The 53417-nt window shown below is 66.6% G+C and carries 61 protein-coding genes, 4 tRNA genes and 1 riboswitch (1 of these 66 running past the window's edge); of the genes, 32 read left to right on the forward strand and 33 right to left on the reverse strand.

The features are described from left to right. On the reverse strand, window positions 1-516 hold a 516-nt coding region (locus tag RSO01_RS02900), incomplete at its 3' end, for a protease complex subunit PrcB family protein (protein WP_147146034.1). A 216-nt stretch (window positions 517-732) separates the two neighbouring features. Continuing rightward, window positions 733-1497: a crotonase/enoyl-CoA hydratase family protein gene (locus RSO01_RS02905; RefSeq protein WP_147146036.1), complete on the reverse strand. Its 765-nt coding sequence runs from the start codon at window positions 1495-1497 to the stop codon at window positions 733-735. Window positions 1498-1621: 124 nt separating this feature from the next. On the opposite strand from RSO01_RS02905, the gene RSO01_RS02910 reads away from it, so the two are divergent. Together RSO01_RS02910 and RSO01_RS02915 are read left to right on the forward strand one after the other, a co-directional pair. Continuing rightward, a complete protein-coding gene (locus RSO01_RS02910; protein WP_246157997.1) occupies window positions 1622-2578 on the forward strand; it encodes a LysR substrate-binding domain-containing protein in 957 nt (318 codons plus the stop codon). 100 nt (window positions 2579-2678) lie between these two features. Continuing rightward, window positions 2679-3797 carry an aromatic ring-hydroxylating oxygenase subunit alpha gene (locus RSO01_RS02915; RefSeq protein WP_147146038.1) on the forward strand — a complete coding sequence of 373 codons (1119 nt, stop codon included), beginning with the start codon at window positions 2679-2681 and terminating at the stop codon, window positions 3795-3797. A 158-nt stretch (window positions 3798-3955) separates the two neighbouring features. Here the strand turns inward: RSO01_RS02915 and RSO01_RS02920 are convergent, their stop codons facing one another. Beyond that, window positions 3956-4834 carry an SDR family oxidoreductase gene (locus RSO01_RS02920; protein ID WP_147146041.1) on the reverse strand — a complete coding sequence of 293 codons (879 nt, stop codon included), beginning with the start codon at window positions 4832-4834 and terminating at the stop codon, window positions 3956-3958. A 123-nt stretch (window positions 4835-4957) separates the two neighbouring features. Between RSO01_RS02920 and RSO01_RS49410 the strand changes: the two genes are divergently transcribed. Further along, window positions 4958-5476 carry a cold-shock protein gene (locus RSO01_RS49410; protein WP_147146043.1) on the forward strand — a complete coding sequence of 173 codons (519 nt, stop codon included), beginning with the start codon at window positions 4958-4960 and terminating at the stop codon, window positions 5474-5476. 86 nt (window positions 5477-5562) lie between these two features. On the opposite strand, the gene RSO01_RS02930 is transcribed toward RSO01_RS49410, so the two are convergent. From RSO01_RS02930 to RSO01_RS02940, 3 genes are all read right to left on the reverse strand, one after another. Beyond that, window positions 5563-6516: an ABC transporter substrate-binding protein gene (locus RSO01_RS02930; protein WP_218037219.1), complete on the reverse strand. Its 954-nt coding sequence runs from the start codon at window positions 6514-6516 to the stop codon at window positions 5563-5565. Between the two features lie 2 nt (window positions 6517-6518). Then, window positions 6519-7253, reverse strand: a complete 735-nt coding sequence (locus tag RSO01_RS02935) for an ABC transporter permease (protein ID WP_147146047.1) — start codon at window positions 7251-7253, stop codon at window positions 6519-6521. Beyond that, window positions 7250-7972 (reverse strand): ABC transporter ATP-binding protein, encoded by a 723-nt coding sequence (locus RSO01_RS02940; RefSeq protein ID WP_147146049.1) that lies wholly within the window; start codon window positions 7970-7972, stop codon window positions 7250-7252. The genes RSO01_RS02935 and RSO01_RS02940 overlap by 4 nt, the downstream gene beginning before the upstream one ends. Next, a riboswitch (TPP riboswitch) is annotated at window positions 7958-8061 on the reverse strand. It overlaps the preceding gene by 15 nt. A gap of 80 nt (window positions 8062-8141) precedes the next feature. Between RSO01_RS02940 and RSO01_RS02945 the strand changes: the two genes are divergently transcribed. Continuing rightward, the gene (locus RSO01_RS02945; protein WP_246157999.1) at window positions 8142-8645 is read left to right on the forward strand and encodes a DUF192 domain-containing protein; all 504 of its coding nucleotides are present in this window, start codon (window positions 8142-8144) and stop codon (window positions 8643-8645) included. A gap of 62 nt (window positions 8646-8707) precedes the next feature. Here RSO01_RS02945 and RSO01_RS02950 read toward each other — a convergent pair whose 3' ends face one another. Beyond that, the gene (locus RSO01_RS02950; protein ID WP_147146051.1) at window positions 8708-9367 is read right to left on the reverse strand and encodes a class I SAM-dependent methyltransferase; all 660 of its coding nucleotides are present in this window, start codon (window positions 9365-9367) and stop codon (window positions 8708-8710) included. Between the two features lie 63 nt (window positions 9368-9430). On the opposite strand from RSO01_RS02950, the gene RSO01_RS02955 reads away from it, so the two are divergent. Continuing rightward, window positions 9431-9796, forward strand: coding sequence for a hypothetical protein (locus RSO01_RS02955; RefSeq protein WP_147146053.1), 366 nt, complete (start codon window positions 9431-9433; stop codon window positions 9794-9796). On the opposite strand, the gene RSO01_RS02960 is transcribed toward RSO01_RS02955, so the two are convergent. After that, window positions 9783-10190 carry a DUF2237 family protein gene (locus RSO01_RS02960; RefSeq protein WP_147146055.1) on the reverse strand — a complete coding sequence of 136 codons (408 nt, stop codon included), beginning with the start codon at window positions 10188-10190 and terminating at the stop codon, window positions 9783-9785. The two genes, RSO01_RS02955 and RSO01_RS02960, sit on opposite strands and share 14 nt — an antisense overlap. Before the next feature lie 81 nt (window positions 10191-10271). On the opposite strand from RSO01_RS02960, the gene RSO01_RS02965 reads away from it, so the two are divergent. Further along, window positions 10272-10348 (forward strand) — tRNA-Pro (locus tag RSO01_RS02965). 30 nt (window positions 10349-10378) lie between these two features. Then, window positions 10379-10681: an ETC complex I subunit gene (locus tag RSO01_RS02970; RefSeq protein ID WP_147146058.1), complete on the forward strand. Its 303-nt coding sequence runs from the start codon at window positions 10379-10381 to the stop codon at window positions 10679-10681. A 59-nt stretch (window positions 10682-10740) separates the two neighbouring features. Here the strand turns inward: RSO01_RS02970 and RSO01_RS02975 are convergent, their stop codons facing one another. Together RSO01_RS02975 and RSO01_RS02980 are read right to left on the reverse strand one after the other, a co-directional pair. Next, on the reverse strand, window positions 10741-10998 hold the full coding sequence (locus RSO01_RS02975) for a hypothetical protein (protein WP_147146060.1): 258 nt from the start codon (window positions 10996-10998) through the stop codon (window positions 10741-10743). A gap of 7 nt (window positions 10999-11005) precedes the next feature. Beyond that, complete coding sequence (locus tag RSO01_RS02980; RefSeq protein ID WP_147146062.1) at window positions 11006-12073, reverse strand: class I SAM-dependent methyltransferase; 1068 nt, start codon at window positions 12071-12073, stop codon at window positions 11006-11008. A 104-nt stretch (window positions 12074-12177) separates the two neighbouring features. Here RSO01_RS02980 and RSO01_RS02985 point away from each other — a divergent pair. From RSO01_RS02985 to RSO01_RS03015, 7 genes are all read left to right on the forward strand, one after another. After that, a tRNA-Arg gene (locus RSO01_RS02985) sits at window positions 12178-12254 on the forward strand. Window positions 12255-12396: 142 nt separating this feature from the next. After that, window positions 12397-14691 (forward strand): TonB-dependent receptor, encoded by a 2295-nt coding sequence (locus RSO01_RS02990; RefSeq protein ID WP_218037220.1) that lies wholly within the window; start codon window positions 12397-12399, stop codon window positions 14689-14691. 19 nt (window positions 14692-14710) lie between these two features. Beyond that, window positions 14711-15397 carry a Fe2+-dependent dioxygenase gene (locus tag RSO01_RS02995; RefSeq protein WP_147146064.1) on the forward strand — a complete coding sequence of 229 codons (687 nt, stop codon included), beginning with the start codon at window positions 14711-14713 and terminating at the stop codon, window positions 15395-15397. Continuing rightward, the gene (locus tag RSO01_RS03000) at window positions 15397-16122 is read left to right on the forward strand and encodes a PepSY-associated TM helix domain-containing protein (RefSeq protein WP_147146066.1); all 726 of its coding nucleotides are present in this window, start codon (window positions 15397-15399) and stop codon (window positions 16120-16122) included. The genes RSO01_RS02995 and RSO01_RS03000 overlap by 1 nt, the downstream gene beginning before the upstream one ends. Before the next feature lie 30 nt (window positions 16123-16152). After that, window positions 16153-16926 carry an energy transducer TonB gene (locus RSO01_RS03005; RefSeq protein ID WP_147146069.1) on the forward strand — a complete coding sequence of 258 codons (774 nt, stop codon included), beginning with the start codon at window positions 16153-16155 and terminating at the stop codon, window positions 16924-16926. A gap of 10 nt (window positions 16927-16936) precedes the next feature. Next, the gene (locus tag RSO01_RS03010; RefSeq protein ID WP_147146071.1) at window positions 16937-17680 is read left to right on the forward strand and encodes a MotA/TolQ/ExbB proton channel family protein; all 744 of its coding nucleotides are present in this window, start codon (window positions 16937-16939) and stop codon (window positions 17678-17680) included. 15 nt (window positions 17681-17695) lie between these two features. Further along, the gene (locus RSO01_RS03015; protein ID WP_147146073.1) at window positions 17696-18112 is read left to right on the forward strand and encodes an ExbD/TolR family protein; all 417 of its coding nucleotides are present in this window, start codon (window positions 17696-17698) and stop codon (window positions 18110-18112) included. A gap of 43 nt (window positions 18113-18155) precedes the next feature. Here the strand turns inward: RSO01_RS03015 and RSO01_RS03020 are convergent, their stop codons facing one another. Then, window positions 18156-18518 carry a VOC family protein gene (locus tag RSO01_RS03020; protein WP_147146075.1) on the reverse strand — a complete coding sequence of 121 codons (363 nt, stop codon included), beginning with the start codon at window positions 18516-18518 and terminating at the stop codon, window positions 18156-18158. 89 nt (window positions 18519-18607) lie between these two features. Then, window positions 18608-19813: an acyl-CoA dehydrogenase family protein gene (locus RSO01_RS03025; protein ID WP_147146077.1), complete on the reverse strand. Its 1206-nt coding sequence runs from the start codon at window positions 19811-19813 to the stop codon at window positions 18608-18610. Between the two features lie 85 nt (window positions 19814-19898). Between RSO01_RS03025 and RSO01_RS03030 the strand changes: the two genes are divergently transcribed. Continuing rightward, window positions 19899-20816, forward strand: a complete 918-nt coding sequence (locus RSO01_RS03030) for a LysR family transcriptional regulator (protein ID WP_218037221.1) — start codon at window positions 19899-19901, stop codon at window positions 20814-20816. Window positions 20817-20834: 18 nt separating this feature from the next. Next, entirely contained in the window at window positions 20835-22907 is a 2073-nt protein-coding gene (locus tag RSO01_RS03035) for a prolyl oligopeptidase family serine peptidase (protein ID WP_147146081.1), read from the forward strand. Here RSO01_RS03035 and RSO01_RS03040 read toward each other — a convergent pair. Genes RSO01_RS03040 through RSO01_RS03050 form a run of 3 tightly spaced genes read right to left on the reverse strand, consistent with a single transcriptional unit; the run spans window position 22882 to window position 25064 of the window. Then, window positions 22882-23448, reverse strand: a complete 567-nt coding sequence (locus RSO01_RS03040) for a GNAT family N-acetyltransferase (RefSeq protein WP_147146083.1) — start codon at window positions 23446-23448, stop codon at window positions 22882-22884. The genes RSO01_RS03035 and RSO01_RS03040 overlap by 26 nt on opposite strands. Beyond that, complete coding sequence (locus RSO01_RS03045; protein ID WP_147146085.1) at window positions 23449-24075, reverse strand: LysE family translocator; 627 nt, start codon at window positions 24073-24075, stop codon at window positions 23449-23451. It abuts the gene before it with no gap. Window positions 24076-24125: 50 nt separating this feature from the next. Next, a complete protein-coding gene (locus RSO01_RS03050) occupies window positions 24126-25064 on the reverse strand; it encodes an SDR family NAD(P)-dependent oxidoreductase (RefSeq protein WP_147146087.1) in 939 nt (312 codons plus the stop codon). Between the two features lie 118 nt (window positions 25065-25182). Here RSO01_RS03050 and RSO01_RS03055 point away from each other — a divergent pair, with 118 nt between their 5' ends. Then, complete coding sequence (locus RSO01_RS03055) at window positions 25183-25806, forward strand: TetR/AcrR family transcriptional regulator (RefSeq protein WP_170302811.1); 624 nt, start codon at window positions 25183-25185, stop codon at window positions 25804-25806. Window positions 25807-25939: 133 nt separating this feature from the next. On the opposite strand, the gene RSO01_RS03060 is transcribed toward RSO01_RS03055, so the two are convergent. Further along, the gene (locus RSO01_RS03060; protein ID WP_308933081.1) at window positions 25940-26356 is read right to left on the reverse strand and encodes a GNAT family N-acetyltransferase; all 417 of its coding nucleotides are present in this window, start codon (window positions 26354-26356) and stop codon (window positions 25940-25942) included. A gap of 185 nt (window positions 26357-26541) precedes the next feature. Between RSO01_RS03060 and RSO01_RS03065 the strand changes: the two genes are divergently transcribed. Then, window positions 26542-27159, forward strand: coding sequence for an HAD-IA family hydrolase (locus tag RSO01_RS03065; RefSeq protein ID WP_147146092.1), 618 nt, complete (start codon window positions 26542-26544; stop codon window positions 27157-27159). A 78-nt stretch (window positions 27160-27237) separates the two neighbouring features. On the opposite strand, the gene RSO01_RS03070 is transcribed toward RSO01_RS03065, so the two are convergent. After that, on the reverse strand, window positions 27238-27906 hold the full coding sequence (locus RSO01_RS03070) for a DUF8737 domain-containing protein (protein WP_147146094.1): 669 nt from the start codon (window positions 27904-27906) through the stop codon (window positions 27238-27240). Window positions 27907-27981: 75 nt separating this feature from the next. Here RSO01_RS03070 and RSO01_RS03075 point away from each other — a divergent pair, with 75 nt between their 5' ends. Genes RSO01_RS03075 through RSO01_RS03090 form a run of 4 tightly spaced genes read left to right on the forward strand, consistent with a single transcriptional unit; the run spans window position 27982 to window position 31334 of the window. Continuing rightward, window positions 27982-28563, forward strand: coding sequence for a TetR/AcrR family transcriptional regulator (locus RSO01_RS03075; RefSeq protein WP_170302812.1), 582 nt, complete (start codon window positions 27982-27984; stop codon window positions 28561-28563). Next, complete coding sequence (locus RSO01_RS03080) at window positions 28557-28886, forward strand: DHCW motif cupin fold protein (RefSeq protein WP_147146098.1); 330 nt, start codon at window positions 28557-28559, stop codon at window positions 28884-28886. Before RSO01_RS03075 ends, RSO01_RS03080 begins: the two co-directional genes overlap by 7 nt. A 1-nt stretch (window position 28887) precedes the next feature. Further along, entirely contained in the window at window positions 28888-29775 is an 888-nt protein-coding gene (locus RSO01_RS03085) for an NAD(P)-dependent oxidoreductase (RefSeq protein ID WP_147146100.1), read from the forward strand. A gap of 35 nt (window positions 29776-29810) precedes the next feature. After that, on the forward strand, window positions 29811-31334 hold the full coding sequence (locus RSO01_RS03090; RefSeq protein WP_147146102.1) for a M81 family metallopeptidase: 1524 nt from the start codon (window positions 29811-29813) through the stop codon (window positions 31332-31334). A 67-nt stretch (window positions 31335-31401) separates the two neighbouring features. Here the strand turns inward: RSO01_RS03090 and RSO01_RS03095 are convergent, their stop codons facing one another. From RSO01_RS03095 to hisI, 3 genes are read right to left on the reverse strand one after another with little or no spacing between them, the layout of a single operon-like run. Beyond that, window positions 31402-32583, reverse strand: a complete 1182-nt coding sequence (locus RSO01_RS03095; protein WP_147146104.1) for an MFS transporter — start codon at window positions 32581-32583, stop codon at window positions 31402-31404. A 15-nt stretch (window positions 32584-32598) separates the two neighbouring features. Then, window positions 32599-33099 (reverse strand): hypothetical protein, encoded by a 501-nt coding sequence (locus RSO01_RS03100; RefSeq protein ID WP_147146105.1) that lies wholly within the window; start codon window positions 33097-33099, stop codon window positions 32599-32601. Further along, a complete protein-coding gene (gene hisI / locus RSO01_RS03105; protein WP_147146107.1) occupies window positions 33096-33533 on the reverse strand; it encodes a phosphoribosyl-AMP cyclohydrolase in 438 nt (145 codons plus the stop codon). The genes RSO01_RS03100 and hisI overlap by 4 nt, the downstream gene beginning before the upstream one ends. Before the next feature lie 76 nt (window positions 33534-33609). On the opposite strand from hisI, the gene RSO01_RS03110 reads away from it, so the two are divergent. From RSO01_RS03110 to RSO01_RS03140, 7 genes are all read left to right on the forward strand, one after another. Further along, entirely contained in the window at window positions 33610-34092 is a 483-nt protein-coding gene (locus RSO01_RS03110) for a Fur family transcriptional regulator (RefSeq protein WP_246158001.1), read from the forward strand. Between the two features lie 147 nt (window positions 34093-34239). Next, complete coding sequence (locus tag RSO01_RS03115; protein WP_246158003.1) at window positions 34240-34623, forward strand: DUF952 domain-containing protein; 384 nt, start codon at window positions 34240-34242, stop codon at window positions 34621-34623. A 129-nt stretch (window positions 34624-34752) separates the two neighbouring features. Continuing rightward, on the forward strand, window positions 34753-35817 hold the full coding sequence (locus tag RSO01_RS03120; RefSeq protein WP_147146113.1) for an ABC transporter substrate-binding protein: 1065 nt from the start codon (window positions 34753-34755) through the stop codon (window positions 35815-35817). A 25-nt stretch (window positions 35818-35842) separates the two neighbouring features. Further along, window positions 35843-36886: an ABC transporter ATP-binding protein gene (locus RSO01_RS03125; protein WP_218037222.1), complete on the forward strand. Its 1044-nt coding sequence runs from the start codon at window positions 35843-35845 to the stop codon at window positions 36884-36886. Window positions 36887-37072: 186 nt separating this feature from the next. Further along, on the forward strand, window positions 37073-37882 hold the full coding sequence (locus RSO01_RS03130; RefSeq protein WP_147146114.1) for an ABC transporter permease: 810 nt from the start codon (window positions 37073-37075) through the stop codon (window positions 37880-37882). A gap of 10 nt (window positions 37883-37892) precedes the next feature. Beyond that, complete coding sequence (locus RSO01_RS03135) at window positions 37893-38687, forward strand: ABC transporter permease (protein ID WP_147146116.1); 795 nt, start codon at window positions 37893-37895, stop codon at window positions 38685-38687. A gap of 9 nt (window positions 38688-38696) precedes the next feature. Then, a complete protein-coding gene (locus RSO01_RS03140; protein ID WP_147146117.1) occupies window positions 38697-40025 on the forward strand; it encodes an NAD(P)/FAD-dependent oxidoreductase in 1329 nt (442 codons plus the stop codon). On the opposite strand, the gene RSO01_RS03145 is transcribed toward RSO01_RS03140, so the two are convergent. The 7 genes from RSO01_RS03145 to RSO01_RS03175 all read right to left on the reverse strand — a co-directional run bounded on the left by RSO01_RS03145 (window position 40022) and on the right by RSO01_RS03175 (window position 46058). Continuing rightward, window positions 40022-40714, reverse strand: coding sequence for a DUF4336 domain-containing protein (locus RSO01_RS03145; RefSeq protein WP_147146198.1), 693 nt, complete (start codon window positions 40712-40714; stop codon window positions 40022-40024). The two genes, RSO01_RS03140 and RSO01_RS03145, sit on opposite strands and share 4 nt — an antisense overlap. A gap of 378 nt (window positions 40715-41092) precedes the next feature. Beyond that, window positions 41093-42163, reverse strand: a complete 1071-nt coding sequence (locus RSO01_RS03150; protein WP_147146119.1) for a glutathione S-transferase family protein — start codon at window positions 42161-42163, stop codon at window positions 41093-41095. Window positions 42164-42170: 7 nt separating this feature from the next. After that, window positions 42171-43364: a cystathionine beta-lyase gene (gene metC, locus RSO01_RS03155; RefSeq protein WP_147146122.1), complete on the reverse strand. Its 1194-nt coding sequence runs from the start codon at window positions 43362-43364 to the stop codon at window positions 42171-42173. A 22-nt stretch (window positions 43365-43386) separates the two neighbouring features. Then, window positions 43387-43980 carry a GNAT family N-acetyltransferase gene (locus RSO01_RS03160; protein ID WP_147146124.1) on the reverse strand — a complete coding sequence of 198 codons (594 nt, stop codon included), beginning with the start codon at window positions 43978-43980 and terminating at the stop codon, window positions 43387-43389. Between the two features lie 96 nt (window positions 43981-44076). Continuing rightward, window positions 44077-44370 carry a hypothetical protein gene (locus RSO01_RS03165; protein ID WP_147146126.1) on the reverse strand — a complete coding sequence of 98 codons (294 nt, stop codon included), beginning with the start codon at window positions 44368-44370 and terminating at the stop codon, window positions 44077-44079. A 55-nt stretch (window positions 44371-44425) separates the two neighbouring features. After that, a complete protein-coding gene (sseA, locus tag RSO01_RS03170) occupies window positions 44426-45283 on the reverse strand; it encodes a 3-mercaptopyruvate sulfurtransferase (protein WP_147146128.1) in 858 nt (285 codons plus the stop codon). Between the two features lie 73 nt (window positions 45284-45356). After that, complete coding sequence (locus tag RSO01_RS03175; protein WP_147146130.1) at window positions 45357-46058, reverse strand: alanyl-tRNA editing protein; 702 nt, start codon at window positions 46056-46058, stop codon at window positions 45357-45359. Window positions 46059-46325: 267 nt separating this feature from the next. On the opposite strand from RSO01_RS03175, the gene RSO01_RS48275 reads away from it, so the two are divergent. Then, window positions 46326-47405, forward strand: coding sequence for a tryptophan 7-halogenase (locus RSO01_RS48275; RefSeq protein ID WP_147146132.1), 1080 nt, complete (start codon window positions 46326-46328; stop codon window positions 47403-47405). Here RSO01_RS48275 and RSO01_RS03185 read toward each other — a convergent pair. The 6 genes from RSO01_RS03185 to RSO01_RS03210 all read right to left on the reverse strand — a co-directional run bounded on the left by RSO01_RS03185 (window position 47306) and on the right by RSO01_RS03210 (window position 51517). Beyond that, window positions 47306-48220: a ribokinase gene (locus RSO01_RS03185; RefSeq protein ID WP_147146134.1), complete on the reverse strand. Its 915-nt coding sequence runs from the start codon at window positions 48218-48220 to the stop codon at window positions 47306-47308. The genes RSO01_RS48275 and RSO01_RS03185 overlap by 100 nt on opposite strands. Then, a complete protein-coding gene (gene kynU / locus RSO01_RS03190) occupies window positions 48217-49452 on the reverse strand; it encodes a kynureninase (RefSeq protein WP_147146136.1) in 1236 nt (411 codons plus the stop codon). Before kynU ends, RSO01_RS03185 begins: the two co-directional genes overlap by 4 nt. Window positions 49453-49458: 6 nt before the next feature. Continuing rightward, on the reverse strand, window positions 49459-50460 hold the full coding sequence (locus RSO01_RS03195; protein WP_147146138.1) for a cysteine synthase A: 1002 nt from the start codon (window positions 50458-50460) through the stop codon (window positions 49459-49461). Window positions 50461-50519: 59 nt separating this feature from the next. Further along, a complete protein-coding gene (locus RSO01_RS03200; RefSeq protein ID WP_147146139.1) occupies window positions 50520-51134 on the reverse strand; it encodes an NUDIX domain-containing protein in 615 nt (204 codons plus the stop codon). A 53-nt stretch (window positions 51135-51187) separates the two neighbouring features. Then, window positions 51188-51262: transfer RNA gene (locus RSO01_RS03205), tRNA-Asn, on the reverse strand. Between the two features lie 181 nt (window positions 51263-51443). After that, a tRNA-Cys gene (locus tag RSO01_RS03210) sits at window positions 51444-51517 on the reverse strand. Window positions 51518-51639: 122 nt separating this feature from the next. Here RSO01_RS03210 and RSO01_RS03215 point away from each other — a divergent pair. Together RSO01_RS03215 and RSO01_RS03220 are read left to right on the forward strand one after the other, a co-directional pair. Continuing rightward, a complete protein-coding gene (locus tag RSO01_RS03215; RefSeq protein ID WP_147146141.1) occupies window positions 51640-52299 on the forward strand; it encodes a protein-L-isoaspartate O-methyltransferase family protein in 660 nt (219 codons plus the stop codon). An 81-nt stretch (window positions 52300-52380) separates the two neighbouring features. Beyond that, on the forward strand, window positions 52381-53417 hold the 5' portion of the coding sequence (locus RSO01_RS03220) for a TolC family outer membrane protein (RefSeq protein ID WP_147146143.1). Its footprint extends 412 nt past the window's final position; the window shows 1037 of its 1449 coding nt (coding positions 1-1037); it begins with the start codon at window positions 52381-52383; its stop codon lies beyond the right edge, outside the window.

The raw sequence follows: 53417 nt of genomic DNA on the forward strand, positions 1-53417 counted from the left end.
AATCAGGATGATCGCCCACGGCGAGGTCGGTTGTCCGACCGGACGGGTCGCCGGCGGCGGGGGAGGCGCGAGGCTGGCGCCCGTGGACGGTGCGAAGCCCGCGCCAGCGCCGCCTGCGAAGCCGCTCGGCGCACTGGCGACCGGCCGCGGCGGCGCGGAGGGGGCGGGCATGCGCTGCGCCAGCATGATCTCAGCTGGCATGCGCTCTTCGAAGACGACGACGATGCGGTCACGACGGCGGCTGGTCGACAGGATGTTGACCGAGTATCCCTCGCTGGCGCGGCGGCCGAGGAAGATGCCGACGGCATTCATGCGGCCGGGCTCGAACACGTCGGGCGCGGGGCTGCCGACGCGGCCCCACAGGCTGCGCCATTCGGCGACCGTGCCGGCGACGACCTGCTCCGGCTGGCGGGTGATTGCCGTCGCACCTGCCCAGTGACGTCCCTCGATGGCCTGGGCGAAGCCATTGCCGATCGGCAGCAGCAGAGCACCGGCGCCGAGGGCGCCATACGACAAGAGCCGCCGCCGCGGCAGGTGATCAACGGTAGAGGGAACTGTCTTCGCGTCTAATCGCACAACAGATCTCGGGAACCCGGGCTGAACCAAGTGAGTGTCCGAAATGACCACTACACTTTGGCTCAATTGAGGCTGGGCCAGCTATGGTTCGCGGTGCTGTCGTATCAATCATTGCAGCATGTGGCTTTCGTGCAACACAGGCGGCGATCGTGGCCGTTACACGGGCTTTCCGTGGCGGCCGATGCCGGCCGCAAAGCGGCGCGCTCCGGCCTCGGTCTCGCCAGTCGCGACCGTGGCGATGCCCAACCGGAATTCGTTCAGCGTTGCTGCGTCCCAGCCGAGGGACCATTGCTCGATGGCTGAACGGCGGTCGTTGCGCAGGGCGGCCTGCGGGAGGCGTGCAAGTTCGTGCGCAAGGCGCAGCGATTCGGCAAGCGCCTGGCCGGGCTCGACCAGACGATTGGCGAGCCCGATCCGTTCGGCCTCTTCGCCCGAGACGCCGCGGCCGGTGAGGATCATGTCCATCGCCCGGCTCTGGCCGATCAGGATGGTGCCGAGATCCATCAGCGGCACGCCGAAGCGTCGGCAGTACACGCCGAACGTGGCGTCGCGCGCTGCCACCCGGAGATCGCACCACAGCGCGAGTTCCAGGCCGCCCGCGACGGCGTAACCTTCGACCGCGGCGATCACCGGCTTGCCGAGCGTGAGCCGTGTCGGTCCCATCGGGCCGTCGCCGCTTTCCTGGCGGTGGCCGCGATGGCCGGCCGCCGTCTGCTTCAGGTCGTAGCCGGCGCAGAAGGTGCCATCGGCACCGGTCAGGATCGCGACGTGCTGCGAGACATCGCTATCGAAGCGGCGAAAGGCTTCGGCGAGTGCGTTGGCCGTCGGCGGATTGACGGCGTTGCGTGCGGTCGGGCGGTTGATCGTGACGATCGTCACGGGGCCGTCGACTTGGCAGCAGACAGTGGGAAGGTCTGGCATCGAGGGATGATCGTGTCTGTTGCCGGCGGTCGACAAATGAATTGGACGCGTCGATCGTTGAACCATCTTCATCGATGCACGCCATCGGAGTGACAGCCTGCGCGGCGGCGGGCACAATCCCGGGATGGCTGCACGCTCCGCTGCCGTCTCGCCGCCGAAACTCCTGCGCGCGGCCGAGCCGATGCCCGCCGCGACACGGCTGCGGCCGGCTTTGCTGCTAGCGCTTCAGGCCTTCGATGCGGCGGTGCGGCTGGGCAGCTTCAAGGATGCGGCCGAAGCGCTGCACATCACGCCCTCCGCCATCAGCCATCGCATCCGCAATCTCGAGAAGGCGATGGGCGACACGTTGTTCAGCCGGGCGCATCGCGTGGTCGAGGTGACGCCGACCGGCCGCCGCCTGGCGATCGCGACCGGCCGCGCGTTCGGCGAGCTGATGCGGGCCACCACGCCGCTCGCCGGCAGCGAAGCCAGTCGCCGGCTGCGACTCAGCCTCTCGTCGACCTTCGTGTCGGCATGGCTGATCCCGCGCATCGCCGGCTTCATGGCAAGCCATCCCGAGATCGAGCTTTCGATCGAGAATTCGAATCGCGTGCTCGACCTCGAGAACGAACCGTTCGATGCCGGCGTGCGCGCGGGCGACGGCAACTGGCCGGGCCTCGTCGCCCAGCATCTCATGGACCTGCACGTCACGCCGGTGGCGACGCCGGCGCTCGTGCAGCAGCTCAAGCTGCGCCAGCCGGCGGACATCGCGCGGGCGCCGATGATCCATGTCGTGTCGTTCCCGCTCGCCTGGCCGATCTGGCTGCGCCAGGTCGGCGCTGGCACGGTCAAGGCGAAGCAGGCCGTCTGGGTCGACAGCTTCGAGACCGCATTGCAGCTCGCGGAAAGCGGGGCCGGCGTGGCCCTCGGCTTGGCGCCCCTGTTCGTCGAGCGCGAGCAGGTCGGCGCGGTCTGCCGGCTCTTTCCCATGAGCCATGCCACAGGCGGCTACTGGCTGGTGCACCGACCTCAGGAAACGGCCAACCCCACCCTGCGCAGCTTCAAGCGCTGGTTGCGCGGCGAGCTCGCCAAGAAGGGCTGAACGGACGGTTGAACGCGGTTCATCCCAGCAGGCCGCGGATTCTTCCGTCGCGCCCGGCCGCAGGCGTATGCTCAGCAAAACACGGCAATGGATGGCTGGGATGAAAGCGGCAATGGACGACCGGTCGGTGGCGCAGCGCGTGCTCGACCATATCGCCAACGGCACGACCGATATCGGCGAGGAGGTCTGGCGCGAGCCGGTCGCCAACTATCAGTCGAAGGAGCGGCTCGCCGCGGAGATCGAGCGCGTGCTGCGGCGTTCACCGACGCCGTTCTGTCCGGCGGCGGCCCTGCCCGAGATCGGCTCCTACATCGCGCGCGACGCGGCCGGCACGCCGACCGTCGTGGTGCGTGGCGTCGACGGCAAGGTGCGCGCTTTCCGCAATGCCTGCCGCCATCGCGGCATGCAGGTGGCGAGCGATTCGGGCTGCACGCGGGCCTTCGTCTGCCGCTATCACGGCTGGACCTACAATCTCGAAGGCCGCCTGCGCCACATCCCGCACGAGGAAGGCTTTCCCGGCTTCGACAAGGAGGCGCATCCGCTGGTGCCGATGACGGCGAGCGAGCGCTTCGGGCTGGTGTTCGTCACCCAGGACGAGCCGGCGCTGGGCGACGATTCGCTGGGCGGGCTCGACAAGCTGATCTCACCCGAGCAGCGCCTCTTCGCGACGGCCGAGCGCGAGTTCGAGGTCAACTGGAAGATCCTGCTGGAAGGCTTCATCGAGGGCTATCACATCAAGTCGACGCATCCCGAGAGCTTCCTGCCTTATGGCTTCGACAATCTGAACGTCATCGACCTGTTCGGCCGGCACAGCCGGGTCACCTATCCGTTCCAGCGCATCAAGAAGCTCGCCAAGGTGCCGCCGGCCGAGCGCCGGGTCGACGGGCTCCTGACCTACGTCTATCACCTGTTTCCCAACGTGCTGATCACGGTGCTGTCGCGTCACACCAACGTGGTGATCCTGGAGCCGCTCGCGGTCGATCGCACGCGGCAGATCACCTACACGCTGACCAACGGCGGCGGCGACGATCCCGCCGCCCTGGCCGAGGCCAGGCGCGACGCCGACTTCGTCGGCAATACCGGTGCGCAGGAAGACCGCGCGGTAGTGCAGGCGATCCAGCGCGGCCTCGGCAGCCGTGCCAACGACGCCTTCATCTTCGGCCACTACGAAAGCGCCATCGTCCACTTCCACAAGACGCTGACGGCGGCGCTGGCTTGATCTCTCTTATCCTCTCCCGTCACACAGGGGAGGGTAGGGAGGGGGCAGGCGACAAACCGATCTTTGAAATTTCAGATCTGAAATCTGCGGGCGCTTTCACTGAGGCTCTCCCCCTCCCGTACCCTCCCCCGATGACGGGGGAGGGACTTGAGGAAGAGCTAACTCCGCTTCGCGCGATCCGTGGCGTTGGTCGACTGGATCTGCTCGCGGATGCGGCGCCAGTCGTCGTCGCTGTAGGCCATCATGCTGGAGAAGGTGCCGTTGCCCATGATGCCCATGGCGCCGTCGATGGCGATGACCTCGCCGTTGATGTACTCGACCTCGTCGCTCATCAGGAACGCCGCCATGTTGGCGAGTTCGCTGGGGCGGCCGACGCGGCCCAGCGGGTTGCGCGCCTTGTAGCGGTCGTCATCGCCCTCCTTCATCGGATTGAGCCGCGCCCACGCGCCTTCGGTCGGGAAGGGGCCGGGCGCGATGGCGTTCAGCCGGATGCCGTGGCGGCCCCATTCGACGGCCAGGCTCTGGGTCATCACCGCGACACCCGCCTTGGACATGGCCGAAGGCACGACGAACGGGCTGCCGGTCCACACCCAGGTCGTCAGGATGCTGAGCACGCTCGCCTTGCGCTTCTCGGCGATCCAGCGCTTTCCGCAGGCGTTGGTCGTGTAGAACGTGCCGTGCAGGACGATGTTGGCGATGGCGTCGAAGGCCCGTGGGCTGAGGTCCTTGGTCTGGGAGATGAAATTTCCGGCAGCATTGTTGACCAATCCGTCCAGCGGCCCTGTTGCCCAGATGCGGTCGACCATCTCCTCGACCGCCGTGGCGACCCTGATATCCACCGTATGGGTCTCGACCCGCCGGTCGGGATGCCTGGCCATGACCGCCTTCGCGGTCTCTTCCAGGACGCCGCCGCGGCGGCCGCAGATGACGCAATCGGCGCCCAGCTCGACGAACTTCTCCATCATGATGCGGCCGAGGCCAGTGCCGCCGCCGGTGACGAGGAAACGCTTTCCCTTGAACAGATCGGTCCGAAACATCAAACGCTCCCCCAGATTGCAGTGCCACTGTCGTCTAGCTGGTCCGGAAAGTTCGTTACAAGAACTGTTGCACGGTCAGGTTTGAGTGATAGGATTTCCCAATAACAACATGGGATCGTTGAAATGACGACCCAACAGGGAGAGACGGGCGGGGACGTCGGTACGGTTGAGCTGCGTGGTAAGGTCAAGTGGTTCAACGCCGTCAAGGGATATGGGTTCTTAGCCCTTGACGCCGATAACAGCGACGCGTTCCTGCATGTAACGACACTGCGCCAAGCCGGGCATGAAGATCTCAAGCCCGGAGCGACAGTGACTTGCGCCGGCGTGCGTGGCCCCAAAGGCTGGCAGGTCATGAAGGTGCTCGACGTCGATTCGTCGACGGCGGTAGCGACGGCACCCAAGCCGCCGCCGGTGCCCGACGGCATCGCCATGGGCGATTACATCGCCGCCTTGGTCAAGTGGTACAACAACGAGCGCGGCTACGGTTTCGTCACGCGCGAGGCGACCGAAGGCGACATCTTCGTGCATGCCGCGGTGCTGCGCCGCCACGGCATGGAATCGCTGGCGCCCGGCCAGAAGGTGATGATCCGCATCGCCGAAGGCCAGAAGGGACTGCAGGTCGTCGAGATACGGGCGGCTTAGTCAACTCATGATCTTCCAGACCGCGCGCTTCCAGCGCGCTCATGATCATGAGCGCGCTGGAAGCGCACGGTCCGGAAGAAGAAGACCTACTTGATCTCCCGCAAATAGCTGTCGAGCGCCGGCGCCTGCTTGATCAGGCCACGCTTCACCAGGAAGTCGGCGAAGGCCGTGTAGCGCGTGCGATCGAGCGCGCTCGGATCGGTCGCCAGCAGGGGCAGCGTGTCCTTCCAGGCAAGCTTGTTCAGCTCGCTGTCGAGCTCCTTGCCCGACTTCGAGAAGATGCCCCAGGCCTCGTCCGGATTGGCCCTAAGCCACGTCGTCGCCTCGGCGATGGCGGCCAAAAGCTTCTTGGTGCGCGGCACGTCGACGGTCTCGCGCTTGGTGACCAGGATCAGCTCGTCATAGGTCGGCACGCCGTTCTTCTCGACCTCCCACAGGCGGCCCTTGGCCTTGTGCAGGGCAAGGTCGTTCAGCTCGAAATTGCGGAAGGCGCCGATCACGCCGTCGACCTGCTTGCTCATCAGCGCGGTGGTCAGGGCGAAGTTGACGTTGATCAGGGTGACGTCCTTCAAGGTCAGCCCGGCCTTCTCGAGGATGGCGCCCAGGAGCGCCTCCTCGAAGCCCGCGATCGAATAGCCGATCTTGCGGCCCTTGAAGTCGGCGATCGATTTCACCGGCCCGTCTTCGAGCGCCACCAGCGAGTTGAGCGGCTGGGCGACCAGCACGCCGACGCGCACCAGCGGCAGGCCTTCGGCCGCCAGCATCTGCAGGGTCGGCTGGTAGGACACGGCATATTCGGCCTGGCCCGCCGCCACCAGCTTGGGTGGCGCGTTGGGATCGGCCGGCGCGATCAGCTCCACGTCGAGTCCGTGCTTGGTGAAGATGCCGCGCTGCTTGGCGATCACCAATGAGGCGTGGTCGGGATTGACGAACCAGTCGAGCAGCAGGCGGACCTTGTCCTGTGCCGCGGCGGGCAGCGCCCCACCAGCCATCAGGCTCACCAGCGCGAACGCCGCGAGCAGGCGGATCAGAATTCGCATCGTCATTCTCCTTGCGATTGCCAGGGTACCAACACGCGCGCCGCCCAGTCGGTCGCGTAGTAGAGCGCGAGGCCGAGCAGGCAGAGCACGACAAGGGCGGCGAAGGCGAGCGGGGTCTGCCCGCGCGCCAGGGACAGCGTCATGAGGTAGCCGAGGCCGGCGCTGGCGCCGACCCATTCGCCGATCACCGCGCCGATCGGCGCCACCGCGGCGGCGATGCGCGCGCCGGACGCGAAGGCGGGCAGGGCGGCCGGCAGCCTGATCTGCAGTAGGACGGCGCGCGGGCTCGCATCCATGGTGCGGGCGAGGTCGAGCCAGCCCTCGTTGGTGCGTCGCAGCCCGTCGTAGAGGGTGCTGACAACGGGGAAGAAGATCACCAGGGCCGCCATCGCCACCTTGGAGGCCATGCCGTAGCCCAGCCACATCACCAGCAGCGGTGCGATGGCGATCACCGGGATTGCCTGCGAGACGATTACCAGCGGCAGCGCCCAGCGGCGCCAGCCGGCCGAAGCGGCGAAGACGATGGCAAGAGTGCCGCCCAGCACCAGGCCGAGCAGCAGGCCGACCACCATCTCGGTGGCGGTCCAGGCGGCCTCGGCGACCAGAAGATCGGACCGTTCGATCAGCACCGTCAGCACTCGTGACGGCGGTGGCAGGATGTAGGACGGCACGCCGGTGGCCCAGACCAGCGCTTCCCAGCCGAGCAGCAAGCCGATGGCGGTGATCAGCGGTCTCATGGCGCAAGGCCGCGCAGCTCGGCGACGAGGCGCGCATGCAGGCCGAGCAGGGCGGGATCGGCCGGATCGCGCGGCACGACGCCGACCGGCTCGATCGCCGGACCGGCGATGAACGGCGAGCCAGACAGCACGCGGATCTGATGGCCGACGCGCAGCGCTTCCAGTGGATCGTGCGTGACCAGCACGGCGGTGCGGCCGGCGAGCAGACGCGCGGCGAGATCCTGCAACTCCAGCCGCGTCACCGCATCGAGATGGGCGAACGGCTCGTCCATCAGCACGACCGGCCGGTCCTCGCACAGCGTGCGGGCGAGCGCCGCGCGCTGGCGCATGCCACCCGACAGCTGAGCCGGACGGTCGTCGAGCCGGTCGGCCAGGCCGACTTCGGCGAGCAGGATGCGGGCGCGAGCCTCGGCGGCAGCGAGGGCTACGCGGTCGCCGCGCAGGCGGTAGCCCAGCAGGACATTGTCGAGGACCGACAGCCACGGCAGCAGCAGGTCGGACTGCGCCATGTAGGCGACGGGCTGCGCACGCGGGGCGTCCGGCAGCAGGCCGGCCAGCCAGCGCAACAGGGAGGTCTTGCCGACTCCCGAACGGCCGAGCAGGCAGGTGGTGCGTCCGGCTGGAAACTCGAGCGTCAGGTCGCGGGCAACCAGTCGCTCGCCGAAGGCGATGCGCGCATCGCGCACGAGAAGGGGAGGAGCAGCCGACAAGTACGTCACCAGTCCCTACGCCGGTACTAACCGGATCAGGTTGCCGGGGTCGTCCTTGCGAACCTCTCAGCCCAGAATGGGCTCCCCCCGGTGAACCCGGCCACTATGGAAAGGCCGGAACTGTCACGCAAGCGTCTTGAGTTTGACGAAATCGCCGGGCACCCGTTATTCCATGGCCATGGCATCCCTTCGTTCCGGAACGCGGCTCGCCCAGCTCTCCTTGGGGCGCCGTCTGCTGCTTGCAGCGCCCGCTGTCTTGATGGCGGGCGGCGCGCTGGCGCAGAGCTCTGAGATCACCTTCAAGAAGTCGTCGCTGGTCGTGGTGACCGCCAGCCGCGAGATCAAGTTCGACGTCGAGCTGGCGCTGAACGACGCCGAGCGTGCGCGCGGGCTGATGTACCGCGAGAAGCTCGGGCCGTACGACGGCATGCTGTTCGACTTCTACCAGGATGCGCCGGTCAGTTTCTGGATGAAGAACACGCTGATCCCGCTCGACATGGTGTTCATCGCCGGTGACGGCACGATCAAGCACGTCCACGCCAACGCCACCCCGCTGTCGACCGACGCCATCCCCAGCCAGTTCCCGGTGCGCGCCGTGCTCGAGATCAATGGCGGCAGCGCACGCCTGCTCGGCATCAAGCCCGGCGACAAGGTCAGGCACCCGATCTTCGGCAACGCTTAAGAGAGCGCGTTCATACTCTTCCGGACCGCCGGCCTCTGGCCGGCTCATGATCATGAGCTCCCTTACCGCTTCAGCGCGCAGGTCATGCCGTCGCCGACCGCGAACAGCGTGAGGTCGACGCGTTCGTCTTTCCTGAGCTTGGCGTTGAGCGCTCGGATCGCCTCGGTGTCGGCATCCTTGTCGGCGAGGTTGGCGACCGAGCCGCCCCAGATGACGTTGTCGATCAGCACCAGCCCGCCGCGGCGCACCAGCTTCAGGCAGCGCTCGTAGTAGGCGTCGTAATTGGTCTTGTCGGCATCGATGAAGGCGAGGTCGATCTGGCCGGCGAGGCCCTGGGCCAGCAGCCAGTCGAGCGTCTTGAGGGCGGGAGCGACGGTGAGCTCGATGCGGCTCTCCAGTCCGGCCTCCTTCCAGTAGCGCTTGCCGATCTGGGTCCATTGCTCGCTGACATCGCAGCACCAGAGCTTGCCGTCCTCCGGCAGGGCCTCGGCGATGCAGAGTGCCGAATAGCCGGTGAAAGTGCCGACCTCGACCGCGCGCCGCGCCCCGACGGCGCGGGCCAGCAGGCCGATCTGCTGGCCCTGGTGGGCGGAGATCTGCATGCCGGCGCCCGGCATTTTCGCGGTTTCCTCGCGCAGGCGGCGCTTCAGCGGGCTGTCGCGCAGCCAGTTGCCGTCGACATAGTCGGCGAGCGCGCCGTCGATCTTTGGCCAACTCTTCATCGCCACACCTCGATTACCTTGCACATCATCGACCCTGCCCGGGCATCACGCCATGTTCCGCCCATGAGCGACATCCAGACCTTCGTCCAGGACTACATCGCCGTGTGGAACGAGCCCGACGCCGGCAAGCGCCGCCAGCTCATCCGCACACTTTGGCAGGAAGACGCCCATCATCTTGCCCGTACGCTCGAGGCCGTGGGCCACGCCGGCATCGAGAAGCGCGTAACCGACGCCTACGACAAGTGGGTGAAGGAGAAGGGCAACGTCTTTCGCCTGCAAGGCAGCGTCGACGGCCACCACGACACCGTCAAGCTGCGCTGGGAGATGTTGCCAGCGGCCGGCGGCGAGGTGATCTCGGTCGGCTTCGACTTCCTGGTGCTGGGCGACGACGGCCGCATCCGCACCGGCTACCAGTTCATTGAAGCCTGACGGCGTACTTCTTCAGCTCGTCGAGCGAGACGACGTGCAGGGTCACGGCGTGCGTGGCCTCGAGCACGACCTGCGGCGCGGCGCCGGCCTCCAGCGCCTCTTTCCAGCGGCTGGCGCACAGGCACCAGCGGTCGCCTGGCTTCAGCCCGGCGAAGCCGTACTGCGGCATCGGTGTCGAGAGGTCATTGCCCTGGGCCTTGGAGAAGGCCAGGAACGCGGCCGTCATCACGACACAGACCGTGTGCAGGCCGACATCCTCGCGGCCGGTATTGCAGCAGCCGTCGCGATAGAACCCGGTGACGGGGTCGATGGAGCAGGGCTGCAGGGCGCCGCCCAGGACGTTGATCGAGGGCGCACGGCCGGGGCGGCCCTGCTCGGGTGTCTGGTCGAACATGGCACAGGATACCACCCGGAAATTGCGCTTTCGAGCGGTCCCGGTCGCTGGTAGAAAACCGGCGCCTAAGGGTCATCGCGGCGGGGCGTAGCGCAGTCTGGTAGCGCGTCTGCCTTGGGCGCAGAAGGTCGTCGGTTCAAATCCGGCCGCCCCGACCACGCCGCCGCCGCAGGGGAGTATCGACGTTCATGCAGGTTCGCATCTACAAGCCAGCCAAGACGGCGATGCAATCAGGCCAGCGCAACACCAAGGAATGGCTGCTCGAGAGCGAGCCCGCCCCCAAGGAGATCGATCCGCTGATGGGCTGGACCAGCTCGCGCGACACCATGCAGCAGGTGAAGCTCTACTTCGCCACCCTGGAGGAGGCGACGGCCTACGCCAAAAAGGAAGGCTGGCGCTACACCGTCGAGCTGCCGCATGCACGGCACGTCAGGCCCAAGGCCTACGCCGACAATTTCGCCTACAACCGCGTCGGCCGCTGGACGCACTGACCCGTGCGCTTTTCCGGTCAAATCGAACCGCTTGCGGTTCGACTTGACCGGAAAACGCATTATCGCCTGGCTGAGGCCCGCGCCACGGCGGCGTCGTAGGCGCTGACGATCTGCGGATCGAGGTCGGCGATCTTGAGATAGTGCAGGCGTGCAGCTTCCCGCAGCGCCTTCCATGAGTCCGCCGGCACGATGGCGCGGCCGGCGAGCCACTCGGCGATCGTGCCCGGCGACTGCTTCAAGGCCGCGGCCATCGGCTCCTGCCAGGCCGGACCCCAGATCGTCTGGCCGACCTTGGCCAGCAATGCCTGATCGCTCATCTCAACCTCACTTTGGCCCCGCGAGCGGCTGCGGCACATCGGTCAAGGACAGCGGTGCCGCTGCGGCATCGGCTTGCCAGGAAACATCGATCTCGAAGGTGTACCTGTCCGGTTCAGCGACTTCGGGCCGGGAAGGTTGCTCGAAGCGATGTACGAGCGACGACGGCTCGCCGCGCAAATCGATCCGCACGCTGCCGCGCGTCTTGCCCTCGGCGATGTCGTGGGAACCCACCGAAAAGCTTCGAAAGGTCACCAGATAATGCAGCGTCCCGCTGGTGACCTGGGCCGGCAGGCCGAGCGCGAACCCGGCCAGCGACGGTCCGCTTGCCGCGGCCTGTCCCCAGGATCTCGGCGCCTCCGAGATCGACAGGAACTGCGGCGATCTCAGCATGAGGAAAGTCGTCCTCGACGCCGAGGACCGGTCCGGATCGAAGGGTTTCGACGGATCGTAGGAAGCGATGCCGTCGCCCATCTCGATCCACCCGGGATTCTTGGCCAGGAAGTCGCGCGCGGCATGGAAGGGGCCGGACTGGTCGACGTTGTCGAGGATGACGATCCCGCCGGGCCGCAGTCGCCGGGCGGCCATCAGCAGATCGAACAGCGCGAACTCGTAGTCATGGTTGCCGTCGACCAGGGCGAGGTCGATCAGGAGTCCCCGCCGTTCCAGCTCGAGGAAGAACTCCATCGACATCAGCGGATGGAAGTGCACGATCTTCTGCAGCTCGGCCGGCCAGGCCGCGAAAATCGGCGGGCAGCGGTCGGCACCGAAAGGGTCGGTGGTGTGCACGACGCCGCTGCCATTGCGCCACAGCGCCCGAGCCAGGACCTCAGTCGTGCCGCCAAACAGGGTGCCGACTTCGACCACGACTTCGGGCCGCAGGCTGCGGATCAGCGAGTAGAGGATCGCCCGCGATTCGTCGCTGATAAAGGAGCGGGCAGGGTAGTCCTTGAAGTAGCGCAGGACGTGCTTCGGGAAGGCGGTGTTGCCCCGCATCTTGGCGAGCAGAGCCAATGGCTTGTCGTCCGGATCTTCGCCGGGGATGGGCTGAAGGGGCCTAAAATTCGAGGCGAGCATCAAACCTACCTGAAAAACGCGACGATCTGCTATGGCCGGACCCAAGCGCGCGGTCAAATTGCCGGCCGTGATCCGTGTTATTGTCGTGTCGGCCCAATGGGTCTGCGCCCGTAGCTCAGGGGATTAGAGCAACCGCCTTCTAAGCGGTAGGTCGCTGGTTCGAATCCAGCCGGGCGCGCCAATTCTTCCCGTGGAGACTGCAGCAGGTGTGTATTTTTGCTTTGCAGTTCTAGTTGCAAATAATTCTCACTTCCCAATAAAGTCATGATAATGACTCGCATTCGCTGATTTTCGTTCGACGAGTGCTCTGGGGAGAAGTTGACGTGACGCGTACCATTTCCGCGACGACTGCCATGGCTGGACTGCTGTTCGCTTCCGGGGCGATGGCGCAACAGCCGCCCGATCAGAACGCGCAGGGCCCGGCGCCGACGCCCCCACCGCCCGACCAGAATCCTGCCGCCCCGACCGCGGCGCCGGCCACCATGCAGCCCGTCACCGTGACCGGCTCGCGCCCCAGCGAGGATTTCCAAACCACGCGCGGGTCGATCTTCCGCATGGGCGCCGAGAATCTGATGGACGTGCCGCAGACGGTGATCGTCATCAACCGCGCGCTGATGAACTCGCAGGCGGCGACGACACTCGACCAGGCGGTGCGCAACGTGCCGGGCGTCACCATCGGCTCGGCCGAGGGCGGCACGATCGGCAACAACATCAACCTCAACGGCTTCTCGGCGCGCACCGACATCTACCTCGACGGCATGCGCGACCGCGCCCAGTACTATCGCGACACGTTTGCCCTAGAGGCGATCGAGGTCCTGATGGGCCCGTCCTCGATGCTGTTCGGCCGCGGCTCGACCGGTGGCGTCATCAACCAGGTGACCAAGAAGCCCGGGCTCAAGCAGGCGACCGAGCTCAGCGGGCAGGTGACGACCAACGGCCTCATCCGCAGCACGGCCGACGTCAACACGCCGTTCGGCGAGAACAACGCGGCGCGCGTCAACGGCATGTTCCAGTGGGGCAAGGCCACGACCATCGACAACACGAACGTCCTGGACTTCGGCCTGGCGCCGTCGGTCAAGCTCGGCATCGGTACGCCGACCGAGATCACGCTGGGCGCGATCCTGCAACATCGCAAGGACCAGGTTAACTACGGCGTGCCACCGCTCAACGGCTTCCCGATCAACGTGCCGCGCAACGTCAACTACGGCCTGTCCGACGACTACACCGAGCAGGACGTCATCCAGCTCAACGCCACGGTCGAGCACAAGTTCAACCCGAACTTCAGGGCGCGCAACCAGTCGGAGTTCCTGTGGGTCAACACGTCGGTGCGCCAGACGTCCGGCGCCTTCGTCGGCACTCTCGGCTCCAACTTCGGCTTCGTCCAGGCCACCAACGGACCAGGCAATACGCCCTACAGCGGTGCGCCGCTGAACCAGCTCTACATTCGCCAGATCAGTCGCGACCGAAACATCAACGACATCACCTTCGAGAACCAGTCCGAGCTCGAGGCCAAGTTCAAGACCGGAGAGTTCGGCCATCTGCTGCTGATGGGCGTGGACCTCAACTACGAGTCCTATACGAACAAGACCTACACCCGTAACGGCTCCTGCAACGGCATCGCGCTGGTGGCGGGCTCGGTGGGCTGCACGCCCGCGGGCTATACCGTCGGGGGCGGAACTCCGGGCAACTCGCCGGAAATCCCCGGCAACTATGCTTCCTCGTCGGCCTGGGGATTCGGCGCCTACTTCAACGACACGATCGAGGTGACGCCCTGGCTGAAGCTGGTCGCCGGCTTGCGCTGGGACGTCTATGGGGCGCAGGTCGGCAACTCGATCAATTCGGCAAACACCGTCGGCAACACCACGACGCCCTACCTGTTCCAGACCGACTTCTTCACCAGCAAGCGCGGCGGCGTCATCATCGAGCCGACGCGCCAGCAGTCGTACTACGTCTCCTACAGCACGTCGTTCAATCCCTCGCTCGAGCAGCTCACCTCGACGACCGGCACGCAGACGCTGCCGCCGGAGAACAACGAAGGCTTCGAGGCCGGCGCGAAGTACGAGTTCCTGAACGGCAACCTGTCGCTGAACGGCGCGATCTTCCAGATCACCAAGTACAATGCGCGCACCCAGAACGCCGACGGCACCTTCACGCCGACAGGCACGGTGCAGGTACAGGGCGCGCGCGTCGGCGCCGCCGGCCGGATCACGCCGGAATGGCAGGTCTTCGGCGGCTACGCCTATCTCAACGCCCGCATCATCCAGGGCATCACGAACATCGGCGGCGTCGGCAATACGACCGGCAACGTGCCGCTCAACACGCCCAAGGACTCGGGCAACATCTGGACGACCTACACGATCAAGGACACCTATGAGATCGGCGGCGGCATGTTCTATGTCGGCCAGCGCTACGCCAACAACCAGAACACCGTGCAGGTGCCGGAGTATTTCCGCTTCGACGCGACAGCGGCCTACAAGGCGCCGACCTGGGAGCTGCGCGCCAACGTCTTCAACGTCTTCAACACGATGTACTACGACTCGTTGATGGCGTCGGACGGCGGCCGTGCCGTGCCGGGCACTGGCCTGACCGGCCTGCTCACCTTCACCTACCGCATGTGAGCGAGGCGGTTGGTCGATCATGCTGGTCTGCATTCCCAACGTTCTCGACGCCGGGCAGCTCGTCAGCCTGCGCGCTCGGCTCGACGGGGCCAATGAAGCGTGGGTCGACGGGCGCGTGACCGCGGGCTACCAGGGCGCGCCCGTCAAGTTCAACCAGCAGATCGACGAGGCGTCCGACGTGGCGCTGGCCTGCCAGCGCATCGTCGTCAACGCGCTCGAGATCAATCCGCTGTTCATCAGCGCCGTTCTGCCCAACGTCATCTATCCGCCGATGTTCAATCGCTACGGCCAAGGCATGAAGTTCGGCGCCCATGTCGACGGCAGCGTGCGCATCCATCCGCACAACGGTGCCAAGCTGCGCACCGACGTGTCGGCGACGCTCTTCCTCACCAACCCTGACGAGTACGACGGCGGCGAGCTCGAGGTCGAGGACACCTATGGCCGACACAGCGTGAAGCTGCCGGCCGGCAGCATGGTCGTCTATCCCGCGACCAGCCTGCACCAGGTGACGCCGATCACGCGGGGCGTCCGCACCTCGTGCTTCTTCTGGGTGCAGAGCCTGATCCGCGATGAGACGCAGCGTGGCGTCCTTTATCAGATGGACGAGGCGATCCAGCGCCTCAACCAGACCAATGCCGACGAGCTCGCGCGACGATCGTTGATCGGCTGCTATCACAACCTCGTCAGGATATGGAGCGAGACCTGATGGCTGAAGCCGCCGCCACAGCCCTGACGAGCAACCGGGTGAACCGAAGGCTGGCCTTCGTGCGCTGGGTGCGGCGCACCCATGGCTGGTTCGGCCTGTGGGGCGCGCTGCTCGGCCTGATGGCCGGCACCAGCGGCATCTGGCTCAACCATCGCAGCGTCATGAAGCTGGAACTGCCCGACCAGCAGCAGAGCAGCACGCAAATCCCGTTGCCCGACCCGAGGCCGGAGACGGCCAACGCCATGGCAGCCTGGCTGCAGGGCGTTCTCAAGGCCGATCGTCCGGCAAACAACATACGGGTCGAGCGTTCGCGGCCTGTTCCCTGGGCGGAGCGAGGCGGCCCTGAGAGAAGTGGCTCCGAGCGGAGTGGCCCCGAGCGGAGTGGAGAGGGCAGGCCCGCCATGCAGCCCGAGCGCTGGACCTTCGCTTTCGGCGGCCCCAACAAGGTGATGCAGGTCGAGTACTGGGTCGGCAACCGGTCGGCCAGCGTGCGCACCACGCAGAACGGGTTCATCGCCACGCTCACGAATCTTCACAAGGGCACGACCATGCCGGCGCCGTGGATCCTGCTGATCGACACGTTGGCCGGCGCCATGATCTTCTTGTCGATCAGCGGCACTATTCTATGGTGGGAGACCCATCGGCGACGACTTGCAGGGATCGTGATCTTTGGCATTTCTGTGATCGTGACGGCGGCCCTTGCGATGTCGCCGCTGCAATGGTGATAAGGCCTCGTGAGACCTGAACTTCCTCTCATGCCCCGCCTCGAGGCGCTCATCGGGGCTTCCAAGGAGCCGCTGACGCCGACGGTCAAGCGCGCGCTGCTGGCATTGGTCATCTTCTTCCATGTCGGTGGCGGCTGGGCGCTGACCCAGGTCGAGCCCGCGAAGCTGATCGTGGGCGACATCGCGCCCATGGAAGTGCGCATGGTGCCGGCCGAGCAGGCGGCTGAACCGGAGATCGAGAACGCAGAACCGCCGCCGCCGGTCGAGATCAAGCAGTCTGACCTGGCCGCAATCGTCGAGCCGCCGCCGCCCGACCTGCCGCCGCCGGAATTCCCGATCGCCAAGGTCGACATCCCGCCGCCGGAGGAGCCGCCGCCACCCGTTATCCCGCCGCTGCAGAAGAAGCCCGATCCCAAGCCCGAGCAACCCAAGCCGGTGCAGCGCAAGCCGCCGGCGCCGGTCCCGCAGGCGCCTGTCGACAATCAGCCGCAGCAGGCGACGCCGCGCGCGGCCAGCGCGCCGAGGACGATATCGGCCTCGCAGCTCGGCTTCCTGGTGCCGCCCAACCCGATCTATCCCGCCCGCTCCCGCAAGGCCGGCGACCAGGGGACGGTCATGGTACGTGTGCTGATCGATGTCGCCGGCCGGCCGTCGCAAGTCTCGTTGCAAACCTCGTCGGGCCATCCGGCGCTCGACGAATCGGCGGTGAGCGCCGTTCGCGCCGCACAGTTCCGGCCCTACGCCGAAGGCGGCATGACGCAGGCGGTGTGGGTCTTGGTGCCGATCAATTTTGTGTTGAGGTAGGAGTTAGGTCATGGGTGACGCATCGTCACTGGGCTTCGGCCATTTCATCGCGCAGTCCGACATCGTCGCCAAGGTGTTGCTGGCGGTGCTGGCGATCATGTCGGCGATCTCCTGGTACCTGATCGTCTACAAGGGCATCAGCCAGGTCGTGCGCCAGAAGCGCAGCCAGAAATTCCTCACCTTCTTCTGGAGCGCGACGTCGCTCGAGCAGGTGCAGAACGAGCTCAGCGTTCACGGCGTGCACGAGCCGTTCGGCCATCTCACGGCACATTCGCTGCACGCCCAGGCCCATCACGCCAAGTTCGGCGCCGCCAAGCTCGAGGAGGCGGGATCGGAGCAGGAGTTCCTGACGCGCACCATCAAGAAGGTGCTCGACGAGGAGACGACGGCGCTGGAGAACGGCCTCACCATGCTCGCGACCATCGGCGCCACCGCGCCGTTCGTCGGCCTGTTCGGCACGGTGTGGGGCGTCTATCACGCGCTGGTGGCGATTGGCATGTCGGGCTCGGGCATGCTCGACAAGGTCGCGGGACCGGTGGGCGAGGCGTTGATCATGACGGGCATCGGCCTTGCCGTCGCTCTGCCCGCGGTCATGGGCTACAACTGGCTGACCCGCTCCAATCGCGTGCTGACCACCAAGCTCGACGCCTTCGCCTTCGAGCTGCTGAACTTCCTGCTGATCGGCCGCACCCTGCAGACGGCTGGCCGCGGCGGCCGGCCCGGCACCGTGCCGCTTGCCGCCGTGAACTACTAGGCGAGGAGGGGACCCATGGCCTTCGGAAGCTTCGAACGCAAAACCTCCTCCCAGCCCATGGCCGAGATCAACATGGTGCCGTTGATCGACGTCGTGCTGGTGCTGCTGGTGATCTTCATCGTGACGGCGCCGCTCCTGACCAACGTGGTCAAGCTCGACCTGCCCAAGGCGACCTCGGCCAACGACATCCAGAAGCCGGAGAAGATCGAGTTCGCCATCGACGCCAACGGCGCGCTCTATTGGAAGGGCGAGCGCCTCAGCCGCGAGGACGCGATCGCCAGGTTCGCCGAGGAGGGCCGCAAGCGGCCGCAGCCCGAGGTCTACCTGCGCGCCGATCAGAACGTGCCCTACCGCTACGTCGCCGAGACCCTGGCCGACGCCTCGAAGGGCGGCCTCTCGAAGGTCGCCTTCGTCAGCGAACCGGCGCGGTAGTCTTGCGCTGGGGGCGCGCCACTCCAGTGGCGCGCCCCCAGCACTAACGCGCTGTCCACACTGCGAGCTCGTATCCGTCCGGATCGGCGAAGTGGAAGCGGCGGCCGCCGGGAAAATCGTAGGCCGCTTTGACGACGCGCCCGCCCGCCGCCTCGACTCGGCGCTGGATCTCGGAAAGGTCGTTGGCATAGAGGATGACCAGCGGACCGCCGGCGCCGCGCGCTTTGTCCGCTCCGGCGAAGCCGCCGGTCAGCCGGCCATCGCGGAACTCGCAATAGTCCGGGCCATAGTCCTTGAACGTCCAGCCGAAGACGTCGCCATAGAACTTCCTGGCGCGCGCTACGTCGGTCACGTCGAACTCGACGTAGTCGATGCGGCGGTCGTTGTCGCTGTTGGTCGTGGCCATGATCGCTCCTCCTCGAAAGGAGAGCGATCCTGTCCGATATTCGTGCCGGCGTCTTGACCCGAGGCCGTGAACGGATGCCAGCAGTGCTGTCAGTTGTACTTGGCGAGTTCCTGCCGGCCGATCTGGTTGCGATGGACCTCGTCGGGACCGTCGAAAATCCGCATCGACCGGGCCGAGGCGTAGGCCTTGGCCAGGCCGAAGTCGTCCGAGACGCCGGCGCCACCATGCGCCTGGATTGCCATGTCGACGACGCTCGACAACATCTTCGGCACGGCGACCTTGATCATCGCGATCTCCGCCCGGGCCACCTTGTTGCCGACTGTGTCCATCATATAGGCGGCCTTGAGCACCAGGAGGCGCGCCTGCTCGATCATGATGCGCGCCTCGGCGATGCGCTCCAGGGTCACGGTCTGCTCGGCCAGCGGCTTGCCGAAGGCGACGCGCGACTTCACGCGCTTGCACATGTCCTCGAGCGCTCGCTCGGCCGCGCCGATCGCGCGCATGCAATGATGGATGCGGCCCGGTCCCAGCCGGCCCTGGGCGATCTCGAAACCGCGGCCTTCGCCCAAGAGGATGTTGGAGCGCGGAACGCGGACATTGTCGAACACCACCTCGGCATGGCCGTGCGGCGCGTCGTCGTAGCCGAACACTGAAAGCGGCCGCACCACCTTCACACCTGGCGTGTCCATTGGCACCAGCACCATCGACTGCTGGCGATGACGGCTGGGATTGGCGGGATCGGTCTTGCCCATGAAGATCGCGATCTTGCAGCGCGGGTGGGGCGCGCCCGTCGTCCACCACTTGCGGCCGTTGATCACGTAGTGATTGCCGTCGCGCAGGATGGTGCTCTCGATGTTGGTGGCGTCGGATGAGGCGACCGCGGGCTCGGTCATGGCGAAGCACGAGCGGATCTCGCCCGCCAGCAACGGCTTCAGCCACTGCTCCTTCTGCTCCTCGTTGCCGTAGAGCTCCAGCGTCTCCATGTTGCCGGTGTCCGGTGCGGAGCAGTTGAACACCTCCGACGCCATCGGCGCGCGACCCATGATCTCGCACAGGGGCGCGTATTCGAGGTTGGTGAGGCCCGCGCCGCGCGGCGAGTGCGTCAGGAAGAGGTTCCACAGGCCCTCCAGCCGGGCCTTCTTCTTGAGGTCCTCCATCAGAGCCGTCGGCTGCCAGCGATCGCCGGTCGCGATCTCGTGGTCGTGGCGCGCCTCGTTGGGATAGATGTGGCGGTCCATGAAATCCTTGAGCTTTTCCTGCAGGGTCGTGACTTTGTCGGAGTAAGCGAATTCCATGGCGTGCCTCCTGATGCTGCGTGGGCATCGTTAAGGCGCTGCACCGCATCAGGAAATTGAATAGATTTCATGATATCTCATGCACATGATTAATCTGTCGCGCGTCGACCTCAATCTCCTGGTCGTCCTCGAGGCGATCGTCGCCGAAGGCGGCGTCAGCCGGGCGGCCGAGCGGCTCAACCTCACCCAGCCTGCGGTGAGCCATGCGCTCGCCCGGCTGCGCGAGCTGTTCGACGATCCATTGTTTGTGCGCGCGGGCCGCAACCTCGCACCGACGGCACTCACCAAGGGCTTGGTCGAGCCGCTGCGCCAGTCGCTGCAGGCCCTCGGCGCGCTGATCGAGAAGGGCGAGGGCTTCGACCCGGCACGGGCCAGGACCGTGTTCACGGTGTCGATGCGCGATCCCATGGAAGTGCTCATCCTGCCGAAGCTGATGAAACGCCTGGCCCGCGAAGCGCCGGGGATTGACCTGCGCACGGTCCAGATGCGCCGGCGCAGTGTCGAGAACGGTCTGGCCGACGGCACGCTCGATGCCGCCTTCGATGTGGCCTTGCCCCTGTCGGAGCGCATCCATCGCCAGCGCATCAGCGCCGATCGCTTCGTGGTCGCGGCCCGCAAGGGCCATCCGCGGGTGCGGCCGGGTTTCACGCTGGCGACGTATCTTGCGGAGAAGCACGTCATGGTGACGTCGCGCCGCCGCGGTCCGGGCGCGGAGGACATCGAGCTCGGCCAGCACGGCCAGCGCCGCCACGTCAGCCTGCGTTGCCGCAACTACCTCGCGGCCATCCAGGTCGTGGCGGGGAGCGACCTGGTGCTGACGATGACCGCGCGCTACGCGTCGCTGCTCGGTGCGGCATCGGGCGTGCGGGTATTGGCCATGCCGCTCAGGATGCCGACGCTCGATCTTTTCCTCTATTGGCACGACCGGGTCCACAACGACCCGGCCAATCGCTGGCTGCGCTTGCAGCTCGTCGAGGCCTTGGGCAAGACTGCGCGCCCCTGACAAGCGCCGGAGTTTCACGTGTCCCTTGATGCCAAAGTCGATGCGAGGCCGACCGTCGATAAGCCCGATGACGATCCGTATCTCTGGCTCGAGGACATCGAGGGCGAACGCGCGCTTGCCTGGATCGAAGCCGAGAACGACCGCACATTGAAAACCTTCGGCGGCGCGCAGTTTGCCGCCGACCGCGACACCCTGGCGGCGATCCTCGACCGGCCCGACAAGATCCCCATGATCGGGCGGCGCGGGCCGTGGGTCTACAACTTCTGGCTCGATGCCAAAAACCCGCGCGGCTTGTGGCGTCGCTCCACGCTCGAAAGCTATCGCCTCGATCAGCCGGCCTGGGACGTCCTGCTCGACGTCGATGCCCTGGCCGCGGCCGAAGGCGAGGACTGGATCTGGGGCGGTGCGGCGACGCGGACCGGCACGCACGATCGCGCCATCGTCCGCCTGTCGCGCGGCGGCAGCGACGCCGTGGTGCTGCGCGAGTTCGACCTGACCAGCCGGGTCTTCGTGAAGGACGGCTTCGTGCTGCCGGAAGCCAAGGGCGGGGTGAGCTGGCTCGACCCCGACACGCTGCTGCTCAGCAGCGCCTGGGGCGGCGATGTCACGACGTCGGGTTACGCCCGCACGGTGCGACTGTGGCGACGCGGTACGGACGCAGCCCAGGCGCCGGTTCTCTTCGAAGTGCCGCGGCAGAGCATGTTGGCCGGCGCCGGAGTCGACCGCGAGCATGCCTCGAAGATCGTATGGTACGCCGAACAGATCGGTTTCTTCGACATCAATCTCTGGATGGCGGACGGCGAGGGCGCCAACGGGATCAAGCTCGACCTGCCGACCGACGTCGAATTGCAGACGCACTATGACTGGATGGCGATCAAGCCGCGCAAGGCCTGGGCGGTGGGAGGCAGGACCTGGCCTGCCGATACCCTGCTCGGCATCAGGCTCGACGCGTTCATGGCCGGCAGCCGGGATTTCGCCGTCCTGTTCGAACCGGCTAACCGGCGGGTACTCGAAGGCTTCTTCTGGAATACGGGCCGGCTGGTGCTGTCGATCCTCGACAACCTGCAGCCGGTGTTCGAGGTCGTCACGCCGTCCGACGCCGGATGGACGCGACACGGACTGGCCGGCCTGCCGGCGATCGGCGTGGTCAACATCTCGCCGCTGGACGTCGAGCCGTCGGAGAGCAACGGCGATCTGGTCGCGACCGTGCAGGACCCGCTGACGCCGCATTCCTTGATGCTGCTTGCCAAGGACAAGGGCCCGGTCCTGCTCAAGCGATCCTCGCCGGCCTTCTCGCCCGAAGGCCTGGTGGTGACGCGCCACGAGGCGATCTCGATCGACGGCGAGCGTATCCCCTATACCCAGACTGGCCCGGCCGGCGAGACCGGCGATGCGCCGGTGCATCTCACCGGCTACGGCGGCTTCCGTATCGCGAGCATGCCCTACTACAACGCCAGCATCGGCAAGATGTGGCTGGAGCGCGGCGGCACCAGTGTCATTGCCAACATCAGGGGCGGCGGCGAGTTCGGCACGCCCTGGCACGAGGCCGGCCGCGGCGCGGGCAAGCGGCTGTCGCACGACGACTTCGCCGCCGTCGCCGCCGACCTGGTACGCCGCGGCGTGACGCGGCCCGGCCGCATCGCTGCCGAGGGCGGATCGAACGGCGGCATTCTGATCACCAACATGCTGACGCGCTATCCCGAGCGCTTCGGCGCCCTGTTCTGCACCATCCCGCTGATCGACATGCGCCGCTATTCCAAGCTTCTGGCCGGTGCGAGCTGGATCGCCGAGTACGGCGATCCCGACAAGCCGGAGGAATGGGAGTGGCTAAAAACCTATTCGGCCTATCATCAGGCCGTGCCCGGTCAAGCCTATCCGCCGATCCTGATCGCCACGACGCGGCGCGACGATCGCGTGCATCCCGGCCATGCCCGCAAGATGACGGCCAAGCTCCACGCCATGGGCTACGACCAGGTCTATTTCTATGAGCCCGCCGCCGGCGGCCACGGCTACGGCAAGGACAACAAGGAACGGGCTGCTTTCTCGGCGCTAGGCTACACGTTCCTCAGGCAGAAGATCGGCTGGTCGTGAGTCGCTTGGCCAGCATGATGTCCGGCCGGCCGGCGCCGTTCACATCAGGCAGCAGGCCGACGATCTTATAGCCGTGCCGGCGATAGAAGGTGAGGGCGTGCCCGCGCGCCGTCGCCTCGATCGTCGCGACGTGGTTGACCACATCGGGCCAGAGATTGCGGCCGAACAGGTTGGTGCCGCCGTAGTCGTCGTCGCTGCCGAGGAAGAGCGTCAGCACGCCTTCGCTGCGGGCGCGCGCCTCGAGGGCCGCCATCAGCGCCGAGCCGATGCCGCGGCGCTGGCAGTCCGGCGCCACGACCAGGGGATGGATCTCCCAGCCGTGGCTGTAGGTGCGGATCGCGCCGATCCAGCCGACCAGCCGCTCGCCCTCCAGGGCGGCGTGGCCCAGCCAGCCTTCCTCGGCGCAGCGCAACGCCACCTCGGCCTCTGCTTCGCCGGGACCGTTGTAGGCCGACGGCACATGGGCCAAGGCGTCGCGCAGGATCGCGGCGGCATCGGCACGCCGGGACGCCGCAAGCGTCCCGAAATCGACGATCTCCATTCAGCTCCTCGAGCCCGCGAAGGTGACGGTCGCTGCGCCGGCGCCGATCAGCAATCCGCCGCCCACCTTGTTGACCACGCCGATGGCGCGCGGGTTGGCGACGAAGCCGCGGGCGCGGGTGGCGACCAGCGCGTAGCCGAAGGCATTGGCGAAGGCCAGCAGCAGGAAGGTGGTCTCGAACACCAGCATCTGGGTGAGGAAGTCGGCCTGCGGATCGAGGAAGGCCGGCAGGAAGGCGACGAAGAAGGTGATGCTCTTGGGGTTGAGCGCCGTTACCAGCCAGGCATGGCCCAGCATCCGCGCGGCCGAGACCGCGTCGGTGCGCGGCGCCGCTTCGAGCGTACCGCCGGCGCGCCAGAGCTTTATGCCGAGATAGACGAGGTAGGCCGCGCCCACCCACTTCAGGATGGTGAACAGCGTGGCCGAGGCGGCGAGCAGGGCGCCCAGGCCCAGCATGGAAAGCGTCATGGCGGTGAAGTCGCCCAGCGCCACGCCCACCGTCATGGGCAGCACGGTGCGCCAGCCCTGACCCAGGGCGTAGGAGACGACCAGCAGCACGGTCGGCCCCGGGATGATCAGCAGCGCCGCCGAGGCGGCAGTGAAGGCGGCCCAGCTTTCGAACGTCATGCAATCCTCCGGTTGCTTCCGGAGGATCAAGCCACAGGCTTTCGCAGAGGTCAGCCGGCTTTTGCCGTCTTGCCGCCGTCGATCACGATCTGCGCACCGGTCATGAAGGGATGCTCGTCGGAGGCGAGGGTGAGCGCCAACGCGGCGACTTCCTCCGCGGTGGCGAGACGCCCGATCCCGGGTACGTTGTTCTTGACCCATTGGTTCAGGCCGACCCGCCACACGGCGTCCGGCACGCTCTCCATGCCAGCGGCCCGGCGCAGGAACGGCGTATCGGTCGTGCCGGGGATCAGCGTGTTCACGCGAATGCCCTGCTGGGCGTAGTCGAGCGCCGCGCCCTGAACGAGGCCGACCAGCGCCCGCTTGCTCGCGGTATAGGCCGTGCGCTTGGCCTGGGTGGAAATGGCGTTGGACGAGGCGGTGACGACGATCGTGCCGCCGCCCGCCTTCAGCATGTGCGGGATCTCGTACTTCATGGCGAGGAAGACGCCGCGCAGGTTGGTGTTGTTGACGCGGTCCCATTCCTCGGCGCTGTACTCGTGCAGCGTCTTCTCGATGGTGATGCCCGCGTTGTTGAAGGCGACGTCAAGCCGGCCGTAGGCGGCGATCGTGGCGTCGATGAAGGTGCGGACTTCGTCCTCGACCAGGACGTCGGCCTTCACATAGACGGCCTCGCCGCCGGCCGCCTTGATCTCGCGTTCGACCTCCTGGCCGAGCGCTGTCCGGCGGCCGCAGAACGCGACCTTGCCGCCTTCCGCTGCAAAGGCGAGGGCGGCGGCCCGGCCGATGCCCGACGTGGCGCCGGTGATGGCGACGACCTTGCCGTCGAAGCGACGGCGGCCGGGCTGCGGCGGTATGGGGGGCGATTTGGCTGGCAGTGCGAGGGCGACGCCTGCCGCTAAGCCGGTGATGAGGCCGGCGGCAGCGCCAAGGGTGGTCGAACCGAGGATACGGCGGCGATTGGGCGGGCTGGGGGTGTCGAGCGACATGGCAACCTCAAATCTTGTCAATGACAAGATAAATTACCTTCCAATCTTTACAATGACAAGTCGCGAAAGTCTCGGCTTGGTCGCTTGACACCCCGCATGACGCATGAGGGGATGGCTCATGGCGCGGGCGAAGACGGCAAAACCCTATCACCACGGCGAGTTGCGCGAGGCGTTGGTCTCGGCCGGCCGCAAGCTGATGGAAGAACGGGGCTTGCGTGGCTTCACCCTGCGGGAGTGCGCCCGGCGAGCAGCGGTTTCCCACGCTGCCCCGGCCCACCACTTCGCCTCGATCGACGACCTGCTGGCCGAGATCGCGACCCGCGGCTACCACGAGCTCACCGCGGCGATGTCGGCCGAGGCGCGGCGGTCGGGCAATGACGCGGCCGCCCGGCTGGTCGGCCAGGGCGTGGGCTACATGGCCTTCGCCGCTGCCAATCCGGTGCTGTTCCAGCTCATGTTCAGCCGCGAGGCCAACCGCTTCGAGACGCCCGAGCTCGCCGAGGCCGCCAAGTCGGCCTATCACCTGCACCGCGAGGCGGTCGAAGCCGTCATCCCCCAGGCCTCCGGCGAAGTGAAGGAGCGCATGGTCGACTTCGCCTGGGCTTCCGTGCACGGCTTCATCACCCTGGTCCTGGAAGGCCAGCTCGGCGAGAAGGATTCGTCGCGCGCGCTCAAGGCGCGTGGCCTGGCGGCGCTATCGGCAATGGTCGAGGCGGTCGTCCGCGCCGGCGGTGAGCCCTAGGCCTTGTAATCACAAGCGCCTGAAACGCGCCCACTGTCATCCCGAGCGCAGCGAGGGACCTTTCCTGGGGCCTCAAAGGCCCCTCGCTTCGCTCGGGGTGACAGCTGCGACTTACCTTCAGCGATAATCGGTACTAGGCGACGTCGATGCGCCACAGCAGCGCCTCGACATCGCCATAGGCCGGGTCTTTGTGAAACCGCTTCACGAACACACCGCCGTTGTTGGTGATGACCTTCTGCGACGGCACGTTATCGAGATCGGTGGTGAGCTCGACGTACTTCAGCCCCTCCTTGCGTGCTTCCGGCAGCAGCAGCGCCAGCGCCCGCGTGGCGTAGCCGCGGCCGCGCTTCCATGGCACCACGGCGTAGCCGATATGGCCGAGGCAGTGCGGCGGCAGCGCTTCCGTGCCGGGCTGCCAGCGAATGCCGATCGAGCCGCAGAAGCCGTCGTCCCATATCCAGCGGCGATAGCCGGGCAGGCGCGGCACCCGTGAGCCGTCGGGCAGGGTGATGGGCCCGGCCTTGGCGTCGCGGTCGTCGAGCGAGGCCACGAAGCCAGCGGTGTCGGCGTCGATCCTTGCCAGTTCCTCCGCCGCGGCCGCTCCCAGCCGGATATTGTCCGGCGACCAGTCGCGCTTCAGGGCGTCGGTGTAGGCGTCGAGCTGCGCCAGGGACGGGACAAGGAGCTGCGACGGACTATCCTCGGCAATGGCCGGCTACTGTAGCATGCCGGCCCATGAGTTCCAGCCCCGTCCTCGTTCTCGATATCGACGGCGTCGTCTCGCTCGCCCAGCCGGGCTCGCCGTCGCCCTGGTACGCCACCCTGCAGGATGACTGGGGCTTCGATCACGAAGAGATGGCGCGCGATTTCTTCCGCCGCGACTTCATGGAGGTGCTGCGCGGCCGGATCGATCTCCATGTCGCCCTGCACGAGTGGCTGGAAACCAAGGGCATGGCCGATCGGCTGGAGGAGTTCATGGCCTACTGGTTCGCCAAGGACGCTGTGATCGACCGCGAGGTCCTGGCCATGGCCGACGCCTGGCGGCAGCGCACCGGCGGCCGCTGCTTCACTGCTTCCAACCAGGAGCATCATCGCATCGCCTATCTGCGCGACCAGGCGGGCCTGGGGCCGCACTTCGACGAGATCATCTATTCGGCGGCGCTTGGTGTCTGCAAACCCGACCGCGTGTTCTTCACCAACGCCCAGGCGCGCATGGGCGTGACGGTGGCGCAATCGATCCTGTTCGTCGACGATGTCGCCGCCAACGTTGACGGCGCCCGCGCCTGCGGCTGGCGCGCAATGCTCTATCGCGGACCGGAGAGCCTCAAGCAGGCGCTGGAGAAGTGGGGTTAAATAATCGCTGTCATCCCGAGCGTAGCGAGGGACCTTTGCTGTTGCCTGAAAGGCCCCTCGCTTCGCTCGGGGTGACAGTTAGGTCCGTCTCAACTTCGCCCAGATGATCGCGTGCATGACCATCCACATCGGCACCAGCACCGTGGGCACGAAGGACAGCGGCAGGTGCGTCATCGCCTCGGAGCCCGGATCGGGGAAGACCTGCAGCAGCGAGCCCGGCGCCGACATGACGCCGAGCACGATCGCCGCCACTAGGTCGAGCATGCCAAAGGCGTTCCAGAGATGCAGCACGGCCTTGTTCCTCGCCGGCTCGCGGGCGAGCCAGATCAGCGGCAGCGCTAAAACGCCGCTGATGATGTCGCCCCAGCCGGCCGAGTGAGGGAACGGGCCGGACATCCGGCCCTCGGCCGCCACCAGCAGGAACAGCACGGCGAAGACGCGCCCGACATTCATGCCGACCAAGAGCGGCAGCGGCAGGCCGAGCAATGCGGCGCGCGCCCTCGGCCACGCCGTGGCGATGACGGCAGCGGTGAGCGGTGCCGCCACGAAGAGCCCCATGACGGGGAAAGGCCTGGCAATCGCGGCCCAACCTGCGGCGCTGGCAGCCGTGGCGATGCCGACCCAGAGTCCGAGCAGCGCCGCCATGACGAGCTTGGTCTGGCGCGATACGTCGAGGAAAGCGAGCAGGGTGCTGATGATGAAGATGGTCAGCGCAACGGTGGCGATCGTTCCCAGGAAGTCGAGCATGCGAAGTCCTCCGGTCGGGTTGCCGAAGGGTCGTGTCCCGCTAAAGATGTTCAACATCATCTTATGGAGGGCGCCATGCCCTATACGGCAACGCACAAGCTGCAGACGCGCCAACGCATCCTCGAAAGCGCGCGCCGCCTGTTCAACACCAAGGGCTTCGACGCCGTCTCGATCGGCGAGATCATGGAGAATGCGGGCCTGACGCACGGCGGCTTCTATCGGCATTTCAAGGACAAGGATGAGCTCTACGCCGAGGCCGTGCGCTGGTTCCTGTGCGAGGAGGCGCCCAAGCTGTGGCGGCGGCCTCGGCGCAATGCGCACAAGCGGCGCGCAGAGCGGATCGTCGACGCCTATTTCTCGCTCGACCATTTCGACGATCGCGAGAGCTGCTGCCCGCTGATCGCGTTGCCGTCTGACGCCGCGCGCAGCGGCGACGGCGTGAAGGCAGCCTACCAGGATGTGCTGCAGAAGCTGCTCGCTCTGTTCCAGGCCGATCTGCCGGGGCCGGCCGCGCGCGAGCGCGCCCTGGCGCTGGCGGCCCTCTGCATCGGCGGGCTGGCCGCGGCGCGCGGCGTGACCGATCCCGCCCTGGCGCAGGAGCTGCGGCAAGCCGCCTACCGGCAGGCGCAAACTATGCTAAAAGCCCGGCCATGCTGATGTTCGACATACCGTTTGGAACGACCGACTGGGAAGGCGTGGAGCGCACCGAGCATGCCGGCGAGACCGGCAAGGCCTACTGGCGCACGCGCACTTTCAACAACATTCGGGTACGCATGGTGGAATACACCCCGGGCTATCTCGCCGATCACTGGTGCCAGAAGGGCCATGTACTGCTGGTGCTGGACGGCGAATTGCACACCGAGCTGGCCGACGGCCGCACCGTGGTCCTGAAGAAGGGCCAGAGCTACCAGGTCGCCGACGGCGACCTCGCCCATCGTTCGAGCACCGAACACGGCGCCAAACTCTTCATCGTGGACTGACATGGCAGACAAGATCGGATTTATAGGCGTCGGCACCATGGGCGAGCCGATGTGCAGAAATCTCGCCCGCAAGAGCGGGCTGGCAGTCCTGGCCGCCGACCGCGATGAGGCGCCTCTGAAGCGCCTGGCCGCCGACGGCGTCAAAAGCGCCTCGATCGACGAGATCGCCACCGAATGCCGGATCATCATGCTCTCCCTGCCGGGCGGCAAGGAAGTCGAGCAGGTCTGCCTGGGCGAGGGTGGCCTGGTCTCCAAGGCCAAGCTCGGCTGGACGGTGATCGATCTCAGCACCTCGCCGACAAGCCTGGCGCGCCGGCTCTATGCCGAGTTCGAGGGCTGCGCCTCGGCTTTCGCCGATGCGCCGGTGGCGCGCACGCGCCAGGCGGCGATCGACGGCACGCTGTCGATCATGGTCGGCGGCACCAGGGAGTGCTTCACCCGCATCGAGCCGTTGCTGCGCTGCATGGCGAGCGAGGTGACCTACTGCGGCGAGGCAGGCAGCGGGCAGGCGGTCAAGATCCTGAACAACATGATCCTGTTCCAGACCGGCGTGGCGCTCGCCGAGGCGCTGGCCATCGCGCGCGCCCACGGCGTCGACGGCACGGTGCTGTTCGATACTTTGACCAAGGGCTCAGCCGATTCCTTCGCCCTGCGCAACCACGGCATGAAGGCGATGCTGCCGGGCGTCTTCCCCGAACGCGCCTTCTCGGTGGAGTACGCGCTGAAGGACCTGTCCTACGCCATCCAGATGGCCGAGGAGCGCGGCGTGCCGGCGCTAGGCGCCGACGTCGTCCGCGAGCTGATGGAACGCGCCGCCGAGCTCGGCCACGGCAAGGAATACTGGCCGGTCATCCTGAAGGCGGTCGAGGACGCGACGGCGAAGAAGTAGCGGTCCACAACACGACAAAACGGGAGAACGAGTTCATGGCGCGAATCGCTGTGGGTGGATTCCAGCACGAGACCAATACCTTCGCGCCGCAGCAGGCGACCTGGGAAGAATTCGTGCGCGCCGACGCCTGGCCGCCGCTGCTGCGCGGCCCGGAGATGATCGCGGGCGTCGAAGGCTTCAACATCCCCATTTCCGGCGCCGTGAAGCGACTGGCCGAGCTCGGCCATGAGGTCGTGCCGCTTGCCTGGGCGGCGGCGGCGCCCGCCTCCTACGTCACCGCGGATGCCTACGAGAAGATGTGGGCGCTGTTCGACGAGGACATCGGCAAGCTCGGGCCGTTCGACGCCATCTACCTCGACCTGCACGGCGCCATGGTGGCGGAGAACACCGAGGACGGCGAAGGCGAGCTCTTGAAGCGCATTCGCACCATCGTCGGCGGCGCGATGCCGATCGTGGCGAGCCTCGACTATCACGCCAACCTCACGCCCGAGATGGCGAGCCTGGCCACCGCCCTGGTCGGCTACCGCACCTACCCGCACATCGACATGGCTGCGACCGGCAAGCGCGCCGCCGAGCTTCTAGACCGCCTGCTCAAGGAGAAGCGGCCCGTCTACCGCGCCTACCGCCAACTCGATTTCCTCATCCCGCTGGTCTGGCAGTGCACCTTCATCGAGCCGGCCAAGAGCATCTTCGATCTGGTGGGCGAGCTCGAGGCCGGCGAGAAGAGCCACAACCAGGGCATCGTCAGCGTCACCCACACACCAGGCTTCCCGCCGGCCGACATCGCCCAATGTGGCCCGGCGCTGGTGGTCTACGGCCACGACAAGGAAGCCGTCGAAGCGGCGGCCGACAAGCTTGCCCAGACGGTGAAGGCGCAGGAGCGGGCTTTCGCTGGCGAGCTTCTGGACCCCGACGCCGCAGCGCTACGCGCCATCGAGCTTTCCAGGAATGCGAAGAAGCCGATCGTGCTGGCTGACGTGCAGGACAATCCCGGCGCCGGCGGCACCTCGGACACCGTCGGCCTGCTGGCCGCCTTGATGCGGCACAAGGCCAAGGGCGCGGTGATCGGCATGATCGTCGACGAGGAAGCCGCGAAAGAGGCCGTCGCCACGGGCGAGGGCAAGATCATGCATCGCGGCATCGGCGCTGTCGTGGGCTATGCCGGCGAGAAGCCGGTCGTGGCCGACTGGCGCGTCGTCAAGGTGGGCGACGGCAAGTTCATGGGCACCGGGCCGTTCTACGGCGGCGCCAAGTTCCAGATCGGGCCAATGGCGCTGGTCACCGACGAGGCGAGCGGCGTGTCGGCTGTCCTCGCAAGCAAGCGCATCCAGGCCGCCGACCAGGAGATGTTCCGCCATGTCGGCGTCGAGCCTGCGAAGGTGCCGATCCTCGGCCTGAAATCGACGGTGCACTTCCGCGCCGACTTCCAGCCCATCGCCGAGACCATCCTGGTGGTGCAGTCGCCGGGTGCGCACATCACCGACCCGATGGAAATGCCCTACAAGCACCTGCGCAAGGGCATCAAGCTGAAGCCGATGGGACCGGTGTGGAACGGATGATGTCGTCCTGAGCGTAAGCGAAGGACCTCATCGCCGCTTGCAACCGGCATGAGATCCTTCGCTACGCTCAGGATGACGGTTGTCGGAACGCCGGCCTCAGAGCCCACACCATCGGCACCGTGGTGAGCGCGATGCAGGCCACGATGCTGAGTGCGATCGGCAGGCCCACGGCGTCACCGACGAAACCCGAGATCAGCGGCCCGGTCGCGCCGGCCACCGAGCCGCCGGTATAGAAGATCGCGAACGCGTGCGTGCGCTTCTCGGGGCTGACGAACTCCGGCACCGTGCCGTAGAGCACCGACGACGTGCCGTTCAGCATCAGGCCGACCGCCGGCAGCAGCACCAGCGCGAACGGCAACGGCAGCGGCAGCAGCAGAAGGATCAATACCGTCGTCGCCACCTCGGTCAGGATCACCGAAGGCACGACGCCGAGCTTCTCACCGACCCAGCCCATGACCAGCTTGCCGGCCGCGCCGCCGGCAAACAGCAGCGACAGGCCGAGGCCGATCGTCGGGATGTCGGCGCCTTTGTTGCGCAACAGGAAGGGCAAGAAGATCAGGAAGCCGGTGCGGACCAGGTCGTCGGCGATGTGGATGGCGAACAGGAGCCAATAGGCCCACGGCCGGTCCTGTCCGGCGTCCGCCGCCTTGGCCTCGTCGCCCTTGTTGTGCAGCGGCACCGGCTTCAGCGAGCCGAGGATGACGCCAGCCCCCACGACGGCGATCGCGGCGATGACGATCAGCCCCTGCTGCCAGCCGATCGACGCGACGATCAGGGCGAAGAAGGCCGGCAGCAGCACCTTGCCGACATCGCCCGTGAAATTGTAGGTGCCGAGCGCCGTGCGCGAGCGCAGGCCAGAGAAGGCCGCCGACACCAGGCTCGAGCCGATCGGATGCTGCGTGCTGCCGCCCAGCCCCGCCAGCAGCAGGCCTGCAATGACGCCGTACAACGAGCCGGTCAGGCCCGCGAGGCCGTAGCCCACCGCCACCATCACCGTGCCGATTGCCAGCACCCGCACGCCACCGAAGCGGACGGCGAGCCTGCCCGACGGGATCTGGCCGATCGCCATGCCGCCGGAATAGACGGTCTTCAGCGCGCCGACGGCGGCATAGCTCAAGCCGAATTGGGCCTGCAGCAGAGGATAGAGCACGTTCAGAAGATCGGTGAAGCCGTCATGCAGCGCATGCGCCCCACCGCAAACTGTCAGCGTCCGACGGGGAGTAACGGAAGGGGCGACGGTGACTGTCATCTCACCGTCACAATACTACCGTCCCGGCATTGCCCTGAACCAAAAAGCGATCTGCTGCTGGAAATCGTTTTCGGCGAAGGTCGTATCGGTGATCACCGACGGCTTGCCGTCGCGCGGATAGCGCACGCTTGCAAGCCGTGTGAACTTGGTATCGCTGAGATGCAGCAGCAGCACGTCGCCCTGGCGGCGCATGAAGACCAGGTCGTGGATCTTGCGGATGTTGGTGAGGCTGACCACGAAGCGGTCACTGCCGTCCTGCTGCGCGATCTGGCGCACCGGGATGTCGCGGCCCTCGTTGGTGATACCCATCAGCGCCAGCGCCTCGGGCGCCAGCATGTTGTCCTTGCCGCTCTTCTGGATCCACAGCACCAGCCGGTCGCCGCGCGGCGAGAGCGTGTAGCGGGGCTGGCTTTGGTTTTGTCCGAACAGGCCCGAGGTCGTGCAGGCACCGGCGGGCAGGGTGAGAGCGGCGAGGAGGAGGGAGCGCCGCGCGGAGACGTTCTTGTTCTGATTCAACCTTGGTCCTTCCCGAGTTTATCCATGTCCACCATCACCGGAGCGATGGTCTCGAGCGCGCCGTCTCGGATGGCGCGGAAGAAGCAGTTGTGACGCCCGGTATGGCAGGCGACGCCCGTCTGGTCGACCAGGACCAGCAGCGTGTCTCCGTCGCAGTCGATGCGGAGATCGACCAGGGTCTGGATGTGGCCCGACGTGTCGCCCTTGCGCCACGGCGCCTTGCGCGAGCGCGACCAGTAGCAGACACGGCCAGTGCGCATTGTCTCGGCGACGGCGTCGCGATCCATCCAGGCCATCATCAGTATCTCGCCCGAATCGTGCTGCTGGGCGATGGCCGGTACCAGGCCCTGGGCGTCGAACTGGATCGCGGCGATCGCCTGATCGATGGCGGCCGGTGGATATGTCGTCGGAACAACGTTGGCGGTGCTGGGCATGGGGGAGCGAGCCTTGGCCTGCGAACGGAACGGGGCGTATAATCGCCCGACACCAGCTTGGCAAATCGGGAACCGCGTGAAGAAGACCGCCAAAGCCTCGGCGCACGGCCACGACCACAAGCATTGCATCGAGGACGCCCTGGCGGCGGCCGAGAAGCTGTGTTCCGAAAAGGACCTGCGCTTCACGCCCTTGCGCCGCCGCGTGCTCGAGCTCGTCTGGTCGAGCCACAAGCCGGTCGGTGCCTATGCCCTGCTCGACGAGCTACGCAACGAGGAGCTGGGCTCAGCCCCGCCCACGGTCTATCGCGCGCTCGATTTCCTGATCGACAACGGCCTGATCCATCGCATCGAGCGCATGAACGCCTTCGTCGGCTGCAGCCATCCCGGCGAGGCGCATCGCGGCTTCTTCCTGATTTGCGGCGACTGCGGCAATGCCGAGGAACTGCACAGCGACGGGCTTGCCGAGTCGATCTCGGCCAGCGCCAACCGCCGCGGCTTCGCCGCGCGCGACATGACCCTGGAAGTCATGGGCACCTGCGCCGACTGCCGCAAGGCTTAGCTCATGGTCGTCCGGACCGCGAGCCCCTGCCTTCGCCGAAGCGAAGCCGCTTCGGCTTCGCGCAGGCAGGTCCGGCTCGGACCTCTGTCATCCCGAGCGTAGCGAGGGATCTTTCCTGCGGCTTAAAGGTCCCTCGCTATGCTCGGGATGACAGAACAGGAGGCTGGCGGTCCGGAAGACCATGACATGACGACAGTTTACAAAATCATCGCCGCCGATCTGTGGCAGGCAGCCGAAGACAACGGCGTTTTCGCCGGCGCCGGGATAGACCTGAACGATGGCTTCATCGATCTGTCCACGGGAGCGCAGGCGAGGCGGACGGCCCAGCTGTACTTTGCAGGTCAGGACAATCTCGTCCTTGTGGCGGCTGACGGCGCGCGCCTTGGAGACGCGCTGAAGTATGAGCCTTCGCGCGACGGCGATCTGTTTCCGCACCTCTATGGACCGCTGCCATTGGCGGCGGTCCTGTCGGTGCGACGGCTGCCTCTTGGTAGAGACGGTAATCACATCTTCCCGGATGATGTGACCTGACGGCAATTCCGGCCGACGGACGGGCGACCCAGCGACCATCGGTATGCATGTTGCGACGTGCCAGCGCGACTCCTAGAGTCGCGTGGGGGTCAAAGGCTGCACGCAGCCAAATAATAAAGGGAGCCTGTCATGGAGATCAGCCGTTTGCGTCGTCGTCACGTCGTCTCATTGCTCGGAGGCGCCGCCGCCGTTGGCGTGTCGGGCCGGGCTTTCGCCCAGGCCGAGCCGCCCAAGCCGGCCCAGATCGTGGTCAATCATTCCGGCGGGTCGATGGGCAGTGCCATGCGCAAGGCCTTCTTCAACGGCTTCGAGAAGAAGTACGGCATCCGGGTCGTCGAGACGAGCCCGGTCGACTTCGGCAAGCTGCGCGCCATGGTCGACTCGGGGAATGTCGAATGGGACCTGACCGAGATCGGCGGTCAGGACGCCATCCGCGCCGGCAAGGCCAACCTGCTCGACAAGGTCGATCCGAAGGTCGTCGATCGTTCGAAGTACCCGGAGACGGCGCAGAACCCCTATGTCTTCGCCTCGTCGGTCTACACCACGATCATCGGCTACCGCACCGATGTCTTCAAGAACGGCAGCCAGCCCAAGAGCTGGGCCGACTGGTGGGACGTCAAGAAGTTCCCCGGCGCGCGCTCGATGCGCAACCATCCGACCGACAATCTCGAGTTCGCGCTGATCGCCGACGGTGTGCCGAAGGACAAGGTCTATCCGATCGATTTCGACCGTGCCTTCAAGAAGCTCGACCAGATCAAGCCGCACGTCACCGCCTGGTGGTCGACCGGTCAGCAGCCGGCGCAGCTCCTGCTCGACAAGGAGGTCGTGCTGGCGACGGGCTGGAACGGCCGCTTCTACGACATCATCAAGAAGGGCGCGCCGGTCGAGATCGAGTGGAATGAGGGCGCTCTGAAGCAGGGCAGCTTCGCCATTCCGCGCGGCGCGAAGAACCCGTACTGGGCCAACAAGATGCTGGCCGAGCTCGCGATCCCGCAACAGCAGGCGGTCTACGCCTCCGAGCTCGGTTATCCCGGCCTCAACCTCGAATCGCTGAACTTCGTCGACGCCAAGGTGAAGCCCTATCTGCCGACGGCATATCTCGAAAAGCAGTTCTGGATCAGTGACGAATGGTATGCCGAGCACGGCACCAAGGCGGCCGAGCTGTGGAACGCCTGGATGCTGAAGAAAGCGTGAGCGGCCCCCTGGTGAGCAGCAGGTAGTGAGCAACAGGGGATCGGCCGACCTCCTGATCGAGGGGGTCGGCAAGCGCTTCGGCGAGGTCATGGCGCTGAACGGTGTCTCGCTGCAGGTGGCGCAAGGTGAGCTTCTGACCATCCTGGGCCCCAGCGGCTCAGGCAAGACCACGCTGCTGAAGGTCGTCGCCGGCTTCGAGACGCCTGACGGTGGAACGGTGACGGTGGGCGGGGAGGAGATCACCGCCCTGCCGCCGGCCAAGCGCGACATCGGCATGGTGTTTCAGAACTATGCGCTGTTCCCTCATCTGACGGTGCAGGGCAACGTTTCGTTCCCGCTCGAGATGCGCAACGTGGCTCGGGCGGAAATCGACCGGCGCGTTGCCGAGGCCATCGCGATGGTCGAGCTCAAGGGCTACGAACGGCGCCTGCCGCGCCAGCTCTCCGGCGGCCAGCAGCAGCGCGTCGCGCTGGCCCGTGCCATCGTCTTCAATCCGCGCCTTCTCCTGCTCGACGAGCCGTTCGGTGCACTCGACCGCAAGCTGCGTGAGACCATGCAGCTCGAGGTCCGGCGCCTGCAGCGCAAGCTCGGCCTGACCACGATCTTCATCGCCCACGACCAGGAAGAGGCGCTGGTCCTGTCGGACCGCATCGCCGTGATGAACCACGGTACGATCCAGCAGGTCGCAACGACGACCGAGATCTATGAACGGCCGGCCAACGATTTCGTCGCCGACTTCGTGGGCGAGAGCAACATCTTCCACGGCACGGTGAGCGCGCCGGGCACGGTCGCGCTGGACAACGGCCGCACACTCAAAGTCGCCAGTAGCCTGCCGGCCGGCCGCAAGGTCGGCGTGCTGATGCGGCCGGAACGCTTCTCGCCCGGCGGCGCCAACGCGTTCGTCGGAGAGGTGCTGGAGGCGGTCTATCTCGGCACGTCCTTCAAGCTGCGTCTCGCCTGCGAAGGCGGCATGGAACTGCTCATCCGCCAGCCGGCGAAGGGTTCGCTGCCGGGAACCGGCGCGCGCATCGAGGTCGGCATCGAGCCGGACGCCATCCATGTGTTCTGATCATGCGGATCCGCTCATGCTCTTCCGGACCGCGCGCTGGGTCGCGTCTGACGCGACCTTCCTCGCGCGCCTCATGAGCGCGCGAGGACGCGCGCGGTCCGGAAGACGAAGACATGAGCGGGCCTGGACCTGCCTGCGCGAAGCCGAAGCGGCTTCGCTTCGGCGAAGGCAGGGGCCCGCAGTCCGATGACCGGCCGTGCCGCCTGGCCGGCGCTACCGGCGCTGATCCTGCTGTTCGTGTTCTTCCTCTTCCCGGTCGTGCGCATGCTGGGCTTCAGCCTCGAGGGGGGCACGCTCGAGTGGTATGCAAAGGCGCTGGGCGAGGGCCTGTATTTGCGAGTGATGTGGAACACCTTCGAGATCGCCCTGCTGGTCTCGCTGCTTTGTCTGTTGCTGGGCTATCCCCTGGGCTTCCTGATCGCCACGACGACGCCGGGCTGGGCGACGATGGGCTTCATCTTCGTGCTGCTGCCGCTCTGGACGTCGGTGCTGGTGCGCACCTACGCCTGGATGGTGTTGCTCGGCCGCAACGGCGTGTTCAATCGCCTGCTGATGGATGCCGGCATCACCAGCGATCCCATCCCGATGCTGCACAACTTCACCGGCGTGCTGATCGGCATGGTCCATGTCCTGCTGCCCTACATGGTCCTGCCGATCTACGGCGCGGTGCGGCGGGTCGATCCGGCGGTGGTCGCGGCGGCGGCAGGGCTGGGCGCCTCGAACTGGCGCATCTTCTGGCGCATCTACATTCCGCTCACGCTGAACGGCATCTTCGCCGGCTGCGTGCTGGTCTTCGTGCTGTCGCTGGGCTTTTTCATCACGCCGGCGCTGCTGGGTGGCGGCCGGGTCATCATGATCGCCGTGCTGATCGAGCAGCAGGTGCGTGAGGCGCTGAACTGGCCGTTCGCCGCCGCCCTGTCGGCCGTCCTGCTCGTGGCGACCTTCGCTGTCTATGCGCTTGCGCAGCGCTTCACCCAGCCGGAAGCCAGGACATGAGGGGCGGGGTATGAAGGGCAAGCCGCTCAGCCGCCGCCTGCTGATCGTCGCCGGGGCGCTGATCTACCTCTTCCTGATGCTGCCGATCCTGGTGGTGTTCCCGATCTCGCTGAGCTCGGCGCCGTATCTGCAGTTCCCGCCGCCCGGCCTGTCGTGGCAGTGGTACGAGCGCTACCTCGACGACCCGCAATGGATCGATGCCACCTGGCGTTCGCTCTACATCGGCGGCGCCACGGCCGTCCTGGCCCTGCTGCTGGGGGTGCCGCTCGCCTTCAGCCTGGTGCGCGGCCGGTACTTCGGCCGTGTTCTGGTCGATCGCCTTGCGCTGGCGCCCATCATCGTGCCGACCATCATCCTGTCGGTCGCGGTTTATGGCGTGTTCGCCAAGCTCAAGCTGATCGGGGCGTGGTACGGCTTGGTGCTGGCCCACACCGTGCTGGCGCTGCCGTTCGTCGTCCTGGTGATGACGGCGGGCCTGCGTGACTTCGACCGCTCGCTCGAGCAGGCCGCCGAAGGCCTCGGCGCCAGCCGCTGGCGGACGCTCAGCCGCGTGACCCTGCCGCTGCTGCGGCCGAGCCTGGTGTCGGCGGGCCTGCTCGCCTTCATCTCCTCATTCGACGAAGTCGTCGTGGCGCTGTTCCTGGCCGGCGCCAACATGACGTTGCCCAAGAAGATGTTCGACAACATCCTGATGGAGATCGATCCGACCATTGCGTCGGTGTCGGTGATCCAGATCCTGCTGGTCACGGTCGTCATGGTGCTGATCGGCCGGTTCGGCCGCGGCCTCCGGGACAGCGCGCGTTAGGAGTACAGCATGGCCGATTCCGTCTTCCACAAGGACTTCAAGTCGATGCCGTGGTGGTGGGAATGGTGGCATCCCAACACCGAGCTGTCTCAGGACCCGCCGCGCAAGACTGACGTGCTGGTGGTCGGGGCGGGCTACGGTGGCCTGTCGACGGCGCTGGAGCTGGCGCGTTCGGGCGTCGAGGTGACGGTGCTGGAGCGCGGCGCCTTCGGCGACGGCGCCAGCACACGCAACGGCGGCGGCGTCAGCGGCGGCACGACGCTGGGCAAGGGCTTCTCCGGCAAGGGCGTGCGCAGCGATCCCGAGGAATGGAAGAAGGTGATGTCGCGCATGCTGAGCGATGCCGCCGATTCGCTGAGCCAGGTCGAGACCGTCATCCAGCGCGAGGGCATCGAGTGCTACTGGCGCATGAACGGACGTTTCAGCGGTGCCTTCACGCCCAAGCATTACAACGAGCAGGCGGCCAAGGTCGGCACCTACAACAGCAATGCCGGTCTGGGCACCTACATGGTGCCGCGCGAGCAGCAGCGCGAGGAGATCGCGTCGGACTACTACTACGGCGGCATGGTCGTGGAACGCACCGGGCAGCTTCATCCGGCGCTGTACTACGGCGGGCTGCTGAAGGCGACGCACAAGGCTGGCGCCAGGCTGTGTGCGCAGTGCGACGCGGAGAAGATCGAACGTCGGACCGGCGGATTTACCGTCCTCACCAACAAGGGGCCGATCGAGGCGCGCGAGGTGGTGATTGCGACCAACGGCTACACGGGCGACGTGACGCCGACGCTCAAGCGCCGGCTGGTCCCGGTCGCGAGCCACATCATCGCGACCGAAGAGCTGCCCGAGGACCTGATCAAGAGCCTGATCCCGAAGGGCCGCGTCGTCAGCGATACCAAGCGCGTCCTCTGCTACTACCGACGTTCGCCCGACGACAAGCGGGTGATCTTCGGTGGCCGCGCACGCTTTACCCAGGTCACGCCCGAGGTGAGCGCACCGGTGCTGCATCGCTACATGCTGGAGCGCTGGCCGCAGCTCAAGGGAACCAAGGTCACGCACGCCTGGACGGGCAACGTGGCCTTCGCCTTCGACTTCCTGCCGCACATGGGCCAGGAGCAGGGCATGCACTACCTCATGGCCTGCAATGGGTCGGGCGTCGCCATGATGTCCTACCTCGGCTACCAGACGGCACGGAAGATCGCCGGCGGCTCGAACGCGCCAGTCAATGCCTTCGACGGACAGGATTTCCCGACGATGCCGTTCTACAGCGGCAATCCCTGGTTCCTGCCGATGGTCGGCGCCTGGTACCGTACGCGCGACTGGTGGGACCGGTTGACGGCCTAGCCGGTCAACCAACGAAATGCGTGTGCTATGAATGCCCGGCCATCCTTGCGGACCGGCGTTCCGTGAGCCATCAGCACCTTTTCCGCGGGCCATGAAAGAACGTGCTTGATCGAGGCGCGCGCGGCGCTCCGGTTGGTGAATGCCAGACGGAACTTTCTGGGCACTGATGGTTCAGGGACAACCATTAGGTCCCACTTCGCGACAAGCGATCGCCAGCCGGTGAACCGGTTGGCTGGAAACTGCTGCAGGAGATCGGTAAAGAGCACTGTTCCGCTCTTGGCGTGAAAAAACACGACCTCGGTGGTGATGAGATTCCCCAGCATGAGGACCTGATCGATCTCGCCGGCCCAATACGGCATCGGCGCGTTTGCGAGTTCACCATCAAAGTCGAGGTCCTTGCGCTTTTCCCGCAAGCCAGGTGGGGCATGGAGATACGCATTTGGGTAGGCGCGCTTCCAATCTGCAATGAACACATGATGCAGTGAATTGGGCGCGACCAGATGGCGGACCTTTCCGAGGGAATCCACTTCTGCGCGAAGTCCATCGGTCAGCGCGATCGGCGACCAGATGAAGAGGTCGCCACAGGCCAGTCTTATGACAGCCATGCGAGTGGGGTAGTCAAATCCCAACGCTGCCACTACGTCGGTTCCGTCCGCGGTCCAGATCTCGGAGCCAAATTCTTTCAGCATGTCGGTCAAAACCTTCGTGTAGCGGTACGAGTAGATCGTCATTGGTTTTTTTTGACGAGGCTGCGCAGGGCCGACGAGATTGCCAGCACTGCTGGCACAATTTTGCGCTGTTTAGCCCCTTATGGAGCGCAAAAAATAGAACTGAAGTGACTCTATGGAGCACTTTGGTTATAATGGGCAGGTGCTCGCTCTTGGCGGCTCTGCTCTATGCATCGTTCATCCGATACCATCGCGCCCGGCAGCTACCGGGCCGGCCTGTCCAGCTGAGCGAAAACCACCAGCGAAACTATCGGAATTCGCCGACCAGCCCCACCGCTAGTGGGTGGACTCCCGAGGCACCGCTACGATCTCTGTCGGAAATGCCGGGAACGCCGCAAACTAGGTCATGCCGAAGGCGGGAACGCGCTCGGCCTCGCCGGGCGCGAAGGCGAGCGCGGTCCAGAAGCCCGATACCTCGAGCAGCGGCCTCAGGATCTGGCGGTCGCCGTACGGCAGCTCGGCGAACATCTGCTTCAGCCACAGCCAGCAGCGCGCGACCTCCGGGCGGCCGAAGCCGGTGATCCGTACGCCCTCGACCTCGTAGCTGGCGGGCTGCTGGTTGCGGGCCACGGCGTCGCTTACGCCGACCATCATCGGCAGCAGCGTGCGGCCGGCGAGCATGACCAGGGCGCGCACCGTCTCGTTGACGGCGGCGACCGACCAGGTGCCTTCGTGGCCCGACAGATCGTCGACGTATTGCGTCCACTGGAACAGCCGAACGGCCCGCTCGCGCAGGATCCGCGACGGCGTGGGATCGATCACGAACTGCGAGAGCATGCCGTAGAGGCCGAAGTCGGCGATCGACGGCCGCTCGCCGAACAGGAAGAGCTGTCGTGACAGGCCCGCTTCCAGTACGTCGAGCACCGCCGCGTAGTGGTCGATGAACATCGGCATGACCGCGGGATTGCTGGCGCCGACGATGGTGCGCAGCTTCTGCTGGCGCTCGGTGAAGCGCGCCATGCCGGCCGAAAGCTCGTCCTCGCCGACGGCGCCGAGCCAACCGTGCATCTGCCGGCGGGCGCAGAAGGCGATGTCTTCCTCGGGCGTCCAGCGGAAGGCGAGCAAGGGCAGGGGCAGCCACTCGTCGGCGAAGTCCTCGATCAGTCGCGCCAGGAAGCGCGTCGCCGGCGTCAGTGGCAGCACCGAGCGGCTGTCCGGATGGCGCTTCTCCAGCTCATGGATAATCGGCGTCGAATCGGTCCACGGCGTGCCGTCGGGGAACTGCACGATCGGCAGCATCTGCTTGCCGAAGCGCCGCAGCTTGTCGGTCTGGCCGGTCCCATCCCAGCCGCCCAGCATGATCACCCAGTCATGCGGGATGCGCCGGTAGCGCATCACCGCCCGCATCTTGTGGGAGTAGGGCGAGCCCGGGCCGCCGAAGATCCGGTAGCGGTCGCGGGGCTCGTTCATGCCGCGATCAGGCGTTGTGCGCCCGGTTCAGCCGGTCGAAGCCTTCGGCGAGGTCGGTCTTGAGATCCTCGACGTCTTCCAGGCCGATATGGACGCGCAGGATTTGCTTGTTCTTGGGCCACGGCACGGCGGTGCGGTAGTTGTCCGGATGGGCCGGGATCATCAGGCTCTCGTAGCCGCCCCAGCTCGCGCCCATGCCGAAGATGTCCATACCGTCGAGCATGGCGGCGAGCGCGTTGCGGCTGTAGCCGTCGCGCAAGGTGAACGAGAACAGGCCGGACGAACCCTTGAACTGGCGCTTCCAGTTGTCGTGGCCGGGGCAGTCGGGCAGGGCGGGGTGCAGCACTTTGTCGACCTCGGGGCGGCCCTTCAGCCAGTGGGCGATCTCGACGCCGCTTTTCTCGTGATGGCGCAGCCGCACGGCCATGGTGCGCAGGCCACGCAGCGCCAGGTAGCAATCGTCGGGCGCGGCATGGAAGCCGAAGCTCTGGCACGCCGTCTTGGCGGTCTCGAACATCTGGCGCGTGGCGCAGCCGATGATGCCCATCATCGCGTCGGAGTGGCCGACGATGTACTTGGTGCCGGCGTGGATCGACAGATCGCAGCCATGGTCGAACGGCTTGAAGTAGAGCGGGGTGGCCCAGGTGTTGTCGATCATCACCGTGGCGCCGTGCTTCTTGGCGACGGTGGCGATGGCGTCGACGTCCTGGACTTCGAAGGTCTGCGAGCCCGGCGCCTCGAGATAAACGACCTTGGTGTTGGGCTGGATCAGCTTCTCGATGTCCTTGCCGATCATCGGGTCGAAGAATGTCGTCTCGACGCCGAAATTCTTGAGCGTGGTGTTGGCGAAGCGGCGCGCCGGACCGTAGGCGTTGTCGGTCAGCAGCATGTGGTCGCCGGTCTTCAGGAAGCCCACGATCGCGCCGGTGACGGCGGCGAGGCCCGACTGCACGGCGATCGAGCGGTGCGCGCCTTCGATGGCGGCGACGGCGTCCTCGAGCGCCTTCTGGGTCGGCGTGCCGTTGCGGCCGTAGCCGAAACCCTCGAACGGCACGCGGTTCTCGAACTTCTCCATGGTCGGGGAGAGGATCGTCGAGGCGTGATAGACGGGCGGATTGACGATGCCGAAGTTGTTGGCGGGATCGCGGCCGGCGACGGCCAGAACGGTGTCGGGTCTGGTATAAGTTTTCTTAGAGGTCATGAACCTCACTATGGCACAGCCCTTACTTCGGCGGCCAGCGATAGACCTCCGGCCACAGTACACGCGGATCGCGTAATTCCTTGCTTTCGCTGCGCACCGGGCGAAACCCTGCCTTGCGATAGGTGTCGAGCGCCTTGGGATGGTCGAGCGTGTTGGTGTTGAGATCGATCCGGGTGACGCCGCGGGCGAAGATCCGCTCGATGGCGCGGTCGAGCAGCCACGGGCCTATGCGCCGGCCGATGTAGGGCAGGGTGAGGCCGAAGAAGACGAGCTCGTCGCCGCCCAGTTCGAAGTATCCGACCAGGTCGCCGTCGTGGCGGGCGACATGCAACTCGTGATCCGGCTGGTCGAGCAGCATCTGCAGGGCGGTATCGCTCAGCAGGCGGCGCTCGTACCACAGCCAGGGCCGGCCGACGCGATCGTAGAGCTCGCGATAGAACGCAGCGGTCGGCGCGACGACATGCTCGATCTGCACGGCGACGTCGGGTGCACGGCCGCGCTCGGTCCAGTCGGCGCGCACCATCTCCAGATGCGTGATGGTGATCGGCAGCCGCCCGTCGGCGCGTGGCGGCGGCTGGTGGGCGAAGAGGTCGGGGGCTAATGGCGATCCGTGCATCGCCCTGTGTGTACCAGGAAATCGTGCAGCAGATGCTGCCGGGGCAATAAAAAAGGCGGCTCTCGCCGCCACGTACCTTACGAATGTTTGCCTGCTTCAGTTACGCGGCACGATTTCAAACCGACGTATCTGCCGCACCACGAACGTCTTGTGGTCGGCGCAGGTGATCTCGACGCTGCTCAGCAACGGGCTGAGATCGCGGATCAGCGCATGTGCCGGCATCTGGCAAGGCACGTCGCTATTCTCGACGAGCGCCTTCCAATCGGGCGGCACGATGTGCATGTAAAAGTCCATGATCGGCATCTCGTCGATCATGCGACTCCCGTCGTCGGCATGCGCCGGCACGAGTGCCGCCGCCACCACGAGGCTGGCTACAGTCAAATGCTTCATCTAATCCTCTTTGCTATACCCACCGGAAGTGGTGGGCGCATCGAGGATACACCCTTCAGGCGCCCGTGACGATGGGGGTGTCGGCACGGCCGCCCCATTCGGTCCACGAGCCATCATAGACGGCCGTTTCGGGCGCGCCGGTCAAGTAAAGGCCGAGAGCCACGACACAGGCCGTGACGCCCGAGCCGCAGCTCGCCGTAACCTTCTTCGACGGATCGATACCCGAGGCGGCAATGCGGGCCGCGAGCTTGTCGGCGGGCAGCATGGTGCCCGTCTTGGGATCAAGCAGCTCATTGTAGGGGAGGTTGTAGGCGCCCGGCATGTGGCCGACACGCAGGCCGGCGCGCGGCTCCGGGACCTCGCCGCGGAAGCGGTTGGCGGCGCGCGCATCGACGATCTGCTCGCGCTTGCTGTCGATCAGGCCGAACACGTCGTCGACCGAACGCACCAGCGTGTTGTTCAGCCGCGCGGTGAAGTGCCGGTCGCGCGGCGGCGTCGGATCGTCGGTGACCGGCCGGCCTTCGCTCATCCATTTGGGCAAGCCGCCATCCAGCACCGCGACGTCCTTGTGGCCCATCGTGCGGAACATCCACCACACGCGGCAGGCACCCGTCATCGGCGTGGTGTCGTAGACGACGATCTTGCTGCCGTCGCCCAGCCCGAGCTTGCGCACGCGCGAGGAGAATTTTTCCGGCGAGGGCAGCATGTGGGGAAGCGGGCTCGACGTGTCGGCGATCTCGTCGATGTCGAAGAACACCGCGCCCGGAATGTGGTGGTTGACGTACTCGGTCTTGGGATCGCGCTTGGCCGCCGGCAGGTAGAACGAGCCGTCGACGACACGGATGTCCGGCGCATCGAGGCGGGCGGCGAGCCAGTCGGTCGAGACCAGTGCGTCAGGTCTTGCGTATTCCATTATCAGTTTCCTCTTTCAGTGGAGCGCGGGCCTCTGGCCCGCTCATGATGCGGGCCAGAGGCCCGCGCTCCCGTTACGGCAACGAGATGACGAACCGCCGGTTCATCTTCCCCTTGTTCTCGATCTTGGTGCATTCGACGCGGCCGATCTCGGCGGTGCGCGCCACGTGCGTGCCGCCGCACGCCTGCAGGTCGACGCCTTCGATCGCCAGCAGCCGCACGCGACCTGCGCCCATCGGCGGGCGCACGCTCATGGTCTTGACCAGCTCGGGCCGCGACGTGAGCTCCTCGTCGGTCACCCACTGCGGCGTCACCGGGCGGTCGACGGCGAGGATCTTGTTGATCTCCTCGGTCACCCATTCCTTGGTCGGCACGTCGCCGTCCAGGTTGAAGTCGAGCCGGCTCTTGTCGGCATTGACCTGGCCGCCTGTGACGTTGCCCTTGATCACCGCCGACATGACATGCAGCGCAGTGTGCATGCGCATGTGGCGATAGCGGCGATCCCAGTCGAGGCTTGCCTGCACCTTGGCGCCGACGGCCGGCCGCGGCGCGTCGGGCGCGAGCACATGCAGCACGTCGCCGCCGTCGGCCTTGACCGAGTCGACGATCTTGGCCTCGCCGCCGTCCCAGCGCAGCACGCCGCTGTCGCCGGGCTGACCGCCGCCGGTCGGATAGAAGATGGTGCGGTCCAGCCGCACGCCGCGTTCCTCCACGGCGGTGACCGTGGCGTCAGCGTTCTTGAGATAAGCGTCCTGACGGAAGAGTTCTTCGACCATGACAGGGGATTTAGGGCCTTGGCCGGCAGGGCTCAAGGCTTGATCTCGCGGCGCCTTCGCGGAGCGGCGGCCGGCGCCTTTGTGGCCGGCCAGTGGCACCACCCGAAATGGTATGCGCATTTGCAGAGTAGCAGTGTGGGCTAACGCACATTCTGCCCAGGCCACGCGTGCAATAGTTGGCTGGCAGACACGCCCCTGCGGCTGCCATTCCGGAAGGAGATTTCCAGTGGCAATCCCCGAGGTACGCATTCATCCGGACGGACATTCGTGACTGCGGCGGGCAGGGTCGACGTCGCGGTCATCGGCAGCGGGCCCGCGGGCGCAGTCACCGCTTTCCTGCTGGCCCGCGCCGGCCGCGACGTCGCGCTGTACGAGCAGCCACGGAACGACGCGCTGCGGCTCGGCGAGACCCTGCCGCCGTCGGTCGACCCGGTGCTTCGCAAGCTCGGCCTATATGACCGCTTCCAGGCGCTCCAGACGACGCCGTGTCCCATCGACCGGGGGCATTTCAACGCCATGCTGGTCGATGCAGCCGAGCAGGCGGGAGCGCGCGTGCTGCGCGGCGCACGGGTCGCCAGGGTCTGTCGGTCCCACAATGGCCTGCAGGTCGAGGCCGGCGAGGCAGCCCTGGCCACGACCGTCGTCGATGCGACCGGACGCACGGCGCGGGTCGCGAGGGCGCTCGGCGCCAACCGCGTGCAACTGGACGGGCTGGTGTGCGCGGCGCGTGTTTTCGAAAGCGGCTCCGAACCGCTCGGCGACATCTTCATCGAAGCGGCCCCGGACGGCTGGTGGTACGCATCCCCCTTGCCGGATCAACGCCTCATCATCGCCCTGTTCACCGACGCGCACGAAGCTGTTCGGTCACGGCTGGCGACCGTGAATGGCTGGACCGACGCGCTGGCCCGCACCGAAGACGTCCGCGACCTCGCCGGCGGCGCACCGTGCGGCAAGATCCGCATGATGATCAGCTCCAGCCATGAGCTCGAGCCGCCGGTCGGCGACGATTGGATCGCGGTCGGCGAAGCAGCCCTTGCCGTCGATCCGCTGCCGTCAAGCGGCGTCGACTTCGCCTTGCGCAGTGCGACGGCCGCGGCCGAGGTGCTGTTGGGAGGCGATCGGTGCGCCTATCGCAGGCTGATCGCCGAGGAGGCCAGCGAATACCGTCGGCAGTGGGCGGAGATCTACGGCTTGGAACATCGCTTCGCCGATTCCGCGTTCTGGAGCGCACGCCGGCTGCTGGTCGATCAGCCTCTCGCCAGTCGCGCCGAGACTTCCCGCGCCGTCGGCATCGACGGGGCGGCGCCCAGCCGTTCGACCGAACAGGACGCGGCCGCGCTGGCATAGCGGGCGGCGTCGACGGGTGTTGCGCCCTTGGCCATGCAGGCGGCGAGGGCGCCGACGAAGCAGTCGCCGGCACCCGTCGTGTCCACGACCTTGGCCTTGAATGCCGGCACGCTGGCGGCGCCGTCGGCCGTGACGACCACGGCGCCGCTCGCGCCCAAGGTCGCGACCACGGTGCGGGCGCCCTTGGCGCGGACTTTCTGGCAGGCCGCCACGACCTGACGCAGCGCGCTCGTGCTGCGCAGAGCGGCGCGCGTAGCCTGTGCGAGCTCGATCTCGTTCAGGACGGCGACGTCGACCTGCTTCAGCAGATTGTCGGGGAAGGCGAGGAAGGGCGCGAGGTTCAGCACCGTGCGCGCTCCGGCGGTCCGCGCTCGCCGCAGGATCGCCTGGGTCTCGGCGAGCGGCGTCTCGAACTGGGCGACCCAGACCTCGTCCGCCTGCGGCTCCTGCCGCACCATGCGCCGGCTGAAATGAAGATTGGCGCCCGAGGCGACCGTGATGGCGTTGTCCTTGGCGGCGACCTGGATGATCGCAACGCCGGTCGCCGGCCCGTCGATCTCGCGCACGCCGGAGCTGTCGATATCGCTGTCGGCCAGGAAACCGCGCAGGCTGTTGGCGAAGGCGTCGTTGCCCACGGCGCCGATCATCGCCGTGGGAACGCCGAGGCGGGCGGCGGCGACCGCCTGGTTGAGGCCCTTGCCGCCGGGCAGGAACGAGACCGTGGCGCCCAGAAGGGTCTCGCCGGTCGCCGGCCGCCGCGCGCTCTGCACGACGACGTCCATGTTCAGGCTGCCGCAGACGACGACTCTGCTCATGTGACCAATGCCTTGGCGGAGAATTTCGAATCGCGCCATGCGCCGCTTGCCAGCACGTCGCGCAATGCGTCGACTGCGTCCGCGACCTCGCGGAAGCTGAGATAGAGTGGCGCGAAGCCAAACCGCATGATGTCGGGTGCGCGGAAGTCGCCGATGATGCCGCGCGCGATCAGCGCCTGGATCACGGGATAGGCCTGCTCGTGGGCGATCGCCACCTGGCTGCCACGACCATCGCCTCGTGGTGTGATGATGCGGGCGCCGAACTCGCGGCAGAGCGGATCGACCAGCTCCATGAAGAACCTGGTCAGCGCGAGGCTCTTGGCGCGGATGTCCGCGATATCGACGCCTTCCAGCGCATCAAGGGCGGCCTTCAGGGCGCGCAGCGACAGGATGGGCTGGGTGCCGCACAGCAGCCGGCGGATGCCGGCCGCCGGGCGGTAGCCACTCTCCATGGCGAAGGGAGCGGCGTGCGCCCACCAGCCCGACAGCGGTTGGACGAGGCCGTCATGGTGACGGCGGTTGGCGTAGATGAAGGCCGGCGCCCCGGGTCCGCCATTCAGGTACTTGTAGGTACAGCCGATGGCGAAATCGACGCCGATAGTGTCGAGCTCGATCGGTACGACGCCGGCACTGTGACAGAGGTCCCAGACGACGAGGGCGCCGGCCTGATGCGCGCGGCGCGTCAGGTCTGCCATGTCGCGCAGCGCGCCGGTGCGATAGCTGACGTGGTTGATCAGCATGACGGCCGTTCGCTCGTCGACCATTGTGCCGAGGTCGGCGCCGTCGGCTGCGAGGCGCAGTTCGGTGCCCGGGCGCGACGCGGCCACTCCTTCGGCGATGTAGAGATCGGTGGGGAAGCTGTCACGCTCGGCCAGGATGACGCGGCGCTCCGGCCGCAGCGCGAGGGCGGCGTGCAGCGCCTTGAAGACGTTGATGGAGGTCGTGTCCGTCACCACCGTCTCGCCGGCCTGAGCACCGATCAGACGCCCGACGCGATCGCCCAGGGTGTCGGTGAGCGACCACCATCCGGCCTCGTTCCAGCTCCTGATCAGGCCTTCGCCCCATTCGCGCCGAGCAGCCTGCTCGAGTTCGGCGAAGGCGGCCTTGGGCGGCGGCCCCAGTGAATTGCCGTCGAGATAGATGATGCCGGCCGGCAGCTCGAACAGGTCGCGTTTGCTGCTGAGCGGATCGGCGAGATCGAGTGAGGCGGCCTTGCTCGCCACAGCCGACATCGCCGCCTACTTCATCCAGGGCGGCAGCGGCAGGTTCTTCTCGCGCAGGAAGGCCGGATTGAAGAGCTTGGACTGATAGCGCTGGCCGCCGTCGGCCAGGATGGTGACGACGGTCTTGCCTGGGCCGAGATCGCGCGCGAGCCGCATGGCGCCGACGATGTTGATGGCGGTCGAGCCGCCCAGCACCAGTCCTTCGTGCTCGATCAGGTCGTAGAGGATGGGGAAGGCTTCCTCGTCGGTGATCTGGTAGGCCATGTCGAGCGGCGTGCCGTCGAGATTGGCGGTGACCCGGCCCTGGCCGATGCCTTCGGTGATCGAGTTGCCCTCGGCCTTGAGCTCGCCCTTGGCGTACCAGTTGTAGAGCGCCGAGCCCATCGGATCGCTGAGCGCGATCTTGACGTTGGGATTGCGCTCCTTGAGCGCGCGCGCCACGCCGCCCAGCGTGCCGCCGCTGCCGACCGAGCAGGTGAAGCCGTCGACTTTGCCGTCGGTCTGGTCCCAGATCTCGGGACCGGTGGTGCGATAGTGGCCGTCGCGGTTGGCGACATTGTCGAACTGGTTGGCCCAGATCGCGCCGTTGGGCTCGGTCTTGGCCATCTCCTCGGCGAGCGTGCCGGAATAGCGGACGTAGTTGCCGGGATTGGCGTAGGGCAGCGCCGGCACCAGGCGCAGGTCGGCGCCGCACAGCCGCAGCATGTCCTTCTTTTCCTGGCTCTGCGTCTCGGGCATCACGATCACCGAGCGATAGCCGCGCGCATTGGCGACCAGGGCGATGCCGATGCCGGTGTTGCCCGCGGTGCCCTCGACGATCACGCCGCCGGGCCTGAGCTTCCCCTTCTTCTCGGCGTCCTCGATGATGGCCAGCGCCGCGCGATCCTTGACCGATCCGCCTGGATTGAGGAACTCCGCCTTGCCGTAGATGTTGCAGCCCGTCGCTTCGGACGCGGCGATCAGCTTGATCAACGGCGTGTTGCCGATGCTATCGATGAAACCCGACCGGACGTCCATGGCGTGCTCGCTCTTTCGACCCTTCGCTTCCCTGGCCGGACCGTATCGCGACCCTCGCGCTAACGCCAGCGCGCGCGCACCTCGTCGCGATGCAGCGCCAGCCACTGCAGGGCGATCACGGCGATGGCGTTGTCGATCTCGCCGTGCTCCAGCATGGTGCGCACTTCAGCGAAGGGCAGGGCCTTCACCAGGATGTTCTCGCCTTCGGATTCCAAGCCGAACACGCCGCCCGCATTCGTCGAGTCGACGTGGCCGACAAGGATCACGCAGCATTCCGAGCAGGCGCCGGGACTGAGGATGACGTCATGGATGGGGATCGTTTCGCGGATCTCGAGCGAAGCTTCCTCGACCGCCTCGCGGCGCGCCAGCTCCTCCGCCGATTCGCCTTCCTCGATGATGCCGGCGACGATCTCCCAAGTGAACGGGTGCCGACCGGCGACATAGGAGCCGGCGCGAAACTGGCGGATCAGCACGACCTCGTCGCGCCGCGGATCGTAGGGCAGAACGGCGGCGGCGGTGCCGCGCTCGAACACCTCGCGCTTCAGGACGGCGCTCTGGCCGCCTTGGTAGAGGCCGTGGCGGAGCTGGTAGCGACTGATGCGGAAGCGGCCCTGGTAAGCCACGACATGGTCGACCAGCTCGACTGTTTCATTGGGCAGGGCGCGCGGCGGCATATCGGCTCCGGATGCAAAAAGGGCCGCCCTCAGTAACGAGAGCGGCCCAGAATTGGCTCCGGGGGCCGGATTCGAACCGGCGACCGATCGGTTAACAGCCGATTGCTCTACCGCTGAGCTACCCCGGATCAAGAACCTCACGTCGGCGCGGCACGCCGGACGGAAGGCGCGGTGTTGTGGCAGAGCGTCCCGAGGCATGCAAGGCCCGAAAGAAGGCCTGGGTCACTCAAAACCCAATGGTCGCTCCCTTCCTTGGGCTTAGCCTATGTTGGAGAAAGCCTGAAAAACAAGGAGTGGATCGGTGCGATGTGGAGGCCTGGGCCGGAATCGAACCGGCATACGCGGATTTGCAGTCCGCTGCATCACCACTCTGCCACCAGGCCGCACGAGGAGCGGCGCTGCTATACCCACGCCGTGCACCAAGGGCAAGCGCCCGCGACCAGAGCGCCTTTGCGCTATCGTGTGCCACCGCTTATAAAATGTCGCGATATCTAGAGGGCAGGGGATGACCGACTTCACGCTCGCGCGCCGCAACATGGTAGAGGGCCAGCTCCGGCCCAACCGTGTGACCAACAGCCAGCTTCTGGCCGTGATCGGCGCGTTGCCGCGTGAAAAATTCCTGCCCGACGGGCTACGCTCGGTGGCCTATTCCGACGACGACGTGCCGTTAGGCGGTGGCCGCTTCCTGATGGAGCCCATGGTGCTGGCGCGACTTATCCAGACCCTGCAACCGCGCGAGACCGACCGCGCGCTGGTGGTGGCATCCGGTCGCGGCTATGGCGCGGCCCTATTGGCACGGCTCGTGAAATCCGTCGTCGCCGTCGAAAGCGACGCCGCCCTGGCTGCCGCCGCGGAGCGCACGGCGCAGGAACTGGGCCTCACCGGCATCGAGCAGAAGGTCGGACCGCTGGAGGCGGGCGCTGCCGCCGCGGGGCCGTACGACGTCATCCTGATCGAAGGCGCCGTGCGCCAGGTCCCGTCGGCGATCCTCGACCAGCTTGTGGATGGCGGCCGGATGGGGACGATCGTCGCCGGCCCGCCGGGCGCACTGGGCAGCGCCCAGCTTTTCGTCAAAGAGGGCGGTGTGGCCTCCGGACGCCCGCTTTTCGATGCCGGAACGCCCGCGTTGCCGGGTTTCGCGCCGCCGCCACGCTTCACCTTCTGATCTTTGCTGCGGGTCAGTTCTAACACTAGGAAATCGAAACTGACCAATGTTAGGCTATCGACCACAAATGAGGGTTCTTGAATGCGTATCCGGCCCAGCTTGAGGCTCGCGCGCGCGACAGCAGTGTGCGCCCTCGCGGTCGGGTTGGGGGCCGCTTCGAATGCTTGGTCGCAGAGCCTGATCGAGGCGCTGTCGACCACGTACAACAGCAATCCCGACCTGCTGGCGAGCCGCGCGCTGCTGCGCCAGACCGATGAATCGCTGGCCCAGGCAGTCGCCAACTGGCGGCCCAGGATCACGCTGTCGCTCGAGTACAACAAGCTCGAGCAGGACTCCTATTCAATCAGGACGACGCCGACCTTCTTCTTCCTGAACGGCCGGTTCACGACACTGCAGCTGGTCCAGCCGATCTTCCGCGGCGGCAAGACCGTCTCGGAGACCAAGACGGCCCAGGCCAACATCCAGGCGCAGCGTGCCGCGCTCGCTGACACCGAGCAGAACGTGCTGCTGGCGGCAACGACGTCCTATGCCGACCTGGTGCAGAACATCGCCATCGCCGATGCCCGCCGCAACAACGTGCGCGTGCTGATCCAGCAGTTGGACGCCACGCGCGAGCGCTTCCGCGTCGGCGAATTGACGATTACCGACGTGTCGCAGGCCGAGGCGCGCCTCGAAGGCGCGCGCGCCGACCTGGTGCAGGCCGAGGCGCAAGTGCGGATCTCCGAGGCTGGGTTCCAGCGCACCATCGGCCAGAAGCCGGGTCGGCTGGGCGAGATGCCCCTGATCGGCGGCCTGCCGGTGAGCGAGGAGGAGGCAATCTCGCTCGCCATGGACATGGGCCCGCGCGCCGTGACGGCCCAGTACCGCATCTCGGCCGCCTCCTACAGCGTCAATACCGCCGTCGGCGACCTGCTGCCCCAGGTCAACCTGGTCGGCGTCATCCAGCAGCAGTTCGACCTGCAGGTCCCGACCGACCGCTACTACACCTACGGCGTGCGCCTGCAGGCAACGGTGCCGATCTACCAGAACGGCAGCGAATGGTCGCGCATCCGCCAGGCCAAGGAGCTGGTGGCGCAGCGCCGCAACGAGCTCGACAGCGCGCGCCGCACGCAGGCCGA

The sequence above is a fragment of the Reyranella soli genome, from assembly GCF_007992495.1.
GTDB lineage: Bacteria > Pseudomonadota > Alphaproteobacteria > Reyranellales > Reyranellaceae > Reyranella > Reyranella soli.

What these genes read in the sequence shown, in the direction of transcription:
- RSO01_RS03185 (WP_147146134.1), bottom strand. Translation starts at nt 48,220, where the DNA reads ATGAGCAGAGTCGTCGTCTGCGGCAGCCTGAACATGGACGTCGTCGTG.
- RSO01_RS02955 (WP_147146053.1), top strand. Translation starts at nt 9,431, where the DNA reads ATGAGCGACATCCAGACCTTCGTCCAGGACTACATCGCCGTGTGGAAC.
- RSO01_RS03200 (WP_147146139.1), bottom strand. Translation starts at nt 51,134, where the DNA reads ATGCCGCCGCGCGCCCTGCCCAATGAAACAGTCGAGCTGGTCGACCAT.
- RSO01_RS03080 (WP_147146098.1), top strand. Translation starts at nt 28,557, where the DNA reads ATGCTGATGTTCGACATACCGTTTGGAACGACCGACTGGGAAGGCGTG.
- RSO01_RS02975 (WP_147146060.1), bottom strand. Translation starts at nt 10,998, where the DNA reads ATGAGCGATCAGGCATTGCTGGCCAAGGTCGGCCAGACGATCTGGGGT.
- RSO01_RS03165 (WP_147146126.1), bottom strand. Translation starts at nt 44,370, where the DNA reads ATGAAGCATTTGACTGTAGCCAGCCTCGTGGTGGCGGCGGCACTCGTG.
- RSO01_RS03095 (WP_147146104.1), bottom strand. Translation starts at nt 32,583, where the DNA reads ATGACAGTCACCGTCGCCCCTTCCGTTACTCCCCGTCGGACGCTGACA.
- RSO01_RS02945 (WP_246157999.1), top strand. Translation starts at nt 8,142, where the DNA reads ATGGCATCCCTTCGTTCCGGAACGCGGCTCGCCCAGCTCTCCTTGGGG.
- kynU (WP_147146136.1), bottom strand. Translation starts at nt 49,452, where the DNA reads ATGTCGGCTGTGGCGAGCAAGGCCGCCTCACTCGATCTCGCCGATCCG.
- RSO01_RS03005 (WP_147146069.1), top strand. Translation starts at nt 16,153, where the DNA reads ATGCCCCGCCTCGAGGCGCTCATCGGGGCTTCCAAGGAGCCGCTGACG.
- RSO01_RS02920 (WP_147146041.1), bottom strand. Translation starts at nt 4,834, where the DNA reads ATGTTTCGGACCGATCTGTTCAAGGGAAAGCGTTTCCTCGTCACCGGC.
- metC (WP_147146122.1), bottom strand. Translation starts at nt 43,364, where the DNA reads ATGACCTCTAAGAAAACTTATACCAGACCCGACACCGTTCTGGCCGTC.
- RSO01_RS03055 (WP_170302811.1), top strand. Translation starts at nt 25,183, where the DNA reads ATGGCGCGGGCGAAGACGGCAAAACCCTATCACCACGGCGAGTTGCGC.
- RSO01_RS02930 (WP_218037219.1), bottom strand. Translation starts at nt 6,516, where the DNA reads ATGCGAATTCTGATCCGCCTGCTCGCGGCGTTCGCGCTGGTGAGCCTG.
- RSO01_RS03050 (WP_147146087.1), bottom strand. Translation starts at nt 25,064, where the DNA reads ATGTCGCTCGACACCCCCAGCCCGCCCAATCGCCGCCGTATCCTCGGT.
- RSO01_RS03010 (WP_147146071.1), top strand. Translation starts at nt 16,937, where the DNA reads ATGGGTGACGCATCGTCACTGGGCTTCGGCCATTTCATCGCGCAGTCC.
- RSO01_RS02970 (WP_147146058.1), top strand. Translation starts at nt 10,379, where the DNA reads ATGCAGGTTCGCATCTACAAGCCAGCCAAGACGGCGATGCAATCAGGC.
- RSO01_RS03160 (WP_147146124.1), bottom strand. Translation starts at nt 43,980, where the DNA reads ATGCACGGATCGCCATTAGCCCCCGACCTCTTCGCCCACCAGCCGCCG.
- RSO01_RS03175 (WP_147146130.1), bottom strand. Translation starts at nt 46,058, where the DNA reads ATGGTCGAAGAACTCTTCCGTCAGGACGCTTATCTCAAGAACGCTGAC.
- RSO01_RS03145 (WP_147146198.1), bottom strand. Translation starts at nt 40,714, where the DNA reads ATGCTGAAAGAATTTGGCTCCGAGATCTGGACCGCGGACGGAACCGAC.
- RSO01_RS03120 (WP_147146113.1), top strand. Translation starts at nt 34,753, where the DNA reads ATGGAGATCAGCCGTTTGCGTCGTCGTCACGTCGTCTCATTGCTCGGA.
- RSO01_RS03115 (WP_246158003.1), top strand. Translation starts at nt 34,240, where the DNA reads ATGACAGAACAGGAGGCTGGCGGTCCGGAAGACCATGACATGACGACA.
- RSO01_RS03045 (WP_147146085.1), bottom strand. Translation starts at nt 24,075, where the DNA reads ATGACGTTCGAAAGCTGGGCCGCCTTCACTGCCGCCTCGGCGGCGCTG.
- RSO01_RS03040 (WP_147146083.1), bottom strand. Translation starts at nt 23,448, where the DNA reads ATGGAGATCGTCGATTTCGGGACGCTTGCGGCGTCCCGGCGTGCCGAT.
- RSO01_RS03135 (WP_147146116.1), top strand. Translation starts at nt 37,893, where the DNA reads ATGAAGGGCAAGCCGCTCAGCCGCCGCCTGCTGATCGTCGCCGGGGCG.
- RSO01_RS02980 (WP_147146062.1), bottom strand. Translation starts at nt 12,073, where the DNA reads ATGCTCGCCTCGAATTTTAGGCCCCTTCAGCCCATCCCCGGCGAAGAT.
- RSO01_RS03065 (WP_147146092.1), top strand. Translation starts at nt 26,542, where the DNA reads ATGAGTTCCAGCCCCGTCCTCGTTCTCGATATCGACGGCGTCGTCTCG.
- RSO01_RS03075 (WP_170302812.1), top strand. Translation starts at nt 27,982, where the DNA reads ATGCCCTATACGGCAACGCACAAGCTGCAGACGCGCCAACGCATCCTC.
- sseA (WP_147146128.1), bottom strand. Translation starts at nt 45,283, where the DNA reads ATGGAATACGCAAGACCTGACGCACTGGTCTCGACCGACTGGCTCGCC.
- RSO01_RS03130 (WP_147146114.1), top strand. Translation starts at nt 37,073, where the DNA reads ATGACCGGCCGTGCCGCCTGGCCGGCGCTACCGGCGCTGATCCTGCTG.
- RSO01_RS03090 (WP_147146102.1), top strand. Translation starts at nt 29,811, where the DNA reads ATGGCGCGAATCGCTGTGGGTGGATTCCAGCACGAGACCAATACCTTC.
- RSO01_RS03215 (WP_147146141.1), top strand. Translation starts at nt 51,640, where the DNA reads ATGACCGACTTCACGCTCGCGCGCCGCAACATGGTAGAGGGCCAGCTC.
- RSO01_RS03015 (WP_147146073.1), top strand. Translation starts at nt 17,696, where the DNA reads ATGGCCTTCGGAAGCTTCGAACGCAAAACCTCCTCCCAGCCCATGGCC.
- RSO01_RS03085 (WP_147146100.1), top strand. Translation starts at nt 28,888, where the DNA reads ATGGCAGACAAGATCGGATTTATAGGCGTCGGCACCATGGGCGAGCCG.
- RSO01_RS03030 (WP_218037221.1), top strand. Translation starts at nt 19,899, where the DNA reads ATGATTAATCTGTCGCGCGTCGACCTCAATCTCCTGGTCGTCCTCGAG.
- RSO01_RS03140 (WP_147146117.1), top strand. Translation starts at nt 38,697, where the DNA reads ATGGCCGATTCCGTCTTCCACAAGGACTTCAAGTCGATGCCGTGGTGG.
- RSO01_RS02950 (WP_147146051.1), bottom strand. Translation starts at nt 9,367, where the DNA reads ATGAAGAGTTGGCCAAAGATCGACGGCGCGCTCGCCGACTATGTCGAC.
- RSO01_RS02995 (WP_147146064.1), top strand. Translation starts at nt 14,711, where the DNA reads ATGCTGGTCTGCATTCCCAACGTTCTCGACGCCGGGCAGCTCGTCAGC.
- RSO01_RS03070 (WP_147146094.1), bottom strand. Translation starts at nt 27,906, where the DNA reads ATGCTCGACTTCCTGGGAACGATCGCCACCGTTGCGCTGACCATCTTC.
- RSO01_RS02935 (WP_147146047.1), bottom strand. Translation starts at nt 7,253, where the DNA reads ATGAGACCGCTGATCACCGCCATCGGCTTGCTGCTCGGCTGGGAAGCG.
- RSO01_RS03195 (WP_147146138.1), bottom strand. Translation starts at nt 50,460, where the DNA reads ATGGACGTCCGGTCGGGTTTCATCGATAGCATCGGCAACACGCCGTTG.
- RSO01_RS02905 (WP_147146036.1), bottom strand. Translation starts at nt 1,497, where the DNA reads ATGCCAGACCTTCCCACTGTCTGCTGCCAAGTCGACGGCCCCGTGACG.
- RSO01_RS03020 (WP_147146075.1), bottom strand. Translation starts at nt 18,518, where the DNA reads ATGGCCACGACCAACAGCGACAACGACCGCCGCATCGACTACGTCGAG.
- RSO01_RS03000 (WP_147146066.1), top strand. Translation starts at nt 15,397, where the DNA reads ATGGCTGAAGCCGCCGCCACAGCCCTGACGAGCAACCGGGTGAACCGA.
- RSO01_RS02960 (WP_147146055.1), bottom strand. Translation starts at nt 10,190, where the DNA reads ATGTTCGACCAGACACCCGAGCAGGGCCGCCCCGGCCGTGCGCCCTCG.
- RSO01_RS49410 (WP_147146043.1), top strand. Translation starts at nt 4,958, where the DNA reads ATGACGACCCAACAGGGAGAGACGGGCGGGGACGTCGGTACGGTTGAG.
- RSO01_RS03150 (WP_147146119.1), bottom strand. Translation starts at nt 42,163, where the DNA reads ATGAACGAGCCCCGCGACCGCTACCGGATCTTCGGCGGCCCGGGCTCG.
- RSO01_RS02910 (WP_246157997.1), top strand. Translation starts at nt 1,622, where the DNA reads ATGGCTGCACGCTCCGCTGCCGTCTCGCCGCCGAAACTCCTGCGCGCG.
- RSO01_RS03025 (WP_147146077.1), bottom strand. Translation starts at nt 19,813, where the DNA reads ATGGAATTCGCTTACTCCGACAAAGTCACGACCCTGCAGGAAAAGCTC.
- hisI (WP_147146107.1), bottom strand. Translation starts at nt 33,533, where the DNA reads ATGCCCAGCACCGCCAACGTTGTTCCGACGACATATCCACCGGCCGCC.
- RSO01_RS02915 (WP_147146038.1), top strand. Translation starts at nt 2,679, where the DNA reads ATGAAAGCGGCAATGGACGACCGGTCGGTGGCGCAGCGCGTGCTCGAC.